Source organism: Enterobacter cloacae complex sp. ECL411 (genome assembly GCF_021869665.1).
GTDB lineage: Bacteria > Pseudomonadota > Gammaproteobacteria > Enterobacterales > Enterobacteriaceae > Enterobacter > Enterobacter intestinihominis.
The window spans coordinates 4,700,227-4,757,882 of sequence record NZ_CP091486.1 but is presented as its reverse complement, the minus strand read 5'-3'; the positions used below and the strand labels follow the sequence as shown (position 1 = coordinate 4,757,882).

At 52.2% G+C, this 57,656-nt stretch carries 53 protein-coding genes and 3 pseudogenes (1 of these 56 running past the window's edge); 26 read left to right on the top strand and 30 right to left on the bottom strand.

Annotated features, from left to right (window positions below; all coding sequences use genetic code 11):
* Positions 1-526: 526 nt before the first annotated feature.
* The 9 genes from rpmH (at position 527) to L3069_RS22730 (ending at position 8,046) form a co-directional block, all read left to right on the top strand.
* Positions 527-667, top strand: a complete 141-nt coding sequence (rpmH, locus tag L3069_RS22770; RefSeq protein ID WP_000831330.1) for a 50S ribosomal protein L34 — start codon at positions 527-529, stop codon at positions 665-667.
* A 16-nt stretch (positions 668-683) separates the two neighbouring features.
* Complete coding sequence (gene rnpA / locus L3069_RS22765) at positions 684-1,043, top strand: ribonuclease P protein component (protein ID WP_006808764.1); 360 nt, start codon at positions 684-686, stop codon at positions 1,041-1,043.
* Positions 1,007-1,264 carry a membrane protein insertion efficiency factor YidD gene (gene yidD / locus L3069_RS22760; RefSeq protein ID WP_001307474.1) on the top strand — a complete coding sequence of 86 codons (258 nt, stop codon included), beginning with the start codon at positions 1,007-1,009 and terminating at the stop codon, positions 1,262-1,264. Before rnpA ends, yidD begins: the two co-directional genes overlap by 37 nt.
* Positions 1,265-1,266: 2 nt before the next feature.
* The gene (gene yidC, locus L3069_RS22755; RefSeq protein WP_023298949.1) at positions 1,267-2,910 is read left to right on the top strand and encodes a membrane protein insertase YidC; all 1,644 of its coding nucleotides are present in this window, start codon (positions 1,267-1,269) and stop codon (positions 2,908-2,910) included.
* Between the two features lie 72 nt (positions 2,911-2,982).
* Positions 2,983-4,347: a tRNA uridine-5-carboxymethylaminomethyl(34) synthesis GTPase MnmE gene (gene mnmE, locus L3069_RS22750; protein WP_022649885.1), complete on the top strand. Its 1,365-nt coding sequence runs from the start codon at positions 2,983-2,985 to the stop codon at positions 4,345-4,347.
* A gap of 111 nt (positions 4,348-4,458) precedes the next feature.
* Positions 4,459-5,634 carry an MFS transporter gene (locus tag L3069_RS22745; RefSeq protein ID WP_032677160.1) on the top strand — a complete coding sequence of 392 codons (1,176 nt, stop codon included), beginning with the start codon at positions 4,459-4,461 and terminating at the stop codon, positions 5,632-5,634.
* Complete coding sequence (gene yidZ / locus L3069_RS22740; protein ID WP_038414973.1) at positions 5,603-6,574, top strand: HTH-type transcriptional regulator YidZ; 972 nt, start codon at positions 5,603-5,605, stop codon at positions 6,572-6,574. The genes L3069_RS22745 and yidZ overlap by 32 nt, the downstream gene beginning before the upstream one ends.
* Before the next feature lie 122 nt (positions 6,575-6,696).
* Positions 6,697-7,443: a 4'-phosphopantetheinyl transferase superfamily protein gene (locus L3069_RS22735; RefSeq protein ID WP_038414972.1), complete on the top strand. Its 747-nt coding sequence runs from the start codon at positions 6,697-6,699 to the stop codon at positions 7,441-7,443.
* Positions 7,444-7,479: 36 nt separating this feature from the next.
* Positions 7,480-8,046, top strand: a complete 567-nt coding sequence (locus tag L3069_RS22730; RefSeq protein WP_038414971.1) for an NADPH-dependent FMN reductase — start codon at positions 7,480-7,482, stop codon at positions 8,044-8,046.
* Positions 8,047-8,136: 90 nt separating this feature from the next.
* Here L3069_RS22730 and adeP read toward each other — a convergent pair whose 3' ends face one another.
* A complete protein-coding gene (gene adeP / locus L3069_RS22725; RefSeq protein WP_139152660.1) occupies positions 8,137-9,474 on the bottom strand; it encodes an adenine permease AdeP in 1,338 nt (445 codons plus the stop codon).
* A 165-nt stretch (positions 9,475-9,639) separates the two neighbouring features.
* Here adeP and yieH point away from each other — a divergent pair, with 165 nt between their 5' ends.
* Positions 9,640-10,305: a 6-phosphogluconate phosphatase gene (gene yieH / locus L3069_RS22720; RefSeq protein WP_022649879.1), complete on the top strand. Its 666-nt coding sequence runs from the start codon at positions 9,640-9,642 to the stop codon at positions 10,303-10,305.
* Between the two features lie 85 nt (positions 10,306-10,390).
* Here the strand turns inward: yieH and phoU are convergent, their stop codons facing one another.
* From phoU to pstS, 5 genes are all read right to left on the bottom strand, one after another.
* Positions 10,391-11,116: a phosphate signaling complex protein PhoU gene (phoU, locus tag L3069_RS22715; protein ID WP_003861153.1), complete on the bottom strand. Its 726-nt coding sequence runs from the start codon at positions 11,114-11,116 to the stop codon at positions 10,391-10,393.
* A gap of 26 nt (positions 11,117-11,142) precedes the next feature.
* Entirely contained in the window at positions 11,143-11,916 is a 774-nt protein-coding gene (gene pstB / locus L3069_RS22710; RefSeq protein WP_003861154.1) for a phosphate ABC transporter ATP-binding protein PstB, read from the bottom strand.
* Positions 11,917-11,963: 47 nt separating this feature from the next.
* Positions 11,964-12,854, bottom strand: coding sequence for a phosphate ABC transporter permease PstA (pstA, locus tag L3069_RS22705; protein ID WP_022649878.1), 891 nt, complete (start codon positions 12,852-12,854; stop codon positions 11,964-11,966).
* Positions 12,854-13,813, bottom strand: a complete 960-nt coding sequence (gene pstC / locus L3069_RS22700) for a phosphate ABC transporter permease PstC (protein ID WP_022649877.1) — start codon at positions 13,811-13,813, stop codon at positions 12,854-12,856. The genes pstA and pstC overlap by 1 nt, the downstream gene beginning before the upstream one ends.
* A 127-nt stretch (positions 13,814-13,940) precedes the next feature.
* On the bottom strand, positions 13,941-14,981 hold the full coding sequence (gene pstS / locus L3069_RS22695; protein ID WP_017383706.1) for a phosphate ABC transporter substrate-binding protein PstS: 1,041 nt from the start codon (positions 14,979-14,981) through the stop codon (positions 13,941-13,943).
* A 768-nt stretch (positions 14,982-15,749) separates the two neighbouring features.
* Here pstS and L3069_RS22690 point away from each other — a divergent pair.
* On the top strand, positions 15,750-15,989 hold the full coding sequence (locus tag L3069_RS22690) for a BrxA family protein (RefSeq protein ID WP_001353740.1): 240 nt from the start codon (positions 15,750-15,752) through the stop codon (positions 15,987-15,989).
* A 187-nt stretch (positions 15,990-16,176) separates the two neighbouring features.
* Here the strand turns inward: L3069_RS22690 and intI2 are convergent.
* A pseudogene (gene intI2 / locus L3069_RS22685) lies at positions 16,177-17,154 on the bottom strand (class 2 integron integrase IntI2).
* Positions 17,155-17,476: 322 nt separating this feature from the next.
* Here intI2 and sat2 point away from each other — a divergent pair.
* The 7 genes and pseudogenes from sat2 (at position 17,477) to L3069_RS22650 (ending at position 22,060) form a co-directional block, all read left to right on the top strand.
* Positions 17,477-18,001 carry a streptothricin N-acetyltransferase Sat2 gene (gene sat2 / locus L3069_RS22680; protein WP_000704156.1) on the top strand — a complete coding sequence of 175 codons (525 nt, stop codon included), beginning with the start codon at positions 17,477-17,479 and terminating at the stop codon, positions 17,999-18,001.
* A gap of 57 nt (positions 18,002-18,058) precedes the next feature.
* Positions 18,059-18,894: pseudogene (gene aadA1, locus L3069_RS22675) on the top strand (ANT(3'')-Ia family aminoglycoside nucleotidyltransferase AadA1).
* Positions 18,895-18,922: 28 nt separating this feature from the next.
* On the top strand, positions 18,923-19,420 hold the full coding sequence (locus tag L3069_RS22670; RefSeq protein ID WP_001444089.1) for a hypothetical protein: 498 nt from the start codon (positions 18,923-18,925) through the stop codon (positions 19,418-19,420).
* 60 nt (positions 19,421-19,480) lie between these two features.
* Positions 19,481-19,852 carry a hypothetical protein gene (locus L3069_RS22665; RefSeq protein ID WP_000119696.1) on the top strand — a complete coding sequence of 124 codons (372 nt, stop codon included), beginning with the start codon at positions 19,481-19,483 and terminating at the stop codon, positions 19,850-19,852.
* 409 nt (positions 19,853-20,261) lie between these two features.
* Entirely contained in the window at positions 20,262-20,639 is a 378-nt protein-coding gene (locus L3069_RS22660; RefSeq protein WP_001271300.1) for a hypothetical protein, read from the top strand.
* A gap of 22 nt (positions 20,640-20,661) precedes the next feature.
* Positions 20,662-20,814, top strand: a pseudogene (locus L3069_RS22655) (IS256 family transposase); the annotation flags it as partial.
* 77 nt (positions 20,815-20,891) lie between these two features.
* Positions 20,892-22,060, top strand: a protein-coding gene (locus tag L3069_RS22650) for an IS3 family transposase (RefSeq protein ID WP_098141323.1) whose coding sequence is annotated in 2 segments (ribosomal slippage) — positions 20,892-21,141 and positions 21,141-22,060 — 1,170 coding nt in all. Because the reading frame shifts where the segments join, the coding sequence is not laid out codon by codon here.
* A gap of 61 nt (positions 22,061-22,121) precedes the next feature.
* Here the strand turns inward: L3069_RS22650 and L3069_RS22645 are convergent.
* From L3069_RS22645 to asnC, 20 genes are all read right to left on the bottom strand, one after another.
* Positions 22,122-23,738: a Tn7-like element transposition protein TnsE gene (locus L3069_RS22645; protein WP_000251879.1), complete on the bottom strand. Its 1,617-nt coding sequence runs from the start codon at positions 23,736-23,738 to the stop codon at positions 22,122-22,124.
* On the bottom strand, positions 23,739-25,265 hold the full coding sequence (locus L3069_RS22640) for a TnsD family Tn7-like transposition protein (protein WP_001243518.1): 1,527 nt from the start codon (positions 25,263-25,265) through the stop codon (positions 23,739-23,741).
* Positions 25,266-25,267: 2 nt separating this feature from the next.
* A complete protein-coding gene (locus tag L3069_RS22635; RefSeq protein WP_001276994.1) occupies positions 25,268-26,935 on the bottom strand; it encodes an AAA family ATPase in 1,668 nt (555 codons plus the stop codon).
* Complete coding sequence (locus L3069_RS22630) at positions 26,932-29,040, bottom strand: DDE-type integrase/transposase/recombinase (RefSeq protein WP_000267723.1); 2,109 nt, start codon at positions 29,038-29,040, stop codon at positions 26,932-26,934. Before L3069_RS22630 ends, L3069_RS22635 begins: the two co-directional genes overlap by 4 nt.
* Positions 29,027-29,848, bottom strand: coding sequence for a TnsA endonuclease N-terminal domain-containing protein (locus L3069_RS22625; protein ID WP_001029679.1), 822 nt, complete (start codon positions 29,846-29,848; stop codon positions 29,027-29,029). The genes L3069_RS22630 and L3069_RS22625 overlap by 14 nt, the downstream gene beginning before the upstream one ends.
* Before the next feature lie 158 nt (positions 29,849-30,006).
* A complete protein-coding gene (gene glmS / locus L3069_RS22620; protein WP_032626716.1) occupies positions 30,007-31,836 on the bottom strand; it encodes a glutamine--fructose-6-phosphate transaminase (isomerizing) in 1,830 nt (609 codons plus the stop codon).
* Positions 31,837-32,076: 240 nt separating this feature from the next.
* Positions 32,077-33,447, bottom strand: a complete 1,371-nt coding sequence (glmU, locus tag L3069_RS22615; protein WP_038414970.1) for a bifunctional UDP-N-acetylglucosamine diphosphorylase/glucosamine-1-phosphate N-acetyltransferase GlmU — start codon at positions 33,445-33,447, stop codon at positions 32,077-32,079.
* A gap of 138 nt (positions 33,448-33,585) precedes the next feature.
* The gene (locus tag L3069_RS22610) at positions 33,586-34,005 is read right to left on the bottom strand and encodes a F0F1 ATP synthase subunit epsilon (RefSeq protein WP_006177560.1); all 420 of its coding nucleotides are present in this window, start codon (positions 34,003-34,005) and stop codon (positions 33,586-33,588) included.
* 20 nt (positions 34,006-34,025) lie between these two features.
* Complete coding sequence (atpD, locus tag L3069_RS22605; protein WP_003862362.1) at positions 34,026-35,408, bottom strand: F0F1 ATP synthase subunit beta; 1,383 nt, start codon at positions 35,406-35,408, stop codon at positions 34,026-34,028.
* 31 nt (positions 35,409-35,439) lie between these two features.
* Complete coding sequence (gene atpG / locus L3069_RS22600) at positions 35,440-36,303, bottom strand: F0F1 ATP synthase subunit gamma (RefSeq protein WP_003862364.1); 864 nt, start codon at positions 36,301-36,303, stop codon at positions 35,440-35,442.
* Between the two features lie 51 nt (positions 36,304-36,354).
* Positions 36,355-37,896 (bottom strand): F0F1 ATP synthase subunit alpha, encoded by a 1,542-nt coding sequence (atpA, locus tag L3069_RS22595; protein WP_006808751.1) that lies wholly within the window; start codon positions 37,894-37,896, stop codon positions 36,355-36,357.
* A gap of 12 nt (positions 37,897-37,908) precedes the next feature.
* Entirely contained in the window at positions 37,909-38,442 is a 534-nt protein-coding gene (gene atpH, locus L3069_RS22590; RefSeq protein WP_003862369.1) for a F0F1 ATP synthase subunit delta, read from the bottom strand.
* Positions 38,443-38,456: 14 nt separating this feature from the next.
* On the bottom strand, positions 38,457-38,927 hold the full coding sequence (gene atpF / locus L3069_RS22585; RefSeq protein ID WP_003862370.1) for a F0F1 ATP synthase subunit B: 471 nt from the start codon (positions 38,925-38,927) through the stop codon (positions 38,457-38,459).
* A 48-nt stretch (positions 38,928-38,975) separates the two neighbouring features.
* Positions 38,976-39,215, bottom strand: a complete 240-nt coding sequence (atpE, locus tag L3069_RS22580) for a F0F1 ATP synthase subunit C (RefSeq protein ID WP_000429386.1) — start codon at positions 39,213-39,215, stop codon at positions 38,976-38,978.
* A gap of 49 nt (positions 39,216-39,264) precedes the next feature.
* Positions 39,265-40,080, bottom strand: coding sequence for a F0F1 ATP synthase subunit A (atpB, locus tag L3069_RS22575; RefSeq protein ID WP_100167747.1), 816 nt, complete (start codon positions 40,078-40,080; stop codon positions 39,265-39,267).
* An 8-nt stretch (positions 40,081-40,088) separates the two neighbouring features.
* Positions 40,089-40,469, bottom strand: coding sequence for a F0F1 ATP synthase subunit I (atpI, locus tag L3069_RS22570; RefSeq protein ID WP_003862375.1), 381 nt, complete (start codon positions 40,467-40,469; stop codon positions 40,089-40,091).
* 616 nt (positions 40,470-41,085) lie between these two features.
* On the bottom strand, positions 41,086-41,709 hold the full coding sequence (rsmG, locus tag L3069_RS22565) for a 16S rRNA (guanine(527)-N(7))-methyltransferase RsmG (protein ID WP_022649872.1): 624 nt from the start codon (positions 41,707-41,709) through the stop codon (positions 41,086-41,088).
* Positions 41,710-41,816: 107 nt separating this feature from the next.
* Positions 41,817-43,706 (bottom strand): tRNA uridine-5-carboxymethylaminomethyl(34) synthesis enzyme MnmG, encoded by a 1,890-nt coding sequence (gene mnmG, locus L3069_RS22560; RefSeq protein ID WP_003862379.1) that lies wholly within the window; start codon positions 43,704-43,706, stop codon positions 41,817-41,819.
* A gap of 374 nt (positions 43,707-44,080) precedes the next feature.
* Positions 44,081-44,530, bottom strand: coding sequence for an FMN-binding protein MioC (gene mioC, locus L3069_RS22555; RefSeq protein WP_023305124.1), 450 nt, complete (start codon positions 44,528-44,530; stop codon positions 44,081-44,083).
* Between the two features lie 90 nt (positions 44,531-44,620).
* Entirely contained in the window at positions 44,621-45,079 is a 459-nt protein-coding gene (gene asnC, locus L3069_RS22550; protein WP_003862383.1) for a transcriptional regulator AsnC, read from the bottom strand.
* 151 nt (positions 45,080-45,230) lie between these two features.
* Between asnC and asnA the strand changes: the two genes are divergently transcribed.
* The gene (gene asnA / locus L3069_RS22545; RefSeq protein ID WP_003862385.1) at positions 45,231-46,223 is read left to right on the top strand and encodes an aspartate--ammonia ligase; all 993 of its coding nucleotides are present in this window, start codon (positions 45,231-45,233) and stop codon (positions 46,221-46,223) included.
* Here asnA and viaA read toward each other — a convergent pair whose 3' ends face one another.
* Positions 46,224-47,675: an ATPase RavA stimulator ViaA gene (viaA, locus tag L3069_RS22540; protein ID WP_022649870.1), complete on the bottom strand. Its 1,452-nt coding sequence runs from the start codon at positions 47,673-47,675 to the stop codon at positions 46,224-46,226.
* Positions 47,669-49,165, bottom strand: coding sequence for an ATPase RavA (gene ravA, locus L3069_RS22535; protein WP_100167748.1), 1,497 nt, complete (start codon positions 49,163-49,165; stop codon positions 47,669-47,671). The genes viaA and ravA overlap by 7 nt, the downstream gene beginning before the upstream one ends.
* A gap of 222 nt (positions 49,166-49,387) precedes the next feature.
* Between ravA and kup the strand changes: the two genes are divergently transcribed.
* The 7 genes from kup (at position 49,388) to rbsR (ending at position 57,393) form a co-directional block, all read left to right on the top strand.
* Positions 49,388-51,256: a low affinity potassium transporter Kup gene (gene kup, locus L3069_RS22530; RefSeq protein ID WP_006808744.1), complete on the top strand. Its 1,869-nt coding sequence runs from the start codon at positions 49,388-49,390 to the stop codon at positions 51,254-51,256.
* Between the two features lie 282 nt (positions 51,257-51,538).
* The gene (rbsD, locus tag L3069_RS22525; protein WP_038414969.1) at positions 51,539-51,958 is read left to right on the top strand and encodes a D-ribose pyranase; all 420 of its coding nucleotides are present in this window, start codon (positions 51,539-51,541) and stop codon (positions 51,956-51,958) included.
* A gap of 7 nt (positions 51,959-51,965) precedes the next feature.
* Positions 51,966-53,471 (top strand): ribose ABC transporter ATP-binding protein RbsA, encoded by a 1,506-nt coding sequence (rbsA, locus tag L3069_RS22520; protein WP_022649867.1) that lies wholly within the window; start codon positions 51,966-51,968, stop codon positions 53,469-53,471.
* Between the two features lie 4 nt (positions 53,472-53,475).
* Positions 53,476-54,441: a ribose ABC transporter permease gene (gene rbsC / locus L3069_RS22515; RefSeq protein WP_022649866.1), complete on the top strand. Its 966-nt coding sequence runs from the start codon at positions 53,476-53,478 to the stop codon at positions 54,439-54,441.
* A gap of 27 nt (positions 54,442-54,468) precedes the next feature.
* Entirely contained in the window at positions 54,469-55,359 is an 891-nt protein-coding gene (gene rbsB / locus L3069_RS22510; RefSeq protein WP_003862397.1) for a ribose ABC transporter substrate-binding protein RbsB, read from the top strand.
* A gap of 108 nt (positions 55,360-55,467) precedes the next feature.
* Entirely contained in the window at positions 55,468-56,397 is a 930-nt protein-coding gene (gene rbsK / locus L3069_RS22505) for a ribokinase (RefSeq protein ID WP_003862399.1), read from the top strand.
* 3 nt (positions 56,398-56,400) lie between these two features.
* A complete protein-coding gene (gene rbsR / locus L3069_RS22500) occupies positions 56,401-57,393 on the top strand; it encodes a ribose operon transcriptional repressor RbsR (RefSeq protein WP_072202236.1) in 993 nt (330 codons plus the stop codon).
* On the opposite strand, the gene mdtD is transcribed toward rbsR, so the two are convergent.
* Positions 57,359-57,656, bottom strand: the 3' end of a protein-coding gene (gene mdtD, locus L3069_RS22495; RefSeq protein WP_038414968.1) for a multidrug transporter subunit MdtD. It continues 1,136 nt past the right edge of the window; only the last 298 of its 1,434 coding nucleotides appear in the window; the start codon falls outside the window, past its right edge; its stop codon occupies positions 57,359-57,361. The genes rbsR and mdtD overlap by 35 nt on opposite strands.

Genomic DNA, 57,656 nt, shown 5'->3' with positions numbered 1-57,656 from the left:
GCTATCGTTGATACAGCCTGAACGATGTTGTGTTTATGTCCGGCCAGGATCGCTGGATCCCGATCAGGACCGCGGATCATAGCCTAAACTGAGCCAGAGATCTTCTGTTTCTCACAGATTCTTCCCGATTTATCCACAGGAAGATCCGGAATCGGGTAAGTGTAAACGATCCTGACGCGAGTGCCTCGCGATTTAGGCCGCATATTGGAAAATTTAATGAGCACAGACAATTTTGGGCTTAAATGATCTAACGAAGATCCAGGAGGATCCTTGCGCTTTGTTGGCGAGCCCGTATAATCCTCGACCCGGCGCGTGATGCTCATCTTCCTGCGTCGTTCGTTGCTCATTTTCCACGCGAAATCGTGCGGAAATACGCAGGGATTTAAGGAAAGAGAATTGACTCCGGAGTGTACAATTATTACAATCCGGCCTCTTTAATCACCCACGCTGAGGCGTTAGTCGTTCGAATCTCGTTCGGGTATACGCAAAAGTCAGTGAATTTATTCAAGTTTAGGTAGAAATCGCCATGAAACGCACTTTTCAACCGTCTGTACTGAAGCGCAACCGTTCTCACGGCTTCCGTGCTCGTATGGCTACTAAAAATGGTCGTCAGGTTCTGGCACGTCGTCGTGCTAAAGGCCGCGCTCGTCTGACCGTTTCCAAGTAATAAAGCTAACCCCTGAGTGGTTAAGCTCGCATTTCCCAGGGAGTTACGTTTGTTAACTCCCACTCATTTCACTTTCGTCTTCCAGCAGCCACTACGGGCTGGCACGCCGCAAATCACCATCCTCGGCCGCCAAAATTCGCTGGGGCATCCCCGCATCGGTCTCACAGTCGCCAAGAAAAACGTTAAGCGTGCGCATGAACGCAACCGGATTAAACGTCTGACGCGTGAAAGCTTCCGTTTACGTCAGCACGAACTGCCTTCAATGGATTTCGTGGTGGTGGCTAAAAAAGGGGTTGCCGACCTCGATAACCGTGCTCTCTCGGAAGCGTTGGAAAAATTATGGCGCCGCCACTGTCGCCTGGCTCGCGGGTCCTGATAGCCCTCATTCGGGTCTATCAACGCCTGATTAGTCCGCTACTCGGGCCACATTGCCGTTTCACGCCAACATGCTCAAGCTACGGAATTGAGGCATTGCGCAGGTTTGGAGTGATAAAAGGCAGTTGGTTGACGGTGAAACGCGTATTAAAATGCCACCCTTTACACCCAGGTGGAGACGACCCCGTCCCTCCAGGACCTTTTGATACCAGAGAACACTAACGATGGATTCGCAACGCAATCTTCTTATCATCGCTTTGTTGTTCGTGTCTTTCATGATCTGGCAGGCATGGGAGCAGGATAAAAATCCTCAACCCCAGCAGCAGACCACGCAGACCACGACCACCGCAGCGGGTAGCGCCGCCGACCAGGGCGTACCGGCCAGTGGCCAGGGGAAACAGATTACGGTTAAGACCGATGTGCTTGAGCTGACTATCAACACCCGTGGTGGTGATGTTGAGCAGGCGCTGCTGTTGACCTACCCGAAAGAGCTGAAGTCTACCGAACCGTTCCAGTTACTGGAAACCACGCCTGAGTTTATCTACCAGGCACAGAGCGGCCTGACCGGTCGTGATGGCCCGGATAACCCGGCGAACGGTGCGCGTCCACTGTATAACGTCGAGAATGACACCTTTGTGCTGGCTGATGGCCAGAACGAACTGGTTATTCCGATGACCTACACCGACGCGGCAGGCAACACCTTCACCAAAACCTTCACCCTGAAACGCGGTGAATATGCGGTGAACGTGGGCTACAGCGTACAGAACACCGGTGCGAAACCGCTGGAAATCTCTACCTTTGGTCAGCTGAAGCAGTCCATCAATCTGCCGTCTCACCGTGACACCGGAAGCAGCAACTTTGCGCTGCATACCTTCCGTGGCGCGGCTTACTCCACGCCAGATACTAAGTACGAGAAATACAAATTCGACACCATTGCCGATAACGAAAACCTGAACGTCAGCTCTAAAGGCGGTTGGGTCGCAATGCTGCAACAGTATTTCGCGACGGCGTGGGTACCGAATAACGACGGTACGAACAACTTCTACACCGCGAACCTCGGCAACGGTATTGCAGCCATCGGCTACAAATCTCAGCCGGTTCTGGTGCAGCCGGGTCAAACCGGTAAGCTGGCAAGCACCCTGTGGGTCGGCCCGGAAATCCAGGACAAAATGGCTGCCGTTGCGCCGCACCTGGATCTGACCGTTGATTACGGTTGGTTGTGGTTCATCTCTCAGCCGCTGTTTAAGCTGCTGAAGTTCATCCACAGCTTCCTGGGTAACTGGGGCTTCTCCATCATCGTTATCACCTTTATCGTTCGTGGCATCATGTACCCGCTGACTAAAGCGCAGTACACCTCCATGGCGAAGATGCGTATGCTACAGCCGAAGATTCAGGCTATGCGTGAGCGTCTGGGCGATGACAAACAGCGTCAGAGCCAGGAGATGATGGCCCTGTATAAAGCAGAAAAAGTGAACCCACTGGGTGGTTGCTTCCCGCTGCTGATTCAGATGCCAATCTTCCTTGCGCTGTACTACATGCTGATGGGTTCCGTTGAGCTGCGCCACGCGCCGTTCGCCCTGTGGATCCATGACCTGTCCGCACAGGACCCGTACTACATCCTGCCGATCCTGATGGGCGTGACGATGTTCTTCATCCAGAAGATGTCTCCGACCACCGTGACTGACCCGATGCAGCAGAAGATCATGACCTTTATGCCGGTCATCTTCACCGTGTTCTTCCTGTGGTTCCCGTCAGGTCTGGTGCTGTACTATATCGTCAGCAACCTGGTGACCATCATCCAGCAGCAGCTGATTTACCGTGGTCTGGAAAAACGTGGCCTGCATAGCCGCGAAAAGAAAAAGTCCTGATTCGGTAACTTAACGCTAAAATAAGGGCGGTCGATTGACCGCCTTTTTTATTTGTATTGAACGAGAGCAACCATGAGCCATAACGACACTATCGTCGCCCAGGCAACCCCACCGGGACGCGGTGGTGTAGGCATTCTGCGCATCTCCGGCCTGAAGGCGCGTGAGGTGGCCGAAGCGGTGCTGGGTAAACTGCCAAAGCCGCGCTACGCTGATTATCTGCCATTTAAAGATGCCGACGGCACCTCGCTGGACCAGGGCATTGCGCTGTGGTTCCCCGGCCCAAACTCCTTTACCGGCGAAGACGTGCTGGAGCTTCAGGGTCACGGCGGCCCGGTGATCCTCGACCTGCTGTTAAAACGTATTCTGACCCTGCCTGGCCTGCGCATTGCGAAGCCGGGTGAGTTCTCCGAGCGTGCCTTCCTGAACGATAAGCTCGACCTGGCTCAGGCCGAAGCGATTGCCGACCTGATCGACGCCAGTTCCGAACAGGCAGCCCGCTCCGCGCTGAACTCGTTGCAGGGGGCATTTTCCGCACGCGTGAATCACCTTGTGGAAGCACTTACTCACCTGCGAATCTATGTTGAAGCGGCTATCGACTTCCCGGACGAGGAGATTGACTTCCTTTCTGACGGCAAAATCGAAGCCCAGCTCAACCAGGTGATGAACGATCTGGATGCCGTTCGCGCCGAAGCGCGCCAGGGCAGCCTGCTGCGTGAGGGCATGAAGGTGGTCATTGCTGGTCGCCCCAACGCCGGGAAATCAAGCCTGCTGAACGCCCTGGCGGGCCGTGAAGCGGCGATCGTGACCGACATAGCCGGTACCACCCGCGATGTTCTGCGCGAGCATATCCATATCGACGGCATGCCGCTGCACATCATCGATACCGCTGGCCTGCGCGATGCGAGCGATGAAGTCGAGCGTATCGGTATCGAACGCGCCTGGCAGGAGATCGAGCAGGCCGACCGCGTGTTGTTTATGGTGGACGGCACCACGACCGACGCCGTTGACCCGGCTGAAATCTGGCCAGACTTTATCGCCCGTCTCCCGGCCAAACTGCCGATCACCGTGGTGCGCAATAAGGCCGACGTTACCGGCGAAACGCTGGGCATCAGCGATGTGAATGGCCACTCACTTATTCGTCTGTCGGCCCGTACCGGGGAAGGCGTGGAAGCCCTGCGTAACCACCTCAAACAGAGCATGGGCTTCGACACCAGTATGGAGGGCGGCTTCCTGGCGCGTCGTCGTCACTTGCAGGCGCTGGAAGAGGCGGCTCGCCACCTTGAGCAGGGCAAAGCCCAGCTGATCGGCGCTTGGGCCGGCGAGCTGCTGGCGGAGGAACTGCGTCTGGCGCAGCAGAACCTGAGCGAGATCACCGGGGAGTTTACGTCGGACGATCTGCTTGGACGAATTTTCTCAAGCTTTTGTATTGGTAAGTAATCCCCGATAGAACATGGTGATTTCCTCCAGGGAAATCACCATTGTCCCAATGGCAACTCGCTTAATCCCCCCATGCCCCCTATCCTGCTTGCCTGCATCTATGGGGGATTTATGGCTCGTTTTCTGTTTTGTAGTTTCGCATTAGTTCTGCTGTATCCGTCCGGTATTGATATGTATCTGGTGGGGCTACCGCATATTGCCCGCGATCTGGGTGCCAGCGAGGCGCAACTGCACATCGCGTTTTCGGCCTACCTCGCGGGTATGGCGTCATCAATGGTATTTGCCGGGAAAATCGCGGACAGAGCCGGCCGTCAACCCGTCGCCATTACGGGGGCGGTTATCTTTACGCTGGCATCGGTACTGTGTTCAATGGCTCAGGAAAGCACAATGTTCCTGTCAGGGCGCTTTATCCAGGGCATTGGCGCGGGCGGCTGTTACGTGGTGGCGTTTGCCATTCTGCGCGATACCTTGAGCGCCCAGCGCCGCGCCAGGGTGCTGTCGATGCTGAACGGCATTACCTGCATCATCCCGGTGCTGGCACCGGTTGTAGGCTACCTGATCATGCTGAAATTTCCATGGCAGAGCCTTTTCTGGACTATGGCCACAATGGGCGCCATCGTCTTTATACTGTCCGTGACGGTGTTGAAAGAGACCCATCCCGGTTCGCAGCAGACGCACCACGCTGCTACCATTCATCCGGCTGAAAAGCTTCTGAATCGCTTTTTCCTGAGCCGCCTGGCCATCATCACGCTCAGCGTGGCGGTGATCCTCACCTATGTAAACGTTTCCCCGGTGTTACTGATGGAGACGATAGGCTTCGATCGCGGTGAGTATTCGACGGTGATGGCGCTCAATGCGATGGTCAGCATGGCGGTTTCATTCTCGATGCCCTTTGCGCTCAATATCTTCCGCCAGCGCACGCTGATGCTCACTTCACAGACGCTGTTTCTCGCCGCAGGCGTGATTCTGGCGACCGCCACCTCACATGCGCTGATGCTGGTGGGTATGACCCTGATCTGCGCCGGATTCTCCGGCGGCTTCGGCGTGGCGATGAGTCAGGCGCTTGGCCCGTTCTCACTGCGGGCAGGCGTGGCAAGCTCGGTGCTGGGCATTGCGCAGGTCTGCGGTTCGTCGCTGTGGATTTGGCTGGCGGCGGTGATCGGCCTTAACGCGCTGAATATGCTGATCGGGGTTCTGATTGGCTGTAGCATACTCTGCATTACCTTACTTATGGTCATCCAGCCCGCGGCGCACTATGAAGAAGCCCATCAGCAGTCTCGATCTTAATCTTTTACTTTGCCTGCAGTTGTTGTTGCAGGAGCGCAGCGTCACCAAAGCCGCGAAGCGAATGAACGTGACGCCGTCCGCAGTGAGTAAATCGCTGGCGAAGCTGCGCGACTGGTTCGACGATCCGCTGTTTGTGAAAACGCCTTTAGGGCTACTGCCCACGCCGCTAACGGTGAGTCTGGAACAGGATCTGGCCGACTGGATGCAGATTGGCAATCAGATCGTCGATAAATTCCACCATAGCTCTCCAGGCGGGCTCAAGTTTGTGCTCGCCGCCGAAACGCCGCTGATGCTGATTCGCTTCAACACCCTGCTGGAGCAGGTGAATGAGCGCTACCCACAGGCGACGGTGAAGTTGCGCCAGTGGGATTATGATTCGCTGGACGCCATTACGCGCGGGGAGGTCGATCTCGGTTTTACCGGTCGCGAAACGCACCCGCGCTCCCGCGAGCTGCTAAAGCTGATGCCGTGGTTTATTGACTACGAAATCCTGTTCAGCGACCGTCCGTGCGTCTATCTGCGAGAAGATCATCCGGCACTTCACGAAGCGTGGAACCTTGAGACGTTTCTGCGCTACCCGCATATCAGCATCTTCTGGGAGCGCAGCGATACCTGGGCGCTTGATGAAGTGCTAAAAGAGATGGGCCGGAAGCGCAACGTCGCCATGAGCCTGCCCGGCTTTGAACAGTCGATGTTTATGGCGGCTCAGCCGGACCACAACTACATTGCCACTGCGCCCTACTACTGCCATCACTACAATCAACTCCACCAGCGTAATCTGGTCTGCCTTCCCATTCCCATCGATGAGGCGCAGGCAGAAAAGCTGACCGTACCCTTCACGCTAATCTGGCATAAGCGGAACAGCCATAATCCGAAAATTATCTGGCTGCGCGAAACTATAAAAGCCCTGTATACCGCGCCAGGTCAGGTTTTTGCCTAAGATAATGTAAAGTTCGGTCCTCAGGCTTCTCTTATTTCTATTTACTGATTAAAACAGAAGCTGAGTTAAGCGATAATCATGTAACCGTTTAACCGACTACGACCATTATCAGGGAGCGAAAAATGGCTACGCACTTTGCACGAGGAACATTAACGGAAGGGCATCTCGTATCGGCCAGAATTTCTTCAGCCTGTCACAGTGAGGCGCTCAAACTACCTGAACACCGCAGGACGCGGTTTTTAGCCTCCAGAGCGCTCCTCGCAGAACTGCTTTTTATGCTGTACGGCACCAGCGAACTACCGGACATACTCACCCAGCCAGAAGGTCGCCCGGTTTTTGCGGACCCGGCACTCCCCCATTTTTCCATTGCGTACACTGGCAACATTGTTGGCGTCGCGCTGACGACTGAAGGTGATTGCGGCCTGGATATGGAGCTGCAACGCGTCACGCGCAGCTTCCATGGTGCTAACGCGCTCGATGAATACCCGCTCTCCAGCAATGAAAAGCTGTGGATACGTAACCAGAACGATCCCGTAGAAGCCAGAGCGCAGCTCATCACCCTTCGCCAGAGCATCCGTAAACTGAGCGGCGCGGCATCAGACGACGCCAGCCTGTTGCAGCTGCTTCCCGGCTCCGGACGCCTGCGTGCCGCGAAAGCGTCGCTGGTAGAGGCGCTCAGCGACGCTGAGGACGTACTGATCTGGTCCGTTGCGGTGAGCCCCGCCATCGAACGGCTGAAAATCTGGGAGTTTGACAGTATTCGCGGTTGGCGTAGTCTTCCGGATGTACCTGAGCGCGCCAACGAGCCCGCCGCGCGCCTGATGCGATTAACCAGTTTACCGGTAGAAAAAGCATACACCCATAGCTGATCCGTCCAGGGTCATCATGATGAAACAGGAGTAATCATGTCTGATACGTTGAAAGTTGTTACGTTACTGGGAAGCCTGCGCAAAGGTTCGTTTAACGGGATGGTAGCGCGCACGCTGCCACAGCTAGCGCCTGCGGGAATGGAGATCAGCGCCCTGCCGTCTATTGGCGACATCCCGCTTTATGATGCTGACGTTCAGCAGGAAGAAGGGTTCCCGCACAGCGTGGAGGCGATAGCCGAGCAGATCCGTCAGGCTGATGGTGTAGTAATTGTAACGCCAGAATATAACTACTCGGTTCCGGGGGGTCTGAAGAACGCGATTGACTGGTTATCCCGTTTACCGGAGCAGCCGCTGTCAGGCAAACCGGTGCTGATCCAGACCAGCTCAATGGGCGCCATCGGCGGTGCGCGCTGCCAGTATCACCTGCGACAGATCCTGGTGTTCCTGGATGCGATGGTGATGAACAAGCCGGAATTTATGGGCGGCGTGATTCAGAACAAAGTCGACCCGCAGACGGGTGAAGTGGTGGATCAGAGTACGCGTGATCATCTCTCTGGTCAGTTGACTGCGTTTGGGGATTATATTAAGCGGGTTAAAAGCTGATAAAAAAGCCCGGTGGCGCTTCGCTTACCGGGCCTACACTCATCAGTAGGTCAGGTAAGCGAAGCGCCACCTGACACCACAAACCGCACCTTAGTGCGCGTCAATAAACACAATCTTGAGCACAAACAGCAGCGCCACAATCATCACGCACGGGCTGAGTTCGCGGAAACGGCCGGTACCGATCTTCATCACACAGTACGAGATAAAGCCCAGCGCGATACCTTCGGTGATCGAGAAGCTGAACGGCATCATCACCGCGGTAATAAACGCCGGAACGGCTTCCGTCAGATCTTCCCACTTCACGCGCGCCAGGCTCGAGGTCATCAGCACGCCGACGTAGATCAGCGCGCCAGCTGCCGCGTACGGTGGCACCATCCCCGCCAGCGGAGAGAGGAAGATCACCAGCAGGAACAGCAGACCCACGACTACCGCCGTCAGGCCAGTACGGCCACCCACGGACACGCCCGAAGAGGATTCAATGTAAGCGGTAACAGACGAGGTGCCGATGAAAGAACCCGCAACGGACGAGATGCTATCCACATACAGCGCCTGCTTCATGCGCGGGAATTTGCCTTTCTCGTCCGCCAGACCCGCTTTGTCCGTCACGCCAATCAGCGTACCGGAGGAGTCAAACAGGTTGACCAGCATGAAGGAGAAAATCACTCCGGCCAGACCCAGGTTCAGCGAGCCCGCCAGATCAACGTGACCAATCACGGTAGAAACGCTCGGTGGCGCAGAGACAATACCGCTGTAATGCACGTCACCCAGCATCCAGCCCAGCAGCGTGGTCACGATGATAGAGACCAGCACCGCAGCGTGGATGTTACGCGACGCCAGGATCGCGATAATAAAGAAGCCCAGCACGCCCAGCAGCACGCTGTGAGAGGTCAGGTTACCAATACTCACCAGCGTTTCCGGGTTCGCCACGATTACGCCAGCGTTTTTCAGCCCCATCATGCCGATAAACAGACCGATACCGCTGGTGATACCCACGCGCAGGCTCACGGGAATGTTCGCAATCATCCAGTAGCGCACACGGAAGATGGTCAGCAGCAGCAGGCCGACCGCGCCCCAGAAAATAGCGCCCATCCCGACCTGCCACGGCAGGCCCATCGCCTGAACCACCACGAACGCAAAGAACGCATTCAGACCCATTGCCGGGGCCAACGCCACGGGCAGATTAGCGAAAACGCCCATCAGGATGCTGCCAAGCGCCGCGATCAGACAGGTGGTAACAAAGACGGCGCTGGTGTCCATGCCAGCCACGCCCAGAATTTGCGGGTTAACGAAAACGATATAGACCATCGTCAGGAAGGTAGTAAAACCGGCGATCACTTCGGTGCGTGCCGTTGTGCCGTGCTCGCGCAGTTTGAACACGCGCTCAAGCAGCCCCTGACCAGATGTCTGGGTAGTGTGTTGTTGACTCATCATCAATTTCCGAACAAGGAGGGAAAATTCGTCGCTATCCTATACCAAAATGCGACAATAGTGGCGGTTACGGGATACTTTTTTCATTGATTTTGCTTATACGGCAACGATTGCGTCTCGTTAAACTGTCGTACGTAAACGTTAAACTTGTTAAAAGGGAAAGGCATGTCCGGAATTGAAGCGGTATTTTTCGACTGTGACGGTACGCTGGTCGACAGTGAGGTCATTTGTTCCCGCGCGTATGTCGCCATGTTCCAGGAATTTGGCATTACGCTCGATCTCGAAGAGGTGTTTAAACGCTTTAAGGGCGTGAAGCTGTACGAGATCATCGACATCATTAACGAAGAGCACGGGGTGGATCTGGCGAAAGCGGATCTGGAACCGGTGTACCGCGCCGAGGTCGCACGCCTCTTCGACGCCGAGCTGGAAGTTATCGCCGGCGCTAACGCGCTGCTGGATGCGATGACGGTGCCGATCTGCGTGGTCTCTAACGGCCCGGTCAGCAAAATGCAGCATTCACTCGGCAAGCTGGACATGTTGCACCACTTCCCGGAAAAACTGTTCAGCGGCTACGATATCCAGCGCTGGAAGCCGGATCCGGCATTGATGTTCCACGCGGCGAAGGCGATGAACGTCAACGTGGAGAACTGCATCCTGGTGGATGACTCGTCTGCGGGCGCGCAGTCGGGGATTGATGCGGGGATGGAGGTGTTTTACTTCTGCGCCGATCCGCACAACAAGCCGATCGATCATCCAAAAGTGACGACCTTTACAGACCTGGCGCAGCTGCCGGAATTGTGGAAGGCGCGCGGGTGGGATATTACTCGCTGAAAAAACAAAGCCGGATGGCGCTAACGCTTATCCGGCCTACAAGGATCGTAGGGCGGGTAAGCGATAGCGCCACCCGCCACACACATCACTCTTTCGGATCTTTACCCGCCAGCAGCTTGTCCAGCTCGTCGCCGCCCACGTGACGGAAATCCTGTCCCTTCACGAAGTAGAAGATGTATTCGCAAATGTTCTGGCAGCGGTCGCCAATACGCTCAATTGAGCGCGCGCAGAACAGCGCGGTCAGCACGCTTGGAATGGTACGGGAATCTTCCATCATGTAGGTCATTAGCTGACGCACTATGCCTTCGTATTCCTGGTCAACTTTCTTATCTTCACGGTAGATACGGACCGCTTCGTCCAGATCCATGCGCGCGAAAGCGTCCAGCACATCGTGCAGCATCTGCACGGTGTGGCGACCGAGAGACTCCAGGCTCACCAGCAGCGGCTGGTGCTGCTGGGAGAATTTCTCCAGCGCGGTACGGCAGATTTTATCCGCCACGTCACCAATACGCTCCAGCTCGGCGATAGTTTTGATGATCGCCATTACCAGACGCAGGTCGCTCGCGGTTGGCTGACGCTTGGCAATGATGCGCACGCACGCTTCGTCGATGGCGACTTCCATCATATTGACGTTGTGATCGCCTTCGATAACGCGCTTCGCCAGCTCGCTGTCCTGGTTGTGCATTGCCGTAATCGCATCAGAAAGCTGCTGCTCGACCATGCCGCCCATGGTCATCACCTGGGTGCGAATGCTTTCCAGCTCTGCGTTAAACTGGCCGGAAATGTGTTTATTAAGATTGAGGTTGTCCATGGTTTCTCCACATGCACTAAGGCAAATCAACCGTAGCGGCCAGTAATATAATCTTCGGTTTGTTTCTTCGCAGGACGGGTGAACAGCGCGTCCGTATCGCTGAACTCAATCAACTCGCCCAGGTACATAAACGCCGTGTGGTCAGAACAACGGGCAGCCTGCTGCATGTTGTGAGTGACGATCACCACGGTGTAATCCTGCTTCAGCTCGGTGATCAGCTCTTCGATACGCCCGGTTGAGATCGGGTCAAGGGCTGAGCACGGCTCATCCAGCAGCAAGACTTCCGGGCGAATGGCGATACCGCGCGCAATGCACAGACGCTGCTGCTGACCACCGGAGAGAGAGTACCCGCTCTGGTGAAGTTTATCTTTGGTTTCGTTCCATAATGCGGCCTTGGTCAATGCCCACTGCACGCGCTCGTCCATATCCGCACGGGAGAGCTTCTCAAACAGACGCACACCAAAGGCGATGTTGTCATAGATCGACATCGGGAACGGAGTGGGTTTCTGGAACACCATCCCCACTTTCGCACGCAGCAGGGCGATATCCTGGGTATTGGTCAGGATGTTGTCACCGTCCAGCAGAATTTCACCTTCTGCGCGCTGCTCCGGATAGAGCGAATACATTTTGTTAAAGGTGCGCAGCAGCGTGGATTTACCACAGCCAGACGGACCGATAAATGCCGTGACCTGGTTCTTCGCGATATCCAGGTTGATATTCTTCAGGGCATGGAATTTGCCGTAGTAGAAGTTCAAATCACGAACCTGAATCTTACCCGGGGCAGTATCAACCATACTCATTGACTCATTTCCTCATTCGGCGCCGCGATGTGCCGCGCCGTAAAAATTTAACCGTGTTTCTGCTTCGCGAAAATGACGCGCGCCAGAATGTTCAGCAACAGTACGCAAAGGGTGATGATCAGCACCCCGGCCCAGGCCAGCTGCTGCCATTCCGCGAATGGGCTCATCGCAAATTTAAAGATCGTCACCGGCAGGTTGGCGATCGGCTGCATCATGTCCGTACTCCAGAACTGGTTGGAGAGGGCGGTAAACAGCAGCGGTGCGGTTTCACCAGCGATACGGGCGATAGCCAGCAGGATACCGGTCATGATCCCCGAGACGGACGCTTTCAGGGTGATCGCCGAAATCATTTTCCATTTCGGCGTGCCCAGCGCGTAAGCCGCTTCACGCAGGCTGTCCGGCACCAGTTTCAGCATGTTTTCAGTGGTACGAATAACGATAGGCACCTGCAACAGCGCCAGCGCAATCACACCCGCCCAGCCGGAGAAGTGTTCCATTTGCGCCACCACGATGGTGTAAACAAACAGACCTACCACAATCGACGGGGCAGAAAGCAGAATGTCGTTAATAAAGCGGATGACTTCAGCGATCCAGGACTTGCGGCCATACTCCGCCAGATAGATACCCGCCATGATGCCCAACGGCGTACCGAAAACGGTCGCCCACAGGATCAGCAGGCCGCTGCCCGCCAGGGCGTTTGCCAGACCACCACCCGCCGTGTTTGGCGGCGGCGTCATCTCGGTGAACAGCGCCAGGGACATTCCATCAATACCACGGGTGATGGTGGACATCAGGATCCAGATCAGCCAGAACAGGCCGAACGCCATCGTGGCCATGGAAAGCGTCAGCGCAATGCGGTTTTTAATCCGGCGCTTTGACTGCATTTTGCGACGAGATTCCGCAAGCTGAGCGGTGTTTTGCATGTCGAGAGTCGCCATTAGCGTGCCCCCTCGTTTTTAGCCAGACGCATAATCATCAGCTTGGAGATAGCCAGCACAATAAAGGTAATAACAAACAGGATCAGGCCTAGTTCCATCAGCGCTGCGACGTGCAGCCCGGATTCCGCTTCGGCAAATTCGTTCGCCAGCGCAGAGGTAATACTGTTCCCCGGCATGTAGAGCGACACGCTGTCGAGCTGGTAGGTGTTGCCGATGATAAAGGTCACCGCCATGGTTTCACCCAGCGCGCGGCCTAAGCCCAGCATGATGCCGCCGATCACCCCATTTTTGGTGAACGGAAGGACGATGCGCCAGATAACCTCCCAGGTGGTGCAGCCGATGCCGTAGGCCGACTCTTTCATCATCACCGGGGTTTGTTCGAAGACATCGCGCATGACCGCCGCAATGTACGGAATAATCATGATGGCGAGTATCACGCCAGCCGCCAGAATACCGATACCGAATGCCGGGCCAGAGAACAGGGCGCCCACAAACGGAACGGCGGAGAGAACATTACCCACCGGCTCCTGGAAGTACGTCGCAAACAGCGGAGCAAAGATAAACAGGCCCCACATGCCGTAAACGATACTTGGGATGGCCGCCAGCAGTTCAATGGCGATACCCAGCGGACGTCGCAGCCAGCCTGGTGCCAGCTCCGTCAGGAACAGGGCAATACCGAAGCTTACCGGCACCGCAATCAGCAGAGCGATAAAAGAGGTCACCAGCGTGCCGTAAATCGGCACCAGCGCACCGTAAATATCGTTCGGCGCATCCCACTCTTTGGTCCACAGGAAGGCGAAACCAAATTTTTGAATGCTCGGCCAGGAGGAGAATATGAGGGACACGATAATGCCGCCCAGCAGCAATAGCACAATCAGCGCAGCCAGTTTCACCAGCGCGCTGAAAATCATGTCACCTTTTTTACCCGGAGGGTTAAATGCAGGCTTGGTTGCAGCCATAAATTACTCTTCTTTATGAGACGTCTTACGAATATGCCCGGTGGCGCTGGCGCTTACCGGGCCTACAGGATGAACCGTAGGGCGGGATCGCTGCGCGCCACCCGCCATCTTCGTCAAAAATATCCTGTTAGTACAGCGCTTTACCGCTGCTGTCTTTCACGTTGGTTTTCCATGCAGCACGGATCTGCTCAACCACGCTGTCTGGCAGGCTGGCGTAATCCAGGTCATTCGCCTGTTTGCCGCCGTTTTTGTATGCCCAGTCGAAGAACTTCAGCACTTCAGCACCCTGCTCAGGCTTCTTCTGCTCTTTGTGGACCAGAATGAAGGTGGTAGACGTGATAGGCCATGCATCGTCGCCTTTCTGGTTGGTCAGGTCCTGAGCGAAGGATTTGCTCCAGTCAGCGCCTTTTGCGGCGTTAGCGAAGTTCTCTTCGGTCGGGCTAACCGGTTTGCCGTCAGCAGAAACCAGTTTGGTGTAAGCCAGGTTGTTCTGCTTCGCGTAAGCGTACTCTACATAGCCGATAGAGCCAGGCAGACGCTGTACGAAGGCAGCGATACCGTCGTTGCCTTTACCGCCCAGACCGGTTGGCCAGTTAACGGTAGAGCCGGAACCGACTTTAGATTTCCACTCTTCGTTCACTTTCGCCAGGTAGCTGGTGAACACGAAAGAGGTACCAGAGCCGTCAGCACGACGAACCACCGCGATATTCTGCGAAGGCAGCTTAACGCCCGGGTTCAGTTTGGTGATGGCTTCGTCATCCCATTTTTTGATTTTGCCCAGGTAGATATCACCCAGGGTTTTGCCGTCCAGCACCAGCTCGCCTGATTTCAGGCCAGGAATGTTAACAGCCAGCACAACGCCGCCGATCACGGTCGGGAACTGGAACAGGCCTTCCTGATTCAGTTTCTCATCAGACAGCGGAGCGTCGGATGCGCCGAAATCAACGGTATTCGCGGTAATTTGTTTTACGCCACCGGAGGAGCCGATACCCTGATAGTTAACCTTGTTGCCGGTTTCTTTCTGGTAGGTATCCGCCCATTTGGCATACACCGGCGCAGGGAAGGTTGCACCAGCGCCAGTCAGGCTTGCTGCTGCGAAGGCAGAGAAAGCGCTCATCGATAAGGTCGCGGCGACAACAGTTGCGACAGTGGTACGCATAACTTTCATAATGTCTCCTGCAAGGATTTCGTAAATCATTGTTTAAGTGGCTACGATGAGCAAAATAGGACAAACAGGTGACAGATAAATGTACGAAATATGACAGTTTTATGACAAAGAAAATTTCACTTAAAATTAAGCAAAAATCCATAAATAAATCATAAACTTAATGATTATTATGACAGCTTGTTTTCAGTAATATTTTCTTTATGTGACACTGATAAAATAGCTGAAAATGACGGATTGTCATAAAAAAAGGCTCCACCGGTGTGGGCGGACAAAATAGTTGGGAACTGGGAGGGGTGGAAATGGAGTTTTTAAGGATTATTTAGGGAAGAGTGACAAAATAGATGGGAACTGGGTGTAGCGTCGTAAGCTAATACGAAAATTAAAAATGACAAAATAGTTTGGAACTAGATTTCACTTATCTGGTTAACTAATCTAGCTAACCTGCCGCTCAGCTTAGTACGATCCTATATCCAACTGATCATAATCCTTTCATCAGTATCCCAAATTAAATCCCCCTCCTAGACTGCCTCACCAACACTTTACAGTGATCCCGTATTTCCGGACAGGTGATTGATTTTTTTCGCTTGTACAGGTGTTAAGCCACAGTTATCTTGATGTGGACATTATGCATTGTAATAGCCCATTAACATGCGCTAAGAGCATAAATTAATATACAGTAACAAGCATTACGAGGTGCTAATGTTTGGAAAGCAGCCTCTTCCAACTACAATAATAAGTTAACTATCCTCCACCCACAAATAATTACAAATGACCCCTTTCCGCTATAACTCCGATCTCACCAGCGGCTCGCTACAAACCCGAGAGTGTCGCATTATTACTGGCTTGTTACTCCAAGAGCTTGATGAAGCTGCCTGGGATAAAGCCATGTATAAGGAAAATGTGCTTCAGAAACGCACGCAATCTACGGTAAGACGTATTTCTTCAGCGCTTAGAAAACGCCTAGAACACCTAAGCTCTGACTTTTGGGCTTTTGCGTTTTTATGTTAGGCATTGTCTGGCAACTGGAGGAAGTGTAATGACCATGAATGGTCACTGTGATTGACAGTATCTTGCTTAAACTTATCTGAACAATGGTAGAACTGGCTCATATTTATCCCCTCTATGATTGTTTATCTTTTTCACCATAAAAAGTATCAGGGGCTACTCAGGGCTACATAAAGATATTTATCTACTTTTACTGATTGATAAGTAGCATCAGTCCATCCGCAGGACTGGTGGTGCCGGCAAAATGCTGACCCAACACATGCGTATAGATTTGCGTGGTCTTAACATCGTTATGCCCTAAGAGTTCTTGCACAGTGCGAATATCACGCCCCGCTTGTAATAGATGCGTAGCAAACGAGTGACGAAATGTATGACAAGTGACACGCTTGCTAACGATGCCTGCTTTTTGTACGGCTGCCTTCAATGCCTTTCGCGCAACGGAGTCATGCAGATGATGGCGGCATAATTTGCCGTTATACGGGTGGTTGCAGAGCGTGCTGGAGGGAAAGACAAACATCCACGCCGCTTGTCGATAAGCAGAAGGGTATTTGTGATCTAAAGCAAAAGGCAGCGATGGCCCTACGCCTTGTAAGTTGTCGTCTTGCTGAATAAGCCGCGCTTGCTCAATGAGTTATTTTATTGCTGGGATTAGGCGCGTGGGCAGTAGGCTGTTTCTGCTTTTCCCACCCTTACCGTCATGCACAGTGATGCAGCCATTATCAAAATCAAAATCTTTAACCCGCAAACGCAAGCATTCATTAATGCGCAAACCTGCACCATACAGCAGCGTAAAAATAACTTGGTTGCGAGTATCCATAACCTGCAAAATGCGTTGCACTTCATTTGCAGAGATAACAGAGGGTAGCCGTCTAGGCTTGCTTGCAGGGATATAATCAATATCGCCCAACGGCTGTTGTAAAAACCTGTTGTACAAAAAAGCTAGGGCATTTAAAGCGATTTTCTGCGTGTTTATGGCTACATGTCTGCTGTTTGCTAAGCTGGATAAAAACAGCCTGACCTCTTCACTGCCCATGGTCTGAGGATGACGTTTTTTGTGAAACAGAATAAAACGCTTAATCCAGTGCAGGTAAGTTTTTTCAGTTTTCAGCGCATAACCTTTTTGTCGCATATCCGTGCGTATAGAATTTAAAAATGGACTGTTAGACATAAAACGCTCCTTGTCTTGCAACTGTCTGCCTATACAGCCTATTCTAGCTGGGATTTAAAAAAGTGCCTGTTTTTTACGCCTAGAGATGCTTGTTTACCGGTAGAGTTTTAATTTAATGCTAAATAAATTAAAATGTTATGAGTTCTTTGGGTGAGATAATGTGCATCGTGCAAGCAGGATAGACGGCATGCACGATTTGTAATAACAGAGTGTCTTGTATTTTTAAAGAAAGTCTATTTAATACAAGTGATTATATTAATTAACGGTAAGCATCAGCGGGTGACAAAACGAGCATGCTTACTAATAAAATGTTAGGCGTCATATGAAGATTTCGGTGATCCCTGAGCAGGTGGCGGAAACATTGGATGCTGAGAACCATTTCATTGTTCGTGAAGTGTTCGATGTGCACCTATCCGACCAAGGCTTTGAACTATCTACCAGAAGTGTGAGCCCCTACCGGAAGGATTACATCTCGGATGATGACTCTGATGAAGACTCTGCTTGCTATGGCGCATTCATCGACCAAGAGCTTGTCGGGAAGATTGAACTCAACTCAACATGGAACGATCTAGCCTCTATCGAACACATTGTTGTGTCGCACACGCACCGAGGCAAAGGAGTCGCGCACAGTCTCATCGAATTTGCGAAAAAGTGGGCACTAAGCAGACAGCTCCTTGGCATACGATTAGAGACACAAACGAACAATGTACCTGCCTGCAATTTGTACGCAAAATGTGGCTTTACTCTCGGCGGCATTGACCTGTTCACGTATAAAACTAGACCTCAAGTCTCGAACGAAACAGCGATGTACTGGTACTGGTTCTCGGGAGCACAGGATGACGCCTAACAATTCATTCAAGCCGACACCGCTTCGCGGCGCGGCTTAATTCAGGAGTTAAACATCATGAGGGAAGCGGTGATCGCCGAAGTATCGACTCAACTATCAGAGGTAGTTGGCGTCATCGAGCGCCATCTCGAACCGACGTTGCTGGCCGTACATTTGTACGGCTCCGCAGTGGATGGCGGCCTGAAGCCACACAGTGATATTGATTTGCTGGTTACGGTGACCGTAAGGCTTGATGAAACAACGCGGCGAGCTTTGATCAACGACCTTTTGGAAACTTCGGCTTCCCCTGGAGAGAGCGAGATTCTCCGCGCTGTAGAAGTCACCATTGTTGTGCACGACGACATCATTCCGTGGCGTTATCCAGCTAAGCGCGAACTGCAATTTGGAGAATGGCAGCGCAATGACATTCTTGCAGGTATCTTCGAGCCAGCCACGATCGACATTGATCTGGCTATCTTGCTGACAAAAGCAAGAGAACATAGCGTTGCCTTGGTAGGTCCAGCGGCGGAGGAACTCTTTGATCCGGTTCCTGAACAGGATCTATTTGAGGCGCTAAATGAAACCTTAACGCTATGGAACTCGCCGCCCGACTGGGCTGGCGATGAGCGAAATGTAGTGCTTACGTTGTCCCGCATTTGGTACAGCGCAGTAACCGGCAAAATCGCGCCGAAGGATGTCGCTGCCGACTGGGCAATGGAGCGCCTGCCGGCCCAGTATCAGCCCGTCATACTTGAAGCTAGGCAGGCTTATCTTGGACAAGAAGATCGCTTGGCCTCGCGCGCAGATCAGTTGGAAGAATTTGTTCACTACGTGAAAGGCGAGATCACCAAGGTAGTCGGCAAATAATGTCTAACAATTCGTTCAAGCCGACGCCGCTTCGCGGCGCGGCTTAACTCAAGCGTTAGAGAGCTGGGGAAGACTATGCGCGATCTGTTGAAGGTGGTTCTAAGCCTCGTACTTGCGATGGCATCGGGGCAGGCACTTGCTGACCTGCCAATTGTTTTAGTGGATGAAGCTCGTCTTCCCTATGACTACTCCCCATCCAACTACGACATTTCTCCAAGCAACTACGACAACTCCATAAGCAATTACGACAATAGTCCATCAAATTACGACAACTCTGAGAGCAACTACGATAATAGTTCATCCAATTACGACAATAGTCGCAACGGAAATCGTAGGCTTATATATAGCGCAAATGGGTCTCGCACTTTCGCCGGCTACTACGTCATTGCCAACAATGGGACAACGAACTTCTTTTCCACATCTGGCAAAAGGATGTTCTACACCCCAAAAGGGGGGCGCGGCGTCTATGGCGGCAAAGATGGGAGCTTCTGCGGGGCATTGGTCGTCATAAATGGCCAATTTTCGCTTGCCCTGACAGATAACGGCCTGAAGATCATGTATCTAAGCAACTAGCCTGCTCTCTAATAAAATGTTAGGCCTCAACATCTAGTCGCAAGCTGAGGGGAACCACTAGTGTCATACGAACCTCCAAGAGACGGTTACACAAACGGGTACATTGTTGATGTCATGTATGACAATCGCCCAAGTAAGTATCCAGCTGTGTTCAGAACGTACGTCCGAATTCCAGACTATGTCGAACTAGATAACGCGGAGGAGCTGGCCGACGCAATCATTCGAGAGGTTGAGTTAAAGGAGGCATGGCTCACAAGGGTCTTGGGGAACTCAGCCGATCCTGACGCTTCTGTGGGCAAGTGGGACCGGCGCCTAGCGCAGTGCGGTGGTATTGATGAGATGTCAAGTGGGGTGCAGGCAACATACTTCAGTCCAAACGGTCAGCTGGTCGGCTTAGTGGCATACATTGATGCCGAATGGATGGATGAATAGCTCTGACGTTACGATTCAGGTGAGACAACCAGATGGGCATTGCGTACAAGCTCAGTTGCCACCGATGTGGCTACGAGTCTGATCTTCTTTACCTAGGCCAAGGTATGGCGATGCTTCCTGAGCAAATAGTCGGAACGTGCACATGCTGCGACAATCTAACGACGATTTCTATAAATGAAAGCTACGGAGTATGCTCACTTTGTGGGGCTAAGGATCGTGTGATATTTACAAGCTATCAGCATGAGGCAAGGCCAAGAAATCCCTGCTATCTAGAGAGAAGTTTCAAATATCAATGCCCAAGATGCCATGCCTTCAGTATGGAGCCTCCGGATCTACCGGAGATGCTTTGGGACTAATGCTCCGCTTTGCCTCGGGTATCCGTTCGACCTATGTTTAAGAGGAAACGCACGTGTCTGCCGCCAAAGCTCTTGCCTATGCACTTTGTGACAAGTTGGAAAGCAAAAAAGTTGATGAAGTCGTACGAAATCTTGTTTCTAGCGGCTGGAATATTAGGGAAGTGGCCTGGGAAGCTTCGTCCTTTGATCATGAAATGCCCTACTTTGACACGGGGCGGGACTTCGATATTGGATTTCCTGACACGCTGTCATCCAAGATTGAGTTTTTGACCGCGAATGGATCAATCGTCCAAGCACGTGCTCGCCTGCACTTCAAGCAGGCTCTAATTTTTGCCAAGGCGTCCAAACATGTCGCCGCGCTCAAGAACTCATTGGATTACTACTATGGATCGTCTGTAATCCCCCCTCAAAACCACGGAGGCTATTTGTAGAAAATTCCATTAATATGAACTCAAGGTGTTCCCTACGGACGAATCAGCGATGAAGGTGGTGTACCTGGCTATCCAGGCGGCGACCAAGAAATGGACGATGCCGATCCGCAACTGGAAGCCGGCCATGAACCGTTTTATGATCGAATTTGGTGACCGTTTAAATGGCCACCTTTAACTGACTGTAGTGGTTTACTGAATTTGGCCACCTGAACAGAGGTGATATGCTCATCTCAGAACAATACAGGTGTCCCAATGAAAAAAAGAAATTTCAGCGCAGAGTTTAAACGCGAATCCGCTCAACTGGTCCTTGATCAAAACTACACCGTTGCAGCTGCGGCCAGTGCTATGGACGTGGGGCTTTCTACCATGACGCGATGGGTAAAGCAGTTACGGGATGAACGACAGGGCAAAATACCTAAAGCCTCTCCTATAACCCCGGAACAGATTGAAATACGTGAGTTAAAGAAAAAGCTACAACGCATTGAAATGGAAAACGACATATTAAAAAAGGCTACCGCGCTCTTGATGTCAGACTCCCTGAACAGTTCTCGTTAATCGAGAAACTCAGAGCGCAGTATCCTGTGGTCACACTCTGCCACGTGTTCGGGGTTCATCGCAGCAGCTACAAATACTGGGTGAAAAGCCCCGAAAAGCCAGACGGCAAGCGGGCTGTATTACGTAGTCAGGTTCTGGAGCTGCATAACATTAGCCATGGCTCTGCTGGCGCGAGAAGTATCGCCATCATGGCAACCCTGAGAGGCTTCAGAATGGGACGCTGGCTTGCCGGCAGGCTCATGAAAGAACTGGGACTGGTGAGTTGTCAGCAACCCACCCACCGGTATAAACGTGGTGGCCATCAACACATCGCTATCCCAAATCACCTTGAGCGACAGTTCGCAGTGACAGAGCCTAATCAGGTATGGTGCGGCGATGTGACGTATATCTGGACAGGCAGGCGCTGGGCTTACCTCGCCGTCGTTCTCGATTTGTTCGCCAGGAAACCGGTAGGCTGGGCAATGTCATTCTCACCGGACAGCAAGCTAACCATCAAAGCGCTGGAAATGGCGTGGGAAACCCGAGGTAAACCAGCGGGAGTGATGTTCCACAGTGACCAGGGTAGCCACTACACAAGCAGGCAGTTCCGGCAGTTATTGTGGCGTTACCGGATCAGGCAAAGTATGAGCCGACGTGGAAACTGCTGGGATAACAGCCCGATGGAACGCTTCTTCAGAAGTCTGAAAAACGAGTGGGTGCCAGTGACAGGCTATATAAACTTTAGCGAAGCATCTCATGCGATCACAAACTATATCGTCGGGTATTACAGCTCGCTAAGGCCGCATGACTATAACGGTGGATTACCTCCAAACGAATCGGAAAACCGATACTGGAAAAACTCTAAAACCGTGGCCAGTTTTAGTTGACCACTACAGACCGGCAAAAGCACTTACACAAAAGGGTTTACAGGCTCTTTCAGTCATTCCTTTAATGCGTAAATTGCTCTCTAACCACTCTCTCAGCCCACCCTTCCATATCCTCTCTCGATACTTGCAGCTCCCCCAACCCCTTTGGATGATTCACCCCTCTATGCCCGTCTTGTCCATATAATTGATCAAACAAACTATTTGGCCAATTCAATGAGCTCTTCACCACTCCACGCCGTATCTTTTCAAAATCATTCCGCCATGTTTCGCTATCAACGCCACTCAACACTTTGGTAGAAAGCATTTTCACCCCATCCGATGCATCCACCTCTAGCAATACAAATTCACTGCCATTACGTTGCACCCCAACGGCTTTAATCACTCTTGGTGAGCCATCTTTACACAGATGTAATCGGCTACGCCCAACTTTTGGCAAAACCAAGGTTTCTTCAAAAAGCACCCGACATGCAAATTTAGTTTTTAGAATTGAAAGTAGCTCATCAAAAGCAGCAAATCGATTAGCAAAAATAGAGTTGTAATTGGTTGCATCCTGCTTCCCACCCACATCTGCCGCTGCTAGGACACCACCTAAGTGTGGCTCATCAGTACTAACCAAATTACTATTTTCACTTGTTGTTGCTTCTTCTTTTTCTAAAATAGTTTGGCTACTTTTTCTTGCCCTGCGAGATTTTTCAATTCGACTAGGTCTACTAAAACTTATCCATGTCGGCTCAGCCTCTATGACTCGTGTGTCTGTGTCTATATTGGCTGTTTCCTCATCGTCCAACTGTAGATGCTCATCATCAACAACTGACTCTGTTGAAACCGCTATGTGCTGCGTACTACCATCACCTGCCTCCTTTTCCTGAAAAGAGGCATGGCTAATAGCTGTTGTGCTAGGAAGCATAGCGTTGATTTCTAAACCTACTATTTCCTCAACTAAATAATCCTTATCCTCGTTAGAAGAACGTCCTTTTACATGTAATTTCCAACCCTGCATGGGCGGAGGGTCAAAGCTAAAGCACCAGCTTTCAACGCCGTTCTTAATTTCTCTATTTTGTTGATAGTGCCTAAAAATACTTTCATACGAATCCATAACATCTTGATCCGAAAACAACCAAACCAAAAGCTGCACTACGGCCGACTGCTCTAACGCCCCTTTAGGAAACGATGAACTGGGTAAGATCCTTATCTCTAAATGATCTCGCTCAACCTCATACTGAACGTCGAACTCTTGCTGTAAAGCGGTACTGCTCAAACAGCTTCGACAGAAATAGGAGTTAATTAAAAATAATGACCGAGCTAGCTCTAACTGTGGGATGTGATAACGAGTCTTGCTATATGGTGTTTCAGCTTCGTAAATAAATGAACTCTGCGCTCCATCCTTGTTGCGTACGGAAGCAAAGGACGAGAGATTAGGAAAATCGATTATTTTGGCTCGTTGAAGATCCGATGCTTCAAACTCAATCACACGATCCGCCTTATTTATTTGCTTTGTTGTACTGTTAACCACCTTAGCTCGACTTAATAAAGGCAAATGAGTAAATCGAGTCCATTTCCGTTCTTGCATTGGATTAAACCAAACAAAAATACGCCACTCCTTATGACCCGAGTTACGGAATAAATGACCAATATGTACAACCTGCACATTGTCATTAAATGTAGCTAGCCTAACCACTCACTCTTCCCCATAAACCATTTCCAAGAATCTTTGTGCTTCCTCAGTTATCCGCTCTTTAGATAACGTTGCACTTCTTAATAATCGCCAGCGCCTAAGCTCAACATCTTCCTGTTTAAGCTTAATAAAAGCTTGGCTAATCCGTCTAATTTGATAATCTTCCACACTCTCTGAGTAACGCTTTAAGCAAAGCGCTACCAAAGGCAGTTTCTGTAGATTTTTTGCAAGAGAGGTTCCGTTAGGAGTTTGCTTTAACAGCCAGCTCGATGTCGCTCTTGGGTGATCAAGGCTACTATCTAGACGCTTTATGATTCTTAATAGTTGTCGTACAGCAATTCGATCTCTTTGGTTCCAATCAACTCTAGGGGCGGGTGCCAGACGCTCTTGTTGATGCTGTTGATTCCAGTGAACTAGCCAATCCCTGTCATGTCGGTAAAGCCAAGCGTATAGCACCCCACCCTCTAAAGACTGTCTTGCCGCCTTAATTCCTTGGTATTTATGCACTAGTTGCTGCCAGTCTTTATGCTTAACAGATAAATCTTCAGAGTTAGGTTGCACAGACTGGCTAACAGGTCTTGTCGTTATAGAGTGCTCAGTAAGAGCACTTGCCTGCTGTAGCGCTTCTATAACCGTTAGTTTTGGCAATAAGGCTTGCCACACAATACTATGCTGTAAATAACTAAAGGCTTTTCTATGCTTACGGAATATACTTTTCAGCCAACACGTGTCCTTGTTCTCTGCCAACTTTAAATCCAGTTTCTCTAGTGCCTCATCACTAAAAGTCTGCCTCACTCTCTCCGCCACCAAGTCATGACGAATGTGCTTGCTTTTGGTTAGCCCTAGATCCTGCGCTAAGCGCTGATAAAACAGCGTCCACTGCTCAAGGCTTGGGGAAAGCTCTTGCGCTCGTGGAGCATCTAACAGAGGGGCTATATAAGCAGCTAGTGCTGTTAATTGAGATAGGGAGTCTTTGGGGTAGTCTGAAAGCAGCTCAGTATGACCCAAAGCCCAAAATTGATGTCGGTGATCATCTACAGCTCTATCAAAGAAGACTAAAGCACCGTGTTTTGGACAATATGGCAAAGCGGGCAAATACCAATCTCGTTGCCAAAAGGCTTCCCCATACCTATTTAGCTGAAGAGCAACGCAATCAGGGCAGTATCTAAAGCGGTTATCGCTCTTAACTCTAGAAGCAGCGACTCCTAGCATTAAATGCACCGCACCTTGCGCTTGGTACTCCATTAACCGAATAGCTTCGTCTCGGCGCTCCTTGCCTACAAACGGAGCATATAAAGGGAATAAGGTATGCTCATAAATAAGCTGCTGAACAGCGTAACGTCCTGTTTGATGTAGATGTCTTGCTATCACACCTAAATGCGAGGGCAGACCTAAGGTAGCGACCACCTTGCGGTTGCCATACACCTCATCCAACAGCTGCTTAGGACTAACAATCCCTTGATAAACGCCTGCCCGTGCAATAGTGCTATAAATCAGCTCATTCGAGTACGGAACAGGAAAGTTTCTCATGGCTAACCTGCTTGTTTAAATAAGCTCGCCATATCCACTATTACCCCTTTCCCTTTTAACCGTTCATGCATGGTTTTTTCAGGTTGGCGTTGTGAATAGATATAACGTAAATCCGTATCAGGCAAGCTATCCCAGTCGCTGGGCTTGACTACCTTTATAGCCGAAACCTTTTTACTCTTGGAGGGCTTTTCTAGTTCTGACACTACCGTTTCGCCTTCCATCAACCACTGCAAAACAAGAGGCAGTAACTTTTGTCTTGTCATCGTTGGATTCTGGCTAAACGCTTTTTTAATAGTGGGAATTAACAGGCTTGAATCGTAATCCTCTTTCAGCATCAGATATAAATGACGCTGATCTTCGGTATCTAACTCTTGAAGGGCTTTTTCTTCTGGTGTTTGTTCTTGTATCGCTGCGATATCTAGCTGAAGTTGGATTAACCGTTTATCAATCTCGGGAACGACTAGATCAGAATAACGAGCAATGCGTTCTGGGATACCCGAGCGTAATGCCTCTAGCATGGGGTGCACAGGCTTTAACTCATCTTGATACACTTGCCGCAATAAACCAGCGGTAATACGCTCATTGCCTAAAGCTAGCGCACGGAGCTGAGCGAGTACAAAAAGTTTTACTACAATGTCCATCACTCCTTGGCTTAGCTCATACCACACATCACGGACCTCATCCGATAACAGCGCATCTTTGCGTTGTAAAAGCTGTAATTGCCAAAGATTATCCGTAAAAGCGATCCACTCTTGATTGGGCTTTCCACGTTGCGTTTGTTGTATAGGATCCCAGAATATAGCTCCAAACCCTGCCCCTCTACGTGCAGACCGCAAATCAGCCTCAAAAATCTCTCGTGCTTTAGGGGTACCAATCAACATCACTGGTACGCCAATAATATTCACCATCGTCACAAAAAAGTTCAGCATCTCTTGAGATCCACCCGAACGAGAGCGGCTTAAATGCTGAATTTCATCAATAACCAACAACCCTAAAGCATGTGCATTGGCTATTTGCGACATCAAAGCCAACATGGTTTCTATACCATGACGTTTTAAGCCATAACGACGCTCATAGTTCGAGCCCAAGGCTCGATCCAACGCTCTGAAAAAATTCAAGCAGATTTCTTTTAGCGAACCATTATGCGAGCAGTCTATTTTCAAATACACCACCTGCTCTACATTGAGTTCACGATGGTAAATCACCTGAGGATACGTGGCTAGAATACGATGAAGAGAGGTCGTCTTCCCACTACCAGAACAACCAATTAACAATAAGCTTTGTGCCGTAGATCGTGCCTCCTCAAAGCGAAATGTCTCCAACTCTCCCGTTTGAACACGCTCATAACCATTTTGTAAATGCTTTTGTAAATCTCCTGTTTTAGGATTTCTGCCTACGTAGCCACCTCGAATCATGACCGAAATACGCTCACTTAGTAGCAAATGCGTACCTAATGGCTGAAAATAGTCATCTGGAATACGACAAATGGTATGAGCTCTGATAACACGGGACTTTTGCAAGTCAGAGGAAGTAAGCTGTAAAGAGGATTTCAGTGATGCAGCACTATTCACTGACTCTTGTAATGGTGGTAAGGCCTCGATAAAAGGATTATCACGATAAGCCTCTACCCCCGTATCACGATAAACTGCTTGAATCCGGGTAGCACTCATGACTCATCCTTTTCTGGTGGATCCTGAAATAATTCAGGCACGTATGTGGGTAGGCTGTAATCTTCTTGATCATCCGCTTCCACTGCGTTGAAAGGAATAACTTTAGCCTCATCACCTGAAGAGCTTGGCTTCAAATGCTCCGCACGTTTTTTACGCTCCGAGGTCACGGCTTCTTTTTTATTAGTTTTAATCTGCTTAATGCGTGTTGATTTGGGCTCAGTAGTACTGGGCGTTAACTTATTCGCTTTCTGAATGGTTTGCTGAATAAACGCCTCAAGCTCCCTGCGTTTAGTTAACTCATCCTGCTTCGCATTGGCTTTATTGTGTTTTTCTTGTGCTTGTATATCCCAAACCTCCCAAAATGAGAGACCTTTAAACTGCCGACTACGTTCCGTCAGATTACAGCGCCAAAATACACGGCTGCCAACTTGCGGAAACAAATAAATCGTATCAACCAGCACTGGGTCATAAGCCGCTTCTAAATGTTGAGGTCTAGCTATATCAGTGCTCCGCTGCAACCAACCCTCACGCAGAATCTCTGACCCCGAGTAATACAAACCCCACAAATTAACGCCAAATGAAGAAATAGAGACCTTTCGGCGAGGCAGTAACGCTACTCGCAACTGCTCTTGCTCCACAGCCCTTAAACTACCTGTACGATGCTGCATACCCCATTGCCATAGCTGGACAGGAATAGACGGTAAATCTGTAGGAAAATCAGCATCTCGATCGTATTTATCCATCACCAGATGGTTATTTCTGAATAAGATCGTACGCAAAATAATTTGTGTGAACTCAAATACCGACAGAGATGCATCTAACCTATAGTCTGTTTCACCATGGCTTTTGATCCGACTGCCCTCTACAATGCCAGGTGCAAAGGACTTAAACTCGGCTTGTAGTGTTCTAAAAGTGCTTTCCACTATGCCTTTAGCATCGCCACGTCTAGGTGGAGCACTTTCCACTCGCACATTAAAACTAGAAACTAAGGCTTCGACCTGATGACTCATTAATTCGCCACGGTCCGCTAGCAACACATCTGGCAAACCTACACACGGCCAGTCTGAGCTACTAATCTCAATATCATGCTGGGCACAAATGGCCGTTTTGTCAGAGCAAGCATTTACAAAAGCCTGCATCGCCACCACATAAGACGGATTTTCAAAGCCGATATAAAAGCCCGTGATCATCCGACTAAACACATCAATCACAATGTAAAGCGTTGGTCTTCCTATGATTTTTTGGCGATCATGATGATCCACTAAATAAATATCAGCAATCGTGGCATCAATCTCATAACGACTCCCAGGGCCTAACGCCTGAGAAGTGGCTGTACTACTTAAGGGTCGTACGTCTTTTTTATATACCCCTGCTTTAACTCTAGACTTTAAGCGCTGAGCTTTAGGGTATTCTCGATCATAAAAATAACGAAACTGACGTAGTGTTGGGTAATCCTCTTGGGGAATGCGAGGAAAATACTGAGCAAACAAGTCCACAAATCGTCTATAGGCAACGGTGGTCTTTGTACCTTTTTGATTTAACAGGTGCTTTTCTATGGTCAACCTAAAAAGGCGTTCAATCTCGGGCGTTACCTTGGTTCCTTCACCCTTACCATATTCTCTGGCTCGGCCAATCTTTGCTGTTCCTGTCGCTGAACGTCTTTCCCCTGGTGCACCGCTGTTTTTGTAGTCAGGAATTAATGCATTAGGCGTTTGACCACGCTGCCAGTAACGGCGTAACAACTTATAAACTGTAGCCTTAGTAACCTTATGTTCTTGGACCACATGCTCAACGAGTTCGCTTCTGACTTTAGGGTCGAAACGATCCTTACTATTAATAATAGGAAGAATTTTTCGATAATCCTCCTCGCGCTTCTGGAAGCTGACAGAATCTACAGACGGCTCTTCTAAATCAAGATGTACATAAGGGTCATCAGTTCTAACTAAGCGGCCTTCATCTAAATACTGCATTAGCAACAACTCAGCCCTAGCTTGTGGAACTCCTTTATCAGCGCTTATTTGCATCCAGACAACTTGGCCATCCTCTATAGCCAAAATGCGATACGGATCATTATCAAATAGCACAACCTCATTAATTTGCCACATAGCGCAACTCCTCCATATTCACTACTTGGCTAATACAGAGATCTGCACACTTATTTGCCCTGAAAGACTTATAAATATTGAACTTAATAAAACCATTTGCGGTTAAGGCTCGTATCTCACTCAATGTTTTGCCTAACTCCAAATCATAAGCAATATCAACCTGCTTACAGACATTGATAATGTTTTCATCTCCTTTTTCTTGCAGGATATGGGCCAATGGGGATAGTTGTGCTAAAAGCTCCGCAGAAACTTCTTCTGTTTTCACTGAATAAAGCCATTCAATATTTTCTTTTACTACGGGATTTATTTCTTTATCAGTAAAAATGAACCAAGGAATTTGCTTTTGCTGCCAATAGCGACGCTCTAGTTCTAGTTTTTCTAAGGTACGCTCGTCTTGTAAGGCTGCTGCAGGTTTGACTTGAATAGCAAACTGCTCAAAAGGACCATCTTTGCAGTCCACTAAAAAATCAGTAGACATAACCTGATCTACACCACGAATAACAGGATGCTTAATACCACTATCTATTGCAATCTGCCTGGTATCACTAGGTAATAAGGGGAACTGCTCGCGTATATCTAGCACGCTGCTCTCCCACTCAAGACTGAGAAAAACAGCAAGCTCTAAGTCAGATAGCAAATGATGGACTCGTCCCGTCTTATGAGAATAAATACGGTGGGAACGACCTGAAGAAGGAACTTCTTGTACTGTTAGCCATGGAATATAGTCTTTACCATGCCCTTGGCCACGCCCCTCTTTAATACGACGGGCAATTTGCACTTCAGAAAATGAAGAGTTTGCTTTAGCCATAACAAAAGTCCAGTATGCTTTTTCACAGCATAACTGGACTGATTTCAGTTTACAACTATTCTGTCTAGTTTAAGACTTTATTGTCATAGTTTAGATCTATTTTGTTCAGTTTAAGACTTTATTGTCCGCCCACAACCGGATGGCGGAGCCTGGAAGGATTATTCTACGGTAACGGACTTCGCCAGATTTCGCGGCTGGTCAACGTCGGTGCCTTTGATCAGCGCGACGTGGTAAGCCAGCAGTTGCAGCGGTACGGTGTAGAAGATCGGCGCAATCACCTCTTCCACATGCGGCATCTCGATGATGTGCATGTTGTCGCTGCTGGCGAAACCGGCATCTTTATCCGCAAAGACGTACAGTACACCACCACGGGCGCGCACCTCTTCGATGTTAGATTTCAGTTTTTCCAGCAGTTCGTTGTTCGGTGCCACCACGATAACCGGCATATCCGCGTCGATCAGCGCCAGCGGACCGTGTTTCAGCTCGCCTGCCGCGTAGGCTTCCGCGTGGATGTAGGAGATCTCTTTCAGCTTCAGCGCGCCTTCCAGCGCGATAGGGTACTGATCGCCACGGCCCAGGAACAGAGCGTGGTGCTTATCAGAGAAATCTTCAGCCAGCGCCTCAATGCGTTTGTCCTGAGACAGCATCTGCTCGATACGGCTCGGCAGCGCCTGGAGACCGTGAACGATATCATGCTCAACGGAAGCATCTTCGCCTTTCAGACGCGCCAGCTTCGCCACCAGCATCAGCAGAACGGTCAGCTGAGTGGTAAACGCTTTGGTGGAAGCGACGCCGATTTCGGTGCCCGCTTTAGTCATCAGCGCCAGATCGGATTCACGCACCAGCGAGGAGCCCGGTACGTTACAGATGGCCAGCGAACCCAGGTAACCCAACTCTTTAGACAGACGCAGCGCCGCCAGGGTATCGGCCGTTTCGCCAGACTGGGAAAGAGTGATCATCAGGCTGTTACGGCGCACAGCGGATTTACGATAGCGGAACTCAGATGCGATTTCGACGTCACACGGCACGCCCGCCAGGGATTCAAACCAGTAGCGAGAGACCATACCGGAGTTGTAAGAGGTACCGCAGGCCACGATCTGAATGTGCTCGACTTTGCTCAGCATTTCGTTGGCATTGGCGCCCAGCTCGCTCAGATCCACTTCACCATGGCTGATGCGCCCGGTCAGGGTGTTTTTAATGGCGTTTGGCTGTTCGTAGATCTCTTTCTGCATGTAGTGACGATAAGCACCTTTGTCGCCCGCGTCGTATTGCAGGTTTGATTCGATTTCCTGGCGCTTAACCTGCTCGCCTTTCGTGTCGAATACGGTCACGCTGCGACGTGTCACCTCGGCAATGTCGCCCTCTTCCAGAAAGATAAAGCGACGGGTAACCGGCAGCAGCGCCAGCTGGTCGGAAGCGATAAAGTTTTCACCCATGCCCAGACCAATCACCATCGGGCTACCGGAACGCGCGGCCAGCAGCGTGGACGGGTCACGGGAATCCATGATCACCGTACCGTAAGCACCACGCAGCTGAGGGATAGCGCGCAGCACCGCATCACGCAGTGTACCGCCCTGTGCCAGCTCCCAGTGCACCAGGTGAGCAATCACTTCGGTGTCGGTTTCAGAGACGAAGGTATAGCCGCGCGCTTTCAGTTCTTCACGCAGCGGTTCGTGGTTTTCGATAATGCCGTTATGCACCACCACAATGTGTTCAGACACATGCGGGTGTGCGTTGCCTTCAGATGGCTCACCGTGAGTCGCCCAGCGGGTATGCGCAATACCGGTGCCACCGTGCAGCGGATGTTCCTCCGCCGCCTGGGCCAGCATCTGCACTTTACCGAGACGACGCAGACGGGTCATATGACCTTCTGCATCGACGACAGCCAGACCGGCTGAGTCATAACCACGGTATTCCAGACGACGTAAACCTTCGAGAAGGATTTCAGCAATATCACGCTGCGCAACTGCGCCAACAATTCCACACATAGTTAGATTTCCTGATTATGGCGTTATGCCATGCGTTGTCGCTGACCTGTATTTGCCCTTTCCGGGCACCCCGAGCCTTGTAGAGAGTGGGGTTATTTTTATGGGTACTGCTGGTGGGGGGAGGATTATGTTATCCCCTCACCCCGGCCCTCTCCCCATAGGGGAGAGGGTGAAAACCGCACCATTCAGTTCCCCTCTCCCCTATGGGGAGAGGGTCAGGGTGAGGGGTGTATATTGTCGTTACTTTTTCTTCACCGGGCGTTTCCAGCCCTGCTTGTGTACCTGCGGAACGCGGCTTAACACCAGCTCGTTCTCGGCCACATCGCGCGTAACGGTTGTCCCGGCGGCAATGGTCACGCCTTTGCCCACGGTAACAGGCGCCACCAGCTGGGTATCGGAACCTACAAACACGTCATCACCGATGATGGTTTTAAACTTATTGGCACCGTCATAGTTACAGGTAATCGTCCCTGCACCGATGTTTACGTTGTCGCCAATTTCCGCATCGCCCAGATAGGTCAGATGACCGGCTTTCGAGCCTTTACCGAGACGTGCTTTTTTCATTTCCACGAAGTTACCTACATGAGCGCCTTCCAGCAGCTCAGCGCCCGGGCGCAGACGCGCAAACGGGCCGATGGTACAGGCGGAATCCAGACGCGCATCTTCTACCACGCTGTACGGGCTGATTTCGCAGTCGTCACCGATCACGCTGTTTTTAATCACACAGCCGGTGCCGATTTTGACGCGGTTGCCCAGCGTGACGTTACCTTCCAGGATAACGTTAGTATCTATTTCAACGTCGCGCCCGTGGGTCAGCGTGCCACGCAGATCGAAACGCGCCGGATCGCGCAGCATAACGCCCGCCAGCAACAGTTTTTCTGCCTGCTCGGACTGGTAAATACGCTCCAGGCGTGACAGCTGTAGACGGTTGTTTACCCCGTCCGTTTCGCTGATACGCGCCGGATGAACGGCAGCAATCTCACGCCCTTCCTGGTACGCCATCGCAATGATGTCGGTGATGTAGTATTCACCCTGCGCGTTGTTATTATTGAGTTTGGACAGCCAGCGCTTCATATCCGCACCGTTCGCAATCAGGATGCCGGTGTTGATCTCCTGAATCTGACGCTGTTCGTCAGTGGCATCTTTATGCTCAACAATCCCGGTTACCTTGCCGTTTTCACGCGTAATGCGGCCATAGCCGGTTGGATCGTCCAGCACGACGGTTAACAACCCAATGCCACCCTGCGGTTTGGCTTCACGCAGGCGAGTGAGGGTTTCAACGGAGATCAGCGGGACGTCGCCGTAGAGCATCAGGATATCTTCATCATCAGCGAAGAAGGGTGCAGCCTGCTGCATTGCATGACCCGTACCCAGCTGTTCTGCCTGTAGCACCCAGTTGAGATTGTCGTCACGCAGCGTTTTTTTCAGCAGATCGCCGCCATGTCCATAAACCAGATGCACCTGGCTGGCGCCTAATTCATTAGCTGCATCAATAACATGCTGCACCATTGGCTTTCCTGCCAGTGTGTGGAGCACTTTAGGCAGATCGGAATACATGCGGGTACCTTTGCCTGCGGCAAGGATCACCACGCTCATCGCACTGTTTAACATACGCATCCTGACGGTAGTTTGTGTGAGAAGTAAAAACGTTTGATGCTTAAAATTCTACATCTTTTTCATCATGAATTAAGGCCGAAAAAAAAAGCCAGCCTGGGATCCAGACTGGCTTTTGTGCTTTTCAAGCCGGTGTTACATCGCTTTTTTGGTCAACTCGATAACGCGCAGTTTCGCGATCGCTTTGGCCAGCTCCGCAGACGCCTGAGCGTAATCCACGTCACCATGAGAGCTGCTAATGTGCTCTTCAGCCTTACGCTTCGATTCCAGGGCTCGCGCTTCGTCGAGATCCTGGCCACGAATAGCGGTATCGGCCAGAACGGTCACACTGCCTGGCTGCACTTCAAGAATGCCGCCGGACAGATAGATAAACTCTTCATGACCGAACTGTTTAACGATGCGGATCATACCAGGCTTAATGGCGGTGAGCAGCGGTGCGTGACCCGGGAAAATACCCAGTTCACCTTCACTACCCGTTACCTGGATTTTCTCGACCAGACCAGAGAACATTTGTTGCTCTGCGCTGACGACGTCCAGGTGGTAAGTCATTGCCATATCACCCTCCGATTAAGGCGTTAAAGTTTTTTGGCTTTTTCCACGGCTTCTTCGATGGAACCAACCATGTAGAACGCCTGCTCTGGCAGGTGATCGTATTCGCCTTCCATGATGCCTTTAAAGCCACGGATGGTGTCTTTCAGGGAAACGTATTTACCTGGAGAACCGGTGAATACTTCCGCAACGAAGAACGGCTGGGACAGGAAGCGCTGGATCTTACGCGCACGTGCTACCACCAGTTTGTCTTCTTCAGACAGTTCATCCATACCCAGGATGGCGATGATGTCTTTCAGTTCCTGGTAACGTTGCAGCAGGGACTGTACGCCACGCGCGGTGTCGTAGTGTTCCTGGCCAACAACCAGTGGATCCAGCTGACGGCTGGTAGAGTCCAGCGGGTCAACGGCCGGGTAGATACCCAGAGACGCGATCTGACGGCTCAGTACCACGGTTGCATCTAAGTGAGCAAAGGTGGTGGCTGGAGATGGGTCAGTCAAGTCATCCGCAGGTACGTATACCGCCTGAACGGAGGTGATAGAACCAGTTTTGGTAGAGGTGATACGTTCCTGAAGAACACCCATCTCTTCCGCAAGCGTAGGCTGATAACCTACCGCTGAAGGCATACGACCCAGCAGTGCAGATACTTCAGTACCGGCCAGGGTGTAACGGTAGATGTTATCAACGAACAGCAGAACGTCACGGCCTTCGTCACGGAACTTCTCAGCCATCGTCAGGCCAGTCAGCGCAACGCGCAGACGGTTTCCTGGTGGCTCGTTCATCTGGCCGTAAACCAGGGATACTTTATCCAGAACGTTGGAGTCGGTCATTTCGTGGTAGAAGTCGTTACCCTCACGAGTACGTTCACCAACACCCGCAAACACGGAGTAACCGGAGTGCTCGATCGCGATGTTACGGATCAGCTCCATCATGTTTACGGTTTTACCTACACCCGCACCACCAAACAGACCAACTTTACCGCCCTTCGCGAACGGGCACATCAGGTCGATAACTTTGATGCCGGTTTCCAGCAGTTCCTGAGAGCTGGACAGCTCTTCGTAGGAAGGTGCCGCGCGGTGGATAGCCCAACGCTCTTCTTCACCGATGTCGCCTTTCATGTCGATTGGTTGACCCAATACGTTCATGATACGACCCAGTGTTGCTTTACCTACCGGGACTTCGATCGGGTGCTCAAGGTCTTTCACTTCCAGACCACGACGCAGACCGTCGGAAGAACCCATGGCGATGGTACGCACGATACCGCCGCCGAGCTGCTGCTGAACTTCCAGCACCAGGCTCTCGTTACCATTTTGTACCTCAAGCGCGTCGTACACGCGTGGTACGGCGTCCTGAGGGAACTCGACGTCCACCACGGCGCCGATTACCTGGACAATCTTTCCAGTAGCCATCTTGAATCCTCTACGTAATTCGTAAACCTGGTTAAACCGCGGCGGCCCCCGAGACGATCTCGGTGAGTTCCTGAGTAATGCTGGCCTGACGAGCTTTGTTGTAAACCAACTGCAGCTCTTTAATCAGGCTGCCGCCATTATCGGTCGCGGCTTTCATCGCCACCATTCGTGCGGCCTGCTCGCTGGCCAGGTTTTCTACAACGCCCTGATAAACCTGAGATTCAACGTAACGACGCAGCAGGGTATCCAGCAGCGGTTTCGGATCGGGTTCATACAGGTAATCCCAGGCTTTCTGTTTCAGCTCGTCATCTTCTGATGCCGGTAACGGCAGCATCTGAGTGAGCGTAGGCACCTGAGACATGGTGTTAATAAATTTGTTGCTGACAACGTACAGTCTGTCCAGACGGCCTTCATCGTAGGCCTGCAACATCACTTTAACCGGGCCGATCAGTTCGGACAGGGACGGGTTATCACCCATACCGGTCACCTGAGCGACAATGTTGCCACCAACGGAGTTAAAGAAAGAGACGCCTTTAGAGCCAATCAGTGCCAGATCGCACTGAACGCCTTTATCGGACCAGCCTTTCATATCCGCCAGCAGTTTTTTGAACAGGTTAATGTTCAAGCCGCCACACAGACCACGGTCAGTCGACACCACCAGGTAGCCCACGCGCTTAACGTCGCGTTCTTCCAGGTAAGGGTGCTTATATTCCAGATTACCGTTTGCAAGGTGACCAATCACTTTGCGCATGGTCTCTGCATAAGGACGGCTGGCCGCCATGCGATCCTGCGATTTACGCATTTTGGAAGCGGCGACCATCTCCATCGCTTTAGTGATCTTTTGCGTGTTCTGGACGCTTGCGATCTTACTACGTATCTCTTTTGCGCCGGCCATGAGCTTCTCCTCAATGCCAGACGGCTTGTCCTGAGACAAGCCGCCGGACGATTACCAGGATTGGGTTGCTTTGAAGGAATCGAGGATAGCTTTCAGCTTGCCTTCGATTTCGTCGTTATAGCCACCGGTCTGGTTGATCTCTTGCATCAGCGGAGCGTGATCACGGTCGACGTAAGCCAGCAGAGCGGCTTCGAAGCTACCGATTTTCGCCAGTTCCACATCTTCGAGGTAACCGCGTTCAGCCGCGAACAGTACCAGGCCCTGCTGAGCAACAGACATTGGCGCGTACTGTTTCTGCTTCAGCAGCTCGGTCACTTTCTGACCGTGGCTCAGCTGTTTACGGGTTGCTTCGTCCAGATCGGATGCGAACTGAGAGAACGCAGCCAGTTCACGATACTGTGCCAGCGCGGTACGGATACCACCGGACAGTTTCTTGATGATCTTGGTCTGAGCAGCACCACCCACACGGGATACGGAGATACCCGGGTTAACCGCCGGACGAATACCGGAGTTAAACAGGTTGGTTTCCAGGAAGATCTGACCATCGGTAATGGAGATTACGTTGGTCGGAACGAACGCAGAAACGTCACCCGCCTGGGTTTCAATGATCGGCAGAGCGGTCAGAGAACCTGTTTTACCCTTCACTTCACCTTTGGTGAAGTTCTCGACGTATTCCGCATTAACGCGGGAAGCACGCTCCAGCAGACGAGAGTGGAGGTAGAATACGTCGCCCGGGAATGCTTCACGTCCTGGTGGACGACGGAGCAGCAGGGAAACCTGACGATAAGCAACAGCCTGTTTAGACAGGTCATCGTATACGATCAGCGCATCTTCACCGCGGTCACGGAAGTATTCGCCCATTGCGCAACCAGCGTATGGTGCCAGGTATTGCAGTGCAGCAGATTCAGACGCAGTTGCTACCACAACGATGGTGTTAGACAGTGCGCCGTGCTCTTCCAGTTTACGAACCACGTTGGAAATGGTGGACGCTTTCTGGCCGATAGCCACGTACACACATTTGATGCCGGAATCACGCTGGTTGATGATGGCGTCGATTGCCATCGCGGTTTTACCGGTCTGACGGTCACCGATGATCAGTTCACGCTGACCACGACCGATTGGGATCATGGCATCAACGGACTTATAACCCGTCTGCACTGGCTGATCAACGGACTGACGGTCGATAACGCCTGGTGCGATAACTTCGATTGGAGAGAAGCCATCGTGCTCAACCGGACCTTTACCGTCGATTGGCGCACCCAGGGTGTTAACAACGCGACCCAGCAGGCCACGGCCAACCGGCACTTCCAGAATACGGCCAGTACACTTAACCTTCATGCCTTCGGCAAGGTCAGCGTATGGACCCATCACAACGGCACCTACGGAGTCGCGCTCCAGGTTCAGTGCGATGGCGTAACGGTTACCCGGCAGGGAAATCATCTCACCCTGCATACAATCGGCCAGGCCGTGGATGCGGATAACACCGTCACTTACAGAAACAATAGTACCTTCGTTGTGAGCTTCACTCACAACACTGAACTGAGCAATGCGCTGCTTGATCAGTTCGCTGATTTCGGTGGAATTCAGTTGCATGCTCCAGTCCCCTTAAGACTGCAAGACGTCTGCAAGGCGCTCAAGACGGCCGCGTACGCTGCCATCAATGACCATATCACCCGAACGGATGATTACGCCTGCCATTACAGACTTATCGATTTTGCAATTCAGCTTAACTTTGCGTGACAGACGTTTTTCCATCGCGGCGGTGATTTTCGCAAGCTGTTCATCACTCAGTTCAGTCGCGGAAGTTACTTCAACTTCAGCGGTAGCTTCACTAAGGGCACGTAAGTGCTCAAACTGCTCGAGAACATCCGGGAGCACACGGAGACGACCATTTTCCGCCATCACCTTAATCAGGTTCTGGCCGTTGGCATCCAGTTGCTCTCCGCACACGGCGATAAACGACGCGGCGAGGGTTTCAGGCGCTAACGCACCAGAAAGCAACTCGGCCATTTGTTCGTTTTTCGTCACCTCAGCGGCAAACGCCAGCATATTCTGCCAGCGATCGACATTTTGGTGTTCGACAGCAAAGTCAAAAGCTGCTTTGGCGTAGGGGCGAGCTACCGTAACAAATTCAGACATCAGCCCCTCCCTCCTTACAGTTCAGCGACAAGTTTGTCCACGATGTCGCTGTTAGCAGCTTCATCCACGGAACGTTCGATGATCTTCTCGGCGCCAGCAACAGCCAGAATCGCAACCTGCTTACGCAGTTCTTCACGAGCACGTTTACGCTCAGCTTCAATTTCAGCCTGAGCCTGTGTCACGATCTTAGTACGTTCCTGTTCTGCTTCAGCTTTGGCTTCGTCCAGGATCTGAGAACGGCGTTTGTTAGCCTGTTCAATGATTACCTGAGCTTCAGCTTTCGCTTTTTTCAGCTGGTCTGTCGCGTTGGCCTGTGCAAGGTCCAAATCTTTCTTAGCGCGTTCTGCGGAAGCCAGACCGTCAGCAATTTCTTTCTGACGTTTTTCGATGGCAGCCATTAAAGGCGGCCATACATACTTCATACAGAACCAGACAAAGAGAATAAACGCGATGGCCTGGCCGAGGATTGTTGCGTTCATGTTCACAGCACAATACCTCTTAAATTTCTGTGGCTTGGGGTTTTAAAACAACTACTACGCGACAGCAAACATCACGTACAGACCCAGACCTACAGCGATCATTGGGATTGCATCCACCAGACCCATAACGATAAAGAACTGAGTACGCAGCAGAGGAATCAGATCAGGTTGACGCGCTGCGCCTTCCAGGAATTTGCCCCCGAGGATGCCGATACCGATCGCAGCACCGATAGCCGCCAGACCCATCATCACAGCGGCAGCCATGTACAGCAGATCCATATTCAGGTTTTCCATGACAGTCTCCAGTTTGTTTCAATTAAAACGTAGTAGTGTTGGTAAAAAATCAGTGCTCTTCAGACGCCATCGACAGATAGACGATCGTCAGAACCATGAAGATAAAGGCTTGCAGCGTAATGATCAGGATGTGGAAAATGGCCCATGGCACATTCAGAATCCACTGTGACCACCACGGCAGAAGACCCGCGATCAGAATGAAAATCAGCTCACCCGCATACATGTTGCCGAACAGTCGCAGACCCAGTGAAACAGGTTTGGACAGCAGGCTAACGCCTTCCAGGATCAGGTTGACCGGAATAAACGCCCAGTGGTTGAACGGCTGCAAGGTAAGCTCTTTCACAAAGCCGCTTACGCCTTTCATTTTGATGCTGTAGAAAAGAATCAGGATAAATACGCCCAGCGCCATCGACAGGGTGATGTTCACGTCGGCAGACGGAACCACGCGCAGTGCAGGCAGACCGAAGACATGCTCGCCGATCCACGGCAGGAAATCGATAGGCAGAAGGTCCATCAGGTTCATCAGGAAGACCCAAACGAACACGGTCAGGGCCAGCGGAGCAATCAGCTTGCTCTTACCATGGTACATGTCTTTGACGCTGCCATGGACGAAGCCGATGATCATCTCGATGAACGTCTGGAATTTCCCTGGAACACCGCTGGTCGCTCGTTTAGCAACACGGCGGAACATGGCCAGGAACAGAAGACCCAAAACCACCGAGAAGAACATGGAGTCGATGTTGATCGTCCAGAAGGTGGCCGGGGGGTTATGTGGATCCACCAGCGAGAATGTACGCAGGTCCAGCTGAAGGTTATTCAGATGGTGACCTATGTAATCCTGCGGCGTCATATTTTCTGAAGCCATGATGCCTTTTACCCTTTGTTATTGATTACAGCTGGAGCCAGAACTTGTACCACCAGCACCAAAACCCACGTTGCTATCAGCGGCATGAATACCACTTTCAAAACCGCCAGCGCCATCACCAGTAGAGCAAAGGTCAGCAACACCTTACACACTTCGCCGAGAGCGAAGGACCAGGCCACGCGGCCTTTGGCGGGTGTATGCGCCTGATGACGCCAGGCAAAAATCATAAACAACACGTTTGGCAGAACCACCGCCAAACCTCCGCACGCGGCGGAGATGCCCCAGAAGGGGTCTTTGAGGCTAAACAGCAGTCCACTTGCTATCACAGCCAGAAACTGAATGAACAGAAGCTTACGAGCAACGTTTCTACTCAAGAGCGACACAGACATCACGTTTTTACTCCTGCTCCCTTCGAGGTATGCCGCGTGTCGTATAAAACGTCCTTTAAGGCTCAGAGTCAAGCATCAAAAAGCGGTCAAATTATACGGTGCGTACCCGTGATTTCAAACATTAAGTAGCGAAAAGGTGAATAAATGTTTAAATATTTTTCCCCAGTCCTATTTTTCAACTTTTGAACTCAGTGCCAACCTTCAGGCAAAACTGCAAACAGCGCGGAAACGTTGGTGATAAAGCGTGCACGAGATCACAAAATACACATTTGCGATAAAGTGGTATTTATCAAAGACGTAAAACGATTTATTTCATCCGATTGAAATTAAAGCAAAAAAATCGCAACTATTTTTAAAACAGAGCCGTATACAACAAAAACCTTTTATTGACATTCTTAATAAATATTTAACATTTCATTCTTGTTGCCTTTACCCACTTTTAGCAGGCTGATATTTTCATGGTTGACTATCTTCAGGGTGAACGAATCACTTCAGGTTAACCATAAGAAAATCCATGGTGACAACAAGGTTAAATTAACTACGGCCAAATCAGACTGGATGTGCTGCTTTTTAACACCATCAGAACAGCACAAATTCCACATTTTTTATTAATTTTTTAAAATGTGTTTGGCTTAATTATCACCAGATGACGCTCACCTTCGAGCTGAGGGATCTGGAGTTTTTCAATGGATTCCACTGCAAAACCGTCCGGAAGCTGCTCTATTTCGTCCCCCGGAAGTTGTCCTTTCAGCGCATAAAAACGGCCCTTATCCGCCGGCAGGTGTTTGCACCAGCTCACCATGTCATTGAGTGAGGCAAATGCGCGGCTGATAACGCCGTCAAACGGTGGCTCTGCCGGGAACTCCTCTACCCTGCTCTGCACGGGCGTGATGTTTTCCAGCTTCAGCTCATGCTGAACCTGTCGTAAAAAGCGTACGCGCTTGCCCAGACTGTCCAGCAGCGTGAAATGACTCTCCGGTCGAACAATAGACAACGGAACGCCCGGCAAGCCCGGACCGGTGCCCACGTCGATAAAACGTTCACCGGTAAGATACGGCGCCACAACGATGCTATCGAGAATATGGCGAATCAGCATCTCGTTGGGATCGCGTACGGAGGTGAGGTTGTACGCTTTATTCCATTTGTTCAGCATATCGACATAGGCCACCAGCTGATTTTTCTGGTGATCGGTGAGCGAAATACCTGCCTGTTCCAGCAGACGAGAGAGTTTATTGAGCACGGTGGATACCTGTTGAGAGATTTTTCGCCCGGTGGCACTGCCGCTTACCGGGCCTACGATTAAGTAGGGCGGGTAAGCGAAGCGCCACCCGCCAAAAACAATGTTAATTACGCGCTGCGGCGCAGCATACCCTGCTTTTTCAGCCACACCAGCAGAATCGAAATCGCGGCAGGTGTGACACCGGAGATACGTGAGGCCTGGCCAATCGACACAGGTTTGTGATCGTTCAGCTTAGCGATCACTTCGTTGGAAAGCCCCGTCACCTGACGATAGTCCAGCATTTCCGGCAGTAGCGTATTTTCGTTGCGCTGCTGTTTTTCGATCTCATCCTGCTGACGCGCGATGTAACCTTCGTATTTCACCTGGATCTCGACCTGTTCAGCCGCTTCAGCGTCTTCAAGGCCCGGTGCGAACGCCGTCAGTTTGACCAGATTCTCGTAGGTGACTTCAGGACGGCGCAGCAGATCTTCCCCACTGGCTTCGCGCGACAGCGGTGCTGTTAAGTGAGCATTCACTTCAGCAGCAGTTTCCGCCTGCGGATTCACCCAGGTGGTTTTCAGGCGCTGACGTTCCTGTTCAATGCGTTCCAGCTTCTCGTTGAAGCGCGCCCAGCGCTCGTCATCCACCAGACCCAGCTCGCGCCCCACCTCGGTCAGACGCAGATCGGCATTGTCTTCGCGCAGCATCAGGCGATATTCCGCACGAGAAGTAAACATGCGGTACGGTTCTTTGGTCCCCAGCGTGCAGAGATCGTCGACCAGAACGCCCAGGTAAGCCTGAGAACGCGCCGGTGCCCAGCCCTCTTTCTCGGCAGAGAAGCGAGCGGCGTTCAGACCGGCCAGCAGCCCTTGCGCGGCTGCTTCTTCGTACCCGGTGGTGCCGTTAATCTGGCCTGCGAAGAACAGACCCTGGATGAATTTGCTTTCCAGCGTCGGCTTCAGGTCACGCGGATCGAAGAAATCGTACTCAATAGCGTAGCCAGGACGAACGATCTTCGCGTTTTCCATCCCCTGCATTGAACGCACAATCTGCATCTGCACGTCGAACGGCAGGCTGGTGGAGATGCCGTTCGGGTAAATTTCGTTAGAGGTCAGCCCTTCCGGTTCGAGGAAGATCTGGTGCTGATTACGATCGGCAAAGCGCATCACTTTGTCTTCGATCGACGGGCAATAACGCGGACCGATCCCTTCGATCACACCAGCATACATTGGGCTGCGATCGAGATTATTGCGGATCACGTCATGGGTTTTTTCATTGGTGTGCGTGATGTAGCACGGCACCTGCTGCGGATGTTGCGCCGCATTGCCCATGAACGAGAACACCGGCATCGGGTTATCGCCGTGCTGCTGTGCCAGTACGCTGAAATCAATGGTACGCGCATCAATTCGCGGCGGCGTACCGGTTTTCAGGCGGCTTACGCGCAGCGGCAGCTCACGCAGACGACGAGACAGCGGAATCGACGGCGGATCGCCCGCACGGCCACCGCTGTAGTTGTCCAGACCAATATGGATTTTACCGTCCAGGAATGTCCCGACCGTCAGCACCACCGCTTTTGCGCGGAACTTGAGACCCATCTGGGTCACGGCGCCAACAACACGATCGTTTTCCACGATAAGATCTTCTACAGCCTGCTGGAAGATCATCAGGTTCGGTTGGTTTTCCAGCGCGGTGCGCACAGCCTGACGGTAAAGCACGCGGTCTGCCTGTGCACGGGTGGCGCGAACAGCCGGACCTTTACTCGCGTTTAGTATCCTAAACTGAATGCCCGCATGATCGATCGCTTTCGCCATCAGGCCGCCAAGTGCATCCACTTCTTTTACCAGGTGTCCTTTCCCAATGCCGCCAATCGCCGGATTACAGGACATTTGTCCCAGCGTGTCGATATTGTGTGTCAAAAGCAGGGTCTGCTGACCCATTCGCGCTGCGGCCATTGCGGCCTCAGTGCCTGCGTGACCCCCGCCAATGATGATGACGTCAAAAGGATCCTGATAAAACATGGTGGTCTGCCTCGCGTAAAGCGGTATGAAAATGGATTGAAGCCCGGGCCGTGGATTCTACTCAACTTTAGTCTTTCGAGAAAGCATTGGGATCCTGGGTTATTAAAAAGAAGATCTTTTTATTTAGAGATCTGTTCTATTGTGATCTCTTATTAGGATCGCAGACCTTTGTGGATAAGTCCGATCCCATAAATAAGATCATGTAGTTAGGAAGGATCGTTTGCTGTGAATGATCGGTGATCCTGGACCGTATAAGCTGGGATCAGATCGCCACTTTATACACAGGTCAAAAACTAAACTAACGTTGTTCTTTGGATAACTACGGGTTAATACGAGCTTTTAACCAGAGTTATCCACATCTAATCGCACGATCTTTAATCGTTTTTGAGTAATTTTTTCCATTCCGCGAGCCAGATCTCGGCTGGATCTTCGGGAATATCATGATCGAGGATGTTGATCTTCAGCGTTTCACCCAGCTGTTTTGCTCCGCAGGCGGTCACCGCAGCTTCTACTTTCTCTATTGCGCCACAGAAAGTGTCATATTCACGGCTGCCGATCCCTACAGCGCCAAACCGGACGTTTGACAGATCGGGCTGTTGTTCCAGCAGTTCGTCATATAAAGGTTGCAGGTTATCCGGCAGATCGCCCGCGCCGTGCGTGGAGGTGATCAGCAGCCAGACCCCGTCAGTCGGGAGATCTTCCAGCAGCGGTCCGTGCAGCGTTTGTGTAGAAAAGCCCGCGTCTTCCAGCTTCTCAGCCAGATGTTCCGCTACATATTCCGCACCGCCCAGGGTGCTGCCGCTGATAAGAGTAATGTCCGCCATTGATCGCTCGCTCAGATAAAGAGGCGGCCATTGTACGCTGTGAACGAGCTGGGATCTACCTGTGGAAAATGTGGGAATGAAATTGCCCGATCACGGGCGGATAGTACGCATGATCGGGTTTTGCAGGGAGATCAGGGTTTCGGTGGACTGAATTTCATCGATTGTTTGGATCTTGTTGATAAGTACCTGCTGGAGAGCGTCGATGGATCGGCACATGACCTTTATAAAGATGCTGTAGTGCCCGGTGGTGTAGTACGCCTCAGTGACTTCATCCAGCGCGTTCAGCTTCTCCAGCGCGGAGGGGTAATCTTTGGCGCTTTTCAGAATAATGCCAATGAAGCAGCAGACGTCGTAGCCGAGTTGCTTCGGGCTGACATCAATGCGTGCGCCGGTGATGATCCCGGCCTGCTTCATTTTCTCTACGCGAACGTGAATGGTCCCCGGGCTGACGCCAAATTGTTTCGCCAGTTCGGCATACGCGGTGCGTGCGTTGGCCATGAGCGCTTCCAGAATGCCGCGGTCCAGATTGTCGATCTGATAATTTTCCATAGGTTTTTCTTATGAAGATTAATAATTCCTTCTATTCTAGCGTCTTATTTTAACGAATCAAAAGTGAAGGTGGCTTTTTGTTGATGGGTTATTGAATTAAGCGCCTGTTCTGTTGCTTAATCAGTATCAACAGGACGCAGGAGTATAAATAATGAAAACCGCTTACATCGCAAAACAACGCCAGATCAGTTTCGTTAAATCCCATTTTTCTCGCCAGCTGGAAGAGAAGCTTGGCCTTATTGAAGTGCAGGCGCCGATTCTGAGCCGCGTGGGTGACGGGACGCAGGATAACTTGTCTGGTTGCGAAAAAGCGGTACAGGTAAAAGTGAAAACACTGCCAGACGCCCAGTTCGAAGTGGTTCATTCCCTGGCGAAGTGGAAGCGTCAAACCCTGGGACAACACGACTTCAGCGCGGGCGAAGGGCTTTACACGCATATGAAAGCCCTTCGCCCCGATGAAGACCGCCTCTCCCCCATTCACTCTGTCTACGTTGACCAGTGGGACTGGGAGCGTGTAATGGGTGACGGCGAGCGTCACGTCGGTACACTGAAATCCACCGTTGAGGCGATCTACGCCGGGATCAAAGCGACCGAAGCGGCCGTGAGCAAAGAGTTTGGTCTGGCACCGTTCCTGCCGGAAACGATCCACTTTGTTCACAGTCAGGAGTTGCTGAGCCGTTTCCCGGATCTGGATGCCAAAGGCCGTGAACGCGCGATCGCCAAAGAGCTGGGCGCGGTATTCCTGATCGGCATTGGCGGGAAATTGTCTGATGGTAAACGTCACGACGTCCGTGCGCCGGATTACGATGACTGGAGCACCGTGGGCGAGAGCGAATATGCCGGTCTGAACGGCGATATTCTGGTCTGGAACCCGGTTCTGGAAGATGCGTTTGAACTCTCTTCGATGGGGATCCGCGTGGATGCTGAAGCACTGAAGCGTCAGCTGGCCGTGACCGGTGATGAAGATCGTCTGCAACTGGAGTGGCACCAGGCGCTGCTGCGCGGTGAAATGCCGCAGACCATCGGCGGTGGTATTGGCCAGTCTCGTCTGACCATGCTGCTGTTGCAACTGTCCCATATCGGTCAGGTACAGTGTGGGGTCTGGCCGCAGCAGGTACGTGAGAGCGTCGGTTCTCTTCTTTAATTAACGTCGCCAGCGTCTGAGCAGGCGGCTACGCAACCCGGTATCAAAGCGCCAGATGTGATCGAAGATGCGCATGATGCCGGGTTTTCCATGTGCAGACATCGCCACGGCATGGAAGCGGTGCTGATGCACGCGCTGCATCTCCTTCACTTTATTCACGACGTCGTCCGGCAGCCGCTGGGCAATAAAATCGGAAATCACCACCGCATCCGCGTCGTACCAGTCTCCGCCCTGCATGCGCTCAATGATGCTGCGAAAACAGCTGGCCAGATCGGTGCCGCCGCGAAAGCGCTGGCTTAAAAAGCGGATCGCCTGCTCCAGCCCCTGTGGGCTGGTCAGTTCATACCCCACCACTTCGCTGGAAAATAACATGATGTAGCAGCGACGACGATCGGCGAGCGCCACGCGCATCAGAGCCAGACAGAACGCTTTTGCACACTGCTCGTTAAATCCCCCCATCGATCCGGACGTATCTACGCAAACAATGAATGGACCGCGCGGTTGCTCATCAAAGTCCTGATGCACCACCGGGCGCTGGCTGATTTTTTCGCGCCAGGCTTCGCCATGCAACCGATAGGTAAGAAGCTGTTTTTCCACCAGACGGCGATAAAACTCATACTCCAGTTCGGTCATTCCCAGCGTGCTGAGTTCCGTAGGCAACAGGCGCAGGATATCATCGCTTTGCTGTAAGCCGTCCACCTGCTCCGGTACGGTGGAGGGCTCGCGTACCAGCGTACGGAAGGTTTCCATCGGCGCATCTTTCTTTGGAATTGACCTGGCCTCCCGGGAACGACCAAGCTGTTCTGCAAGCTTCATCAGCTCCGGCTGTTGTGCCAGAAAGTCGCCGTACTTCACGATCAACTGATAATCGCCACGTTTTAACTGACCGGCACTCATATCCCAGAGTCGACCGGCGGCGTTTTCATTCTCCACCAGCACCTGTTCTAGCTGGCCGCTTAACGTCATCCGCTCCTGAACTTCGCTTAACAGCTGTTCGCGCTCTTCGTCCAGCAACTGCTGGTTGAGAGAGGTGGCCTGAACGACAAGACTGAGCCGCCAGCGCTGTAAAAACAGCGTATGCAGGGCGGGAGTAAAGCTGGGGTTGTCCGTGACCAGCGCTCTGGCCTGGCTGGCAAACGGGGAGTGAACGTTATCTAGCAGCGTCAGGGTTTGCTGTAGCTGGGCAATAAACTGCGGCGTTGAAAGCCGCTGGCACTGCTGGTAACCAGCCACTTCCTCTGTCAGTTCCGGCGGGACTTCCGTCTCCTTAAACCGCTGGCGCAGGTTATCGCGCCAGCGGGGAAGATCGTCCGTCATTGCTTTTCTGAGCTTCGGAAATTTTTCAAAGAAGGCCGCCAGCTGCGGTGAAGCGAGCAGGGTAATGACGACCTCTTCGATCAACCCTTCCTCGCTAACCGCCAGCATGACGTTAAGCGTGTCCAGCGTTAGCATTGACGCGCCTGTTTAATCTGCGCGCTGACATCCTGCAAGCTGGCTTCAATGCGACCTAACCAGTCGCTATGGATAAAGAGGCATTTCTGCTGCTCGCTGAAGCGCGTGTGCTGCTGATGCCATTCGTTATCCAGCGCTTCGAGCTGCTGTTTGATCTCCTCCGGAAGACTGTCAGAGGCCGTGCCCGGCAGCGCCAGGCGCGATCCCTGAAGGCTGACGTCGCGGATCACAAGGTGCTGGCTGCTGTCGACTTCCATCGACAGCGGCTGTGCAAAGCCGATACCGTTGAGTTTACCGCGGATCTCGCCGCCCTTATCCAGCCACTGAACCAGCGCAACGCGTTCGATCGTCACGTGCACCACCTGCATATCATGAAGCTTTAGCGGCTGCTGAAGAAGAAGCGTGAGCGAGGCGTCAGTCAGCTCGGCTGGCAGTTCATAGTGCGGTTTACGGGCCAACATCCCGCCAAGACGGTTCACCTTCAGCGCGGTTTTGTCACTTTGCTGCTGCTGAAGCTGAAGACGACGTTGGGCAATCGCCCCCAGTTGATTAAGCATGGATTGCTGACCCCACGCGTGCCCGGTCATCAAAACGTCCAGCTGCTGCTGCATCAGATTCATCCCTTCTGCGTCGTGCCACAGACAGTCTTTCAGCAGGATCAGATCGATGGGGGCGACAGCATCGCGGCCGCTGAACAGGGCGCTTGCCTGAAGCAGACGAATGGCTTTTTTCCAGCGACGGTCGGAGACGTACGGCGCGGAGGGCAATAAATCAAGCTGCTGGCGCAGCATGAAGATCAGCTCAAAGACGGCATCGGGCAGCTTAATTTTGCCTATCTCTTCCTGCCACTGGTCATACTCTTCGTCCGTGACCTGTAATGATGGTGCCACCGGATTTTCGTTTTCGTCCTGCTGGCTTACCAGCATTGAGCGGAAGTTCGATTTGTCCTGGACTTTATCCAGCCACAGGCGGATCAGCATGCGGTCATACAGCGCTTCAAGGCTGCTGTCGGCTTCGGGAAGTTCGTTAGACGCGGCCACCAGCAACCGCATGGGGATCTTCTCTTCGCTCGCGCCGTTGCGGAAGCGGCGTTCGTTGATTGCCGTCAGCAGGGTATTCAGAATGGCCGGGCCGGCTTTCCAGATCTCATCAAGAAAGACGATTTCCGCTTCCGGGAGATAGCCCGCCGTCAGACGTTCATAGCGTCCCTCATCTTTTAACGCCTGAATGGAGAGCGGGCCGAAAACTTCTTCCGGCGTGGAGAAACGCGTCATCAAATACTCGAATGCGCGAGCGTTCTGGAAAGCGAATTTGAGGCGGCGTGCGATCAGACTTTTGGCAATGCCCGGCGGACCCAGCAGAAACACGCTTTCCCCGCTCAGCGCCGCCAGTAAACAGAGGCGAATGGCGTGGCTACGCTCGTAAAGGCCTTTCTCCAGCGCACTGCTGAGGCGGGAAATTCTTTCTGCTAATAAATGTGAGTGAGCCATAATAGTTTTGCATCCTTTCGCCGTCGTGGCGGCTAATTGAAGCGAGTATAGACGTTTCGGTCTGGCCTGGTAATAGGCTGAAGTGCGGCGCTATTTTCTTTGCGCTACATTAATGCGGCTGCATTTAGGGGTACGATTTTGCATTGAATCGTGCATACTGTGCGCTTTTTGTGGGCCAAGGGACTAAGCACACATTTGTTATTCAAACGAAAAGACTAGTCTATGAGCACTGATAATAAGCAATCATTACCCGCAGTAACGCTTGCAGCGATCGGGGTTGTCTACGGTGATATCGGCACCAGCCCGCTTTATACGCTTCGTGAATGTTTGTCCGGTCAGTTTGGTTTTGGTGTAGAGCGTGACGCCGTATTTGGTTTCCTCTCGCTCATCTTCTGGCTGCTGATACTGGTGGTCTCCCTTAAGTATCTCTCTTTCGTTATGCGGGCTGATAACGCGGGCGAGGGCGGTATTCTGACCCTGATGTCCCTTGCTGGGCGCAATACGTCTGCAAGAATGACCTCCGTGCTGGTCATCATTGGCCTGATTGGCGGCAGCTTCTTCTATGGGGAAGTCGTGATTACGCCAGCGATTTCGGTGATGTCGGCCATAGAGGGGCTGGAGATTGTCGCGCCTCAGCTTGATACGTGGGTGGTGCCACTCGCTATTATCGTGCTGACGTTGCTGTTTGCTATACAAAAACACGGTACCGGGCTGGTGGGTAAGCTGTTCGCGCCTATTATGCTGGCCTGGTTCCTGATCCTGGCGGCGCTGGGCTTACGCAGTATTATTGCCAACCCGGATGTCCTGCACGCGCTGAACCCAATGTGGGCGGTGCATTTCTTCCTGGAATATAAAGTGGTGTCGTTTGTGGCGCTGGGCGCGGTAGTGCTTTCCATTACCGGTGTTGAAGCGCTGTATGCAGATATGGGCCACTTCGGGAAACTCCCAATTCGCGTCGCCTGGTTTAGCGTTGTTCTGCCTTCACTGGTGCTGAATTACTTCGGCCAGGGCGCGCTGCTGCTTGCCCATCCTGAAGCGATTAAAAACCCGTTCTTCCTGCTGGCGCCGGACTGGGCGCTGGTTCCGATGCTGATCCTGGCGACGCTGGCGACGGTCATTGCCTCTCAGGCTGTTATTTCCGGCGTATTCTCCCTGACGCGTCAGGCCGTGCGTCTGGGGTATCTCTCGCCGATGCGCATTATCCATACCTCTGAGATGGAGTCAGGCCAGATCTACATTCCGTTCGTCAACTGGCTGCTCTATTTCGCGGTGGTGATTGTTATCGTCAGCTTCGAGCACTCCAGTAACCTGGCGGCGGCGTACGGTATCGCGGTGACCGGAACGATGGTGTTGACCTCTATTCTCTCTACCACCGTGGCGTACCGTAACTGGCACTGGAATAAGTTCCTCGTGGGGCTGATCCTGGTTGGCTTCCTCTGTATCGACGTACCGCTGTTCTCTGCGAACCTCGATAAGATTGTCTCCGGTGGCTGGCTGCCGCTGACGCTGGGTCTGGTGATGTTCATCGTGATGACGACGTGGAAGAGCGAACGTTTCCGCCTGCTGCGACGTATGCATGAGCACGGTAATTCTCTGGAGGCGATGATCGCCTCGCTGGAGAAATCCCCGCCGGTGCGTGTGCCGGGTACGGCGGTGTATATGTCTCGTGCGCTGAACGTGATCCCGTTTGCACTGATGCATAATCTTAAGCACAACAAAGTGCTGCACGAGCGCGTGATCCTGCTGACGCTGCGCACCGAAGATGCGCCGTATGTACACAACGTGCGCCGCGTACAGATTGAGCAGCTGTCGCCGACCTTCTGGCGCGTGGTGGCAAGCTATGGCTGGCGCGAAACGCCGAACGTGGAAGAAGTATTCCACCGCTGCGGTCTGGAAGGGCTGAGCTGCCGCATGATGGAGACGTCGTTCTTTATGTCCCACGAGTCGCTGATCATCGGCAAGCGCCCATGGTATCTGCGCCTGCGCGGCAAGCTGTATCTCATCCTGCAACGTAACGCCCTGCGTGCGCCTGACCAGTTTGAGATCCCGCCCAATCGCGTGATTGAGCTGGGGACGCAGGTCGAGATTTAATTCTCAGTGCGGCCTGATGCCCTCACCCAGCCCCTCTCCCCGGAGGGGCGAGGGGATTGCTCAGTGCTCGCATTAATTTGTGGGGAACCCTCAGCCCACAGGGAGAGGGCGCAACCATAAAAAACGGTAACCTGACGGTTACCGTTTTGCATTTACCTCCTTTGCATTTCACTTAGCGAAACGTTTCGACGCCGATCACAAATCCGTTACGTCATGATGGTTTTCTGAACACTTCTGCGGCTACACTGTTTTTAGCGAAACGTTTCGCTAGTGGAGCAAAAAATGAAGAAAGGCACAGTACTCAACTCAGAAATATCATCGGTGATTTCCCGTCTTGGGCATACCGATACGCTGGTGGTTTGCGATGCAGGCTTACCGGTTCCGCGCAGCACAACCCGTGTCGATATGGCGTTAACGCAGGGCGTACCCTCGTTCATGCAGGTACTGGAAGTCGTGACGGCGGAGATGCAGGTTGAGGCGGCCATTCTCGCGGCGGAAATCAAACAACATAATCCGCAACTCCACGAAACGTTGCTCAGCCACATTGAGCAACTGCAACAGCACCAGGGAAACACCATAGAAATTCGTTACACAACGCACGAGCAGTTCAAACAACAAACCGCAGACAGTCAGGCGGTGATTCGCAGCGGGGAGTGTTCCCCGTATGCGAATATCATTCTCTGTGCTGGCGTCACCTTCTGAGGCCATCATGGACGCATTACTGCAACTCAAAGGGATCGATAAGTCGTTCCCGGGCGTTAAAGCCCTCTCTGGCGCGGCGCTGAACGTCTATTCCGGGCGCGTCATGGCGCTGGTGGGCGAAAACGGCGCGGGCAAATCCACCATGATGAAAGTGCTGACCGGTATCTATCAACGCGATGCCGGTTCGCTGCTGTGGCTGGGTAAAGAGACCACCTTCAACGGCCCGAAATCCTCTCAGGAAGCGGGCATTGGCATCATCCACCAGGAGCTGAACCTGATCCCGCAGCTCACCATTGCGGAGAACATCTTCCTCGGCCGTGAGTTCGTGAACCGGTTTGGCAAAATCGACTGGAAAACCATGTATGCCGAAGCGGACAAACTGCTGGCGAAGCTGAATCTGCGCTTTAAGAGCGACCGACTGGTGGGCGACCTTTCCATCGGCGATCAGCAGATGGTGGAGATCGCGAAGGTGCTGAGCTTCGAGTCGAAGGTCATCATTATGGATGAACCGACCGACGCCCTGACCGATACCGAAACCGAATCCCTGTTCCGCGTGATCCGTGAGTTGAAATCCCAGGGGCGCGGCATTGTCTATATCTCTCACCGCATGAAAGAAATTTTCGAGATCTGCGACGACGTCACCGTCTTCCGCGACGGGCAGTTCATTGCCGAGCGTGAAGTGGCCACGCTGACCGAAGATTCTCTGATTGAAATGATGGTGGGACGTAAGCTCGAAGACCAGTATCCGCGTCTGGACAAAGCGCCAGGAGAGATCCGCCTGAAGGTGGATAACCTCTGCGGGCCGGGCGTGGATGACGTCTCCTTTACCCTGCGCAAGGGCGAGATCCTTGGCGTCGCGGGCCTGATGGGCGCGGGACGTACCGAACTGATGAAAGTGCTCTATGGCGCACTGCCGCGCACCAGCGGCTACGTTACCCTTGACGGCCATGAGGTGGTCACCCGCTCGCCGCAGGATGGCCTGGCGAACGGCATTGTCTATATCTCCGAAGACCGTAAGCGTGACGGCTTAGTGCTGGGCATGTCGGTAAAAGAGAACATGTCCCTGACCGCGCTACGCTATTTCAGCCGCAGCGGCGGCAGCCTGAAACACAAAGATGAGCAGCAGGCGGTCAGCGATTTTATCCGTCTCTTTAACGTTAAAACCCCATCGATGGAGCAGGCGATTGGCCTGTTGTCCGGCGGTAATCAGCAGAAAGTGGCGATTGCCCGCGGGTTGATGACGCGCCCGAAAGTACTGATCCTCGATGAGCCAACTCGCGGCGTTGACGTGGGCGCGAAAAAAGAGATCTATCAGCTGATTAACCAGTTCAAGGCCGACGGTCTGAGCATCATTCTGGTCTCTTCCGAGATGCCAGAAGTATTAGGCATGAGCGATCGCATTATCGTCATGCATGAAGGGCATCTCGGTGGTGAATTCACTCGCGAGCAGGCCACCCAGGAAGTTCTGATGGCTGCCGCTGTGGGCAAGCTTAATCGCGTGAATCAGGAGTAAGAAGATGACTACCCAGGCTGTTTCTGGTCGCCGCTATTTCACAAAGGCATGGCTGATGGAACAAAAATCGCTGATTGCCCTGCTGGTGCTGATCGCGATTGTCTCGACCATGAGCCCGAACTTTTTTACCGTTAATAACCTGTTCAATATTCTTCAGCAGACCTCCGTCAACGCCATTATGGCGGTGGGGATGACGCTGGTGATTTTGACCTCGGGTATCGATCTGTCCGTCGGTTCCCTGCTGGCGCTCACCGGTGCGATTGCCGCGTCGATTGTCGGTATTGAGGTCAACGCGCTGGTAGCCGTTGCTGCTGCGCTGGCGGCAGGCGCGGCAATTGGCGCGGTAACCGGCGTGATTGTGGCAAAAGGCCGCGTACAGGCGTTTATTGCCACGCTGGTGATGATGCTGCTGCTGCGCGGCGTCACCATGGTGTACACCAACGGTAGCCCGGTGAATACCGGCTTTACCGAAAACGCCGATCTGTTTGGCTGGTTTGGTATCGGACGCCCTCTGGGTATCCCGACCCCGGTCTGGATCATGGCTATCGTCTTCCTGGCGGCATGGTACATGCTGCATCATACCCGTCTGGGTCGTTATATTTATGCGCTGGGCGGTAACGAATCGGCAACGCGTCTGTCCGGTATTAGCGTCAACAAAGTTAAAATTATCGTTTACTCCCTGTGCGGTCTGCTGGCATCTCTGGCGGGCATCATCGAAGTGGCGCGCCTCTCTTCCGCGCAGCCAACGGCGGGTACGGGCTATGAGCTGGATGCCATCGCGGCAGTGGTTCTGGGTGGTACGAGCCTTGCGGGCGGTAAAGGTCGCATTGTTGGGACATTGATCGGCGCACTGATCCTCGGTTTCCTGAATAATGGCTTGAATTTGTTAGGTGTTTCCTCCTATTACCAGATGATCGTTAAGGCAGTGGTGATTTTGCTGGCGGTACTGGTAGACAACAAAAAACAGTAACTGACGACACTACAGGACATCTTAGATATGAACATGAAAAAACTGGCTACCCTGGTTTCTGCTGTCGCGCTGAGCGCAACCGTAAGTGCTAACGCCATGGCGAAGGACACCATCGCGCTGGTTGTCTCTACCCTGAACAACCCGTTCTTCGTCTCCCTGAAGGATGGCGCGCAGAAAGAAGCAGACAAACTGGGTTACAACCTGGTGGTGCTGGATTCTCAGAACAACCCGGCGAAAGAGCTGGCTAACGTTCAGGACTTAACCGTTCGTGGTACCAAAATCCTGCTGATCAACCCAACCGATTCCGACGCGGTCGGTAACGCCGTGAAGATGGCAAACCAGGCGAAGATCCCGGTAATCACCCTGGACCGTCAGGCGACCAAAGGCGACGTTGTTAGCCATATTGCGTCTGATAACGTACTGGGCGGTAAAATCGCCGGTGACTACATCGCGAAGAAAGCAGGTGAAGGCGCGAAAGTGATCGAGTTGCAGGGTATCGCCGGGACTTCCGCGGCCCGTGAACGTGGTGAAGGTTTCCAGCAGGCTGTAGCGGCGCACAAATTTAACGTGCTGGCGAGCCAGCCGGCAGACTTCGACCGTACAAAGGGTCTGAACGTCATGCAGAACCTGCTGACCGCGCATCCTGATGTGCAGGCGGTATTCGCACAGAACGACGAAATGGCGCTCGGTGCGCTGCGTGCGCTCCAGACTGCGGGTAAATCAGATGTGATGGTTGTCGGATTTGACGGCACGCCGGATGGTGAAAAAGCAGTAAATGATGGCAAACTGGCTGCGACCATTGCTCAGCTGCCTGAGCAGATTGGCGCGACTGGCGTGCAAACTGCCGATAAAGTGCTGAAGGGCGAAAAAGTTCAGGCCAAATATCCTGTTGACCTGAAACTGGTCATTAAGCAGTAAAGGCGATTCAGGCAGTCGCTGGCTGCCTGAGGGACACCAAATAAAAGAAAAGTGTGGCATACGCCACCGGGTAATACCGGTGGCGCTCTCAGATGGACACCTCAATACATGAAAACCGCAGGCAACCTCGTCGTCCTTGGCAGTATCAATGCCGATCACATTCTTAACCTTGAAACGTTCCCCACTCCGGGCGAAACCGTCACCGGCAATCAGTATCAGGTCGCGTTCGGCGGTAAGGGTGCAAACCAGGCAGTTGCCGCCGGACGCAGCGGGGCAAATATCGCGTTTATCGCCTGTACGGGTGATGACGATACCGGCGAGCGCGTACGCAAACAGCTGGCAAGCGACAACATCGACATCGCACCCGTCAGCGTGGTTGCAGGGGAATCTACCGGCGTGGCGCTGATTTTCGTCAATGCGGAAGGTGAGAATGTCATCGGTATTCATGCGGGGGCTAATGCCGCGTTAACGACTGAACGCGTCGAAGCGCAGCGTGGAATCATCGCCGGAGCGGAAGCTCTGCTGATGCAGCTGGAGTCACCGGTTGAAAGCGTGCTGGCCGCTGCGAAAATTGCGCATGAAAATCATACGTCTGTCGTACTTAACCCGGCGCCTGCCCGTGTATTATCAGACGAGCTGCTGGCGCTGGTGGATATCATCACCCCGAACGAAACCGAAGCGGAAAAGCTGACGGGTATCCGTGTCGAAAATGATGACGATGCCGCGCGTGCCGCGCTTGCGCTGCATGATAAAGGCATCGGCACCGTGATCATCACCCTCGGCAGCCGTGGGGTGTGGGCTAGCGTCAATGGCGAAGGCCGTCGCGTACCGGGCTTTAAGGTCAAAGCCATTGATACCATCGCCGCAGGTGACACCTTCAACGGTGCGCTGGTAACGGCGCTGCTGGAAGGAAAAGCAATGGATGACGCGATTCGCTTCGCGCATGCCGCCGCCGCGATTGCGGTGACGCGTAAAGGCGCTCAGCCTTCTGTTCCATGGCGTAAAGAGATTGATGAATTCTTAAGTCAGCAGGGGTAACGCTTGGCCACAATGAAAGATGTCGCCCGTATGGCGGGCGTTTCTACCTCGACTGTCTCCCACGTTATCAATAAGGATCGCTTCGTCAGCGAGGCGATTCGGGAGAAAGTTGACGCTGCAATTAAAGAACTCAACTATGCGCCGTCTGCGCTGGCCCGCAGCCTGAAGCTTAACCAGACGCGCACCATCGGCATGCTGATCACCGCCAGTACCAACCCTTTTTATTCTGAACTGGTGCGCGGCGTGGAGCGCAGCTGCTTCGAGCGCGGCTACAGCCTGGTGCTGTGCAATACCGAAGGCGATGAGCAGCGCATGAACCGAAACCTGGAGACGCTGATGCAAAAACGCGTCGACGGGCTGCTGCTGCTCTGTACCGAAACGCATCAACCCTCGAAAGAGATCATTCAGCGCTACCCTTCTATTCCTACGGTCATGATGGACTGGGCGCCGTTCGATGGCACCAGCGATCTGATCCAGGATAACTCGCTGCTGGGTGGCGATATGGCGACTCAGCATTTGATCGACAAAGGTCATACCCGCATTGCCTGTATTACCGGCCCGCTGGATAAAACCCCGGCGCGCTTGCGTCTGGAAGGCTATCTTTCGGCCATGGAACGGGCGGGGCTTGCCATTCCTGATGGCTATCGCATCACCGGCGATTTCGAATTTAATGGTGGATTTGAAGCAATGCAGAAACTGCTGGCGCAAGAGCCGCGCCCGCAGGCGGTGTTTATCGGTAACGATGCGATGGCATTCGGAGCTTATCAGGCGCTGTATCAGGCGGGATTACGTGTTCCGGACGACATGGCGATCGTCGGTTACGATGATATCGAACTGGCGCGCTACATGACGCCCCCACTGACCACCATCCATCAGCCGAAGGATGAACTGGGCGAGCTGGCCATCGATGTGTTGATCCACCGCATGGCCCAGCCCACGCTGCAACAGCAACGTTTGCAGCTTACTCCTGTTCTGATGGAACGCGGTTCGGTTTAGCCTTCTCTTTGTGACGCTCTTTGATCAGGTTCCGGCCGTCTTTTGGTTTTAACAACATAAAGACCACCGCCGATACCACGGTAAGCGCGCCCATGGTGATAAAGGTATAGTGGAACTGCTCAACGGTATTTGTACCGTCAAACCCTTCATAAAACCGCAGTACCGCCGCGCTCACGGCAACCCCGAGGCTGATCGACAGCTGTTGAGTGACCGCCAGTACGCTGTTGCCGCTGCTGGCATTCTCGTCGGTGAGGTCCCCAAGG

Bases quoted from the DNA above. Each gene is read 5' to 3' on its own strand.
- phoU (WP_003861153.1), bottom strand. From the start codon at position 11,116: ATGGACAACCTCAATCTTAATAAACACATTTCCGGCCAGTTTAACGCA.
- ravA (WP_100167748.1), bottom strand. From the start codon at position 49,165: ATGGCTCACTCACATTTATTAGCAGAAAGAATTTCCCGCCTCAGCAGT.
- yidC (WP_023298949.1), top strand. From the start codon at position 1,267: ATGGATTCGCAACGCAATCTTCTTATCATCGCTTTGTTGTTCGTGTCT.
- atpD (WP_003862362.1), bottom strand. From the start codon at position 35,408: ATGGCTACTGGAAAGATTGTCCAGGTAATCGGCGCCGTGGTGGACGTC.
- L3069_RS22610 (WP_006177560.1), bottom strand. From the start codon at position 34,005: ATGGCAATGACTTACCACCTGGACGTCGTCAGCGCAGAGCAACAAATG.
- pstC (WP_022649877.1), bottom strand. From the start codon at position 13,813: ATGGCTGCAACCAAGCCTGCATTTAACCCTCCGGGTAAAAAAGGTGAC.
- pstA (WP_022649878.1), bottom strand. From the start codon at position 12,854: ATGGCGACTCTCGACATGCAAAACACCGCTCAGCTTGCGGAATCTCGT.
- yieH (WP_022649879.1), top strand. From the start codon at position 9,640: ATGTCCGGAATTGAAGCGGTATTTTTCGACTGTGACGGTACGCTGGTC.
- glmU (WP_038414970.1), bottom strand. From the start codon at position 33,447: ATGTTAAACAGTGCGATGAGCGTGGTGATCCTTGCCGCAGGCAAAGGT.
- glmS (WP_032626716.1), bottom strand. From the start codon at position 31,836: ATGTGTGGAATTGTTGGCGCAGTTGCGCAGCGTGATATTGCTGAAATC.
- rbsB (WP_003862397.1), top strand. From the start codon at position 54,469: ATGAACATGAAAAAACTGGCTACCCTGGTTTCTGCTGTCGCGCTGAGC.
- viaA (WP_022649870.1), bottom strand. From the start codon at position 47,675: ATGCTAACGCTGGACACGCTTAACGTCATGCTGGCGGTTAGCGAGGAA.
- pstS (WP_017383706.1), bottom strand. From the start codon at position 14,981: ATGAAAGTTATGCGTACCACTGTCGCAACTGTTGTCGCCGCGACCTTA.
- yidD (WP_001307474.1), top strand. From the start codon at position 1,007: ATGGCGCCGCCACTGTCGCCTGGCTCGCGGGTCCTGATAGCCCTCATT.
- rbsK (WP_003862399.1), top strand. From the start codon at position 55,468: ATGAAAACCGCAGGCAACCTCGTCGTCCTTGGCAGTATCAATGCCGAT.
- L3069_RS22735 (WP_038414972.1), top strand. From the start codon at position 6,697: ATGGCTACGCACTTTGCACGAGGAACATTAACGGAAGGGCATCTCGTA.
- rpmH (WP_000831330.1), top strand. From the start codon at position 527: ATGAAACGCACTTTTCAACCGTCTGTACTGAAGCGCAACCGTTCTCAC.
- rbsA (WP_022649867.1), top strand. From the start codon at position 51,966: ATGGACGCATTACTGCAACTCAAAGGGATCGATAAGTCGTTCCCGGGC.
- atpB (WP_100167747.1), bottom strand. From the start codon at position 40,080: ATGGCTTCAGAAAATATGACGCCGCAGGATTACATAGGTCACCATCTG.
- mnmE (WP_022649885.1), top strand. From the start codon at position 2,983: ATGAGCCATAACGACACTATCGTCGCCCAGGCAACCCCACCGGGACGC.
- L3069_RS22670 (WP_001444089.1), top strand. From the start codon at position 18,923: ATGCGCGATCTGTTGAAGGTGGTTCTAAGCCTCGTACTTGCGATGGCA.
- L3069_RS22630 (WP_000267723.1), bottom strand. From the start codon at position 29,040: ATGTGGCAAATTAATGAGGTTGTGCTATTTGATAATGATCCGTATCGC.
- rbsD (WP_038414969.1), top strand. From the start codon at position 51,539: ATGAAGAAAGGCACAGTACTCAACTCAGAAATATCATCGGTGATTTCC.
- mnmG (WP_003862379.1), bottom strand. From the start codon at position 43,706: ATGTTTTATCAGGATCCTTTTGACGTCATCATCATTGGCGGGGGTCAC.
- L3069_RS22640 (WP_001243518.1), bottom strand. From the start codon at position 25,265: ATGAGAAACTTTCCTGTTCCGTACTCGAATGAGCTGATTTATAGCACT.
- L3069_RS22690 (WP_001353740.1), top strand. From the start codon at position 15,750: ATGACCCCTTTCCGCTATAACTCCGATCTCACCAGCGGCTCGCTACAA.
- yidZ (WP_038414973.1), top strand. From the start codon at position 5,603: ATGAAGAAGCCCATCAGCAGTCTCGATCTTAATCTTTTACTTTGCCTG.
- L3069_RS22745 (WP_032677160.1), top strand. From the start codon at position 4,459: ATGGCTCGTTTTCTGTTTTGTAGTTTCGCATTAGTTCTGCTGTATCCG.
- L3069_RS22730 (WP_038414971.1), top strand. From the start codon at position 7,480: ATGTCTGATACGTTGAAAGTTGTTACGTTACTGGGAAGCCTGCGCAAA.
- kup (WP_006808744.1), top strand. From the start codon at position 49,388: ATGAGCACTGATAATAAGCAATCATTACCCGCAGTAACGCTTGCAGCG.
- rbsC (WP_022649866.1), top strand. From the start codon at position 53,476: ATGACTACCCAGGCTGTTTCTGGTCGCCGCTATTTCACAAAGGCATGG.
- mioC (WP_023305124.1), bottom strand. From the start codon at position 44,530: ATGGCGGACATTACTCTTATCAGCGGCAGCACCCTGGGCGGTGCGGAA.
- sat2 (WP_000704156.1), top strand. From the start codon at position 17,477: ATGAAGATTTCGGTGATCCCTGAGCAGGTGGCGGAAACATTGGATGCT.
- asnC (WP_003862383.1), bottom strand. From the start codon at position 45,079: ATGGAAAATTATCAGATCGACAATCTGGACCGCGGCATTCTGGAAGCG.
- adeP (WP_139152660.1), bottom strand. From the start codon at position 9,474: ATGAGTCAACAACACACTACCCAGACATCTGGTCAGGGGCTGCTTGAG.
- atpH (WP_003862369.1), bottom strand. From the start codon at position 38,442: ATGTCTGAATTTGTTACGGTAGCTCGCCCCTACGCCAAAGCAGCTTTT.
- atpI (WP_003862375.1), bottom strand. From the start codon at position 40,469: ATGTCTGTGTCGCTCTTGAGTAGAAACGTTGCTCGTAAGCTTCTGTTC.
- asnA (WP_003862385.1), top strand. From the start codon at position 45,231: ATGAAAACCGCTTACATCGCAAAACAACGCCAGATCAGTTTCGTTAAA.
- atpE (WP_000429386.1), bottom strand. From the start codon at position 39,215: ATGGAAAACCTGAATATGGATCTGCTGTACATGGCTGCCGCTGTGATG.
- pstB (WP_003861154.1), bottom strand. From the start codon at position 11,916: ATGAGTATGGTTGATACTGCCCCGGGTAAGATTCAGGTTCGTGATTTG.
- L3069_RS22635 (WP_001276994.1), bottom strand. From the start codon at position 26,935: ATGAGTGCTACCCGGATTCAAGCAGTTTATCGTGATACGGGGGTAGAG.
- atpG (WP_003862364.1), bottom strand. From the start codon at position 36,303: ATGGCCGGCGCAAAAGAGATACGTAGTAAGATCGCAAGCGTCCAGAAC.
- atpA (WP_006808751.1), bottom strand. From the start codon at position 37,896: ATGCAACTGAATTCCACCGAAATCAGCGAACTGATCAAGCAGCGCATT.
- L3069_RS22625 (WP_001029679.1), bottom strand. From the start codon at position 29,848: ATGGCTAAAGCAAACTCTTCATTTTCTGAAGTGCAAATTGCCCGTCGT.